Consider the following 47,961-nt stretch of genomic DNA (forward strand, 5'->3'; position numbering starts at 1 on the left):
AAATGTCAAAAACCTATTTAAGAATCTTGATGCTTGGATTAGAAGAAGACTTCGAATGGTCCAGCTAAGGAGCTGGAGAAAAGTCAGAAATCTTCACAGGGCATTAAGAAGAAAAGGGTGGAACGAATCAAGCTTGCGAGGAATAAGAATGTTCTCCTGGAGAAGCTCAAAGAGCCCCATGGTACATGCGGCTCTTGATAATAAATTCTTTAAAAGTCTTGGACTGGTCAGTCTTGAATCTAGAATTACTCCTATTGTCCCCAAAGGGGATTAGTGGGAGGAGCCGTATGCGAAGTTCCGCACGTACGGTTCTGTGAGAGGGGTGGTCAGAGATGGCGACCCCTACTCGATTTAATGAAATTATTCGACAAAATATGTCATATTTCGGGAAGTGACAGGCACCACTACACGCAGGCACCACTACATACTACGCTGTTCTTGGATTGCTTTTCGGGCGAGTTTGTCGGCGTTTTTGTTTTCTTTTTCGGGTATCCATTTGATGAAGAAGTATGGAAATTTTTCTGTTTTGTTACGTATTTCTTCAAGTAAGGGGAGAAAGGTTTTATTTTTTGTATGGTTATTGTCCACTACTTGTACGACTGTTTGTGAATCAGAACGGAAGGATAGGATTTCGTTTGGGAATTCTCTTTCGCAAACTTCAAGAGCTTTCAATACTGCATGAAATTCTGCTTCATGATTAGTCATCATCTTGAGTGGGAAACTATATTCATATTGTTTGCCGTTTGCTTTTATATAAATGCCAGCTCCGCTAATGCCTGGGTTACCACTGGCTGCCCCATCTGTATATACCTCAATCAAAATAAACTTCTCTCCTTCGTACTAGAAATGTTAGTTAATTAGTATTATCATAGCATGTTTTGCATGTGTATACAGTTTGCCTATACTAGTTGAAATTTTACTTCCTGTGAATCCACTAATTTTTTCTATTTCATAGTATAATTTAAAGAATAGATTGACTATATTAGCAATATTTTGTATATTGGTGAAAATATTTGTAAACAGCTCTATAAATTAAGAATGATTGAATAGTAAAATAGGAGGTTGCGGTTGATGAGAAAGGTATATACAAATGGAACGTTTTATACGTTTGATTCAATGAAGCCACAGGTTGAAGCGGTTGTAGTGGAAAACGGCAGATTTATTGATATAGGATCAAGAGATGCAATGATGGCATATTGGGGTGGGGGAAATACCCAGGTTGTTAATCTTGAAGGAAAGACCGTAACACCTGGCTTAGTTGACAGCCACCTCCATATGTCTGCCATAGCTATAAATTTACTACATGTTGATGTGACTGGACTAACATCTAAGGTAGAAATGCTTAGAAAAATTGAATCGCAAGCACATTCCTTACCGCCAGGAGAATGGCTACTTGGAAGAGGCTGGGATGAAAATCTTTTTACCGATGGGGGAATACCAACTATCCAAGAGCTTGATTACGTTTCGCCACATAATCCTTTATATATACCAAGAGTTTGTGGACATGCTGCACTGGTAAATAGTAAGGCTTTAGAGGTTAGTGGCTATCACCAGGATATAAGTATTCCACAAGGTGGGGCGATTGTAATAGATGAAATGACAAAACAGCCAACAGGATTAATATTAGAATCAGCATCAGAGATTTTTAAGCAGTACATTCCAGAATACTCCCTAGAGGATTTAAAAGGAGCACTAAGACAGACTATTCAGATGGCAATGAAAAAAGGATTAACGAGTGTTCATACGAATGATCCAAGCTTCTTAGGTGGTCTACATAATACGTATCAATTATTTGATGAATTATTGAATCAAGAGCAGCTAGGGCTCCGCTCCAATTTATTAATTGATCATGAGTATTTGGATGACTTAAAGGAAGCAGGGATGTATACCGGATTCGGTAATCATACGCTACAAATTGGTGCGGTTAAGCTTTTTGCAGATGGGGCTTTTGGGAGAAGAACGGCCTTATTATCTGAGCCTTATCATGATGCACCTAGTGAATATGGTGAAGCTATGTATTCGAATGAGGAGCTCCATGAAATTATTCGAAAAGCACGTGAGTTATCTATGCCTATTGCGGTCCATACGATTGGGGACAAAGCATTAGAGAATGTTTTAGATGAATTAGATAAATTTCCAACAGTCGCTTATCGTGACCGTTTGATTCATGTCCAGTCATTACGCAACGATCTCATCTCGAGATTAGCCGTTCCAAGTAGAATTGCTGATATTCAACCAAGATTTGTCGTTGGGGATTTCCCATGGGTAGAGGAGCGACTTGGTTCCAATAGACTTCCGCTTGCATATGCATGGAAAACATTAATGGATTCTCATGTGATTTGTGCTGGGGGTTCGGATTCACCGGTAGAACCGATTGATCCACTACTCGGAATTCATGCTGCAGTTACACGGAAAGGGCCTGGAGACACGCATGAAGGCTGGAATAAAAAAGAAAAACTGTCGATGTACCATGCATTTAAGCTATTTACAGAAATGGGAGCATACCCAACGAATGAAGAGACCATAAAAGGGACAATTTCACGTGGTAAACTAGCTGATATGACGGTCTATTCACAGAATCCATTTGAAATGAACAATCCTGATGAGCTTTTAAACACGGAGATAGAAATGACAATAATAGGAGGGAATATTACGTTCGAAAAAGGCACGACTACTTATAATTAAGGAGTGCGAGTTTTATGAAGCAATTGTAGGATTTAAGTTGGAATAGAGGGAAACTCCAGATGGGGATTTTCCTCTTTTTATTATGAAATTTCATATGAGGTGAAAATTTATTCAGAAGTGAAACATAATTATAAGTTTTTCGTAAATATATAGTTGTATATTTTGTAATTGTGATTTATTGTAAGTATAACTACTTGGTACTAAATTCCTAATGGAGGAAAAGGATGAAAATAATAGTAAAGCATGTCGTAAAAAATATCGTTGAAAAAAAGCTTCGGTCTGCGATTGTTCTTTTAACAATTCTACTTTCAACATTAGTGTTGTTTGTCGGGCTTAGTTTAAATTCTATTATCAATAATACATATTCGACAATGCTACAAGGGTCATATGGAGAAGCAAATCTTATAGTGAACAAAGTTACTGATGATGGGAATCCATTCTATGAGTCTAGTGAGCTTGTATTAGAAGGAGTAAACGCTGAACGGTTGGATATGATCGAGGCCAGTGGGAAAATTACACTTCAAGGCGATCAGAAAACGGTCTCCTTATATGGCATGGATACAGATGCTGCTAAGGAAATGAATGTAATTGATTTGTTGACTGGGGAAGTGAAATGGGAAAATGGCTCGGTGCTTATCAGTCAACGCACCGCTACAAATTACGATTTTGAGATTGGTGATAGACTGAATGTTTCGCAAGGCGACCATACTTATGAATTTATAATAAAGGGGATTAGTAAACCTGAGGGTCTTTTTAATTCGGAAATGGGAGATATACTTCTTATAACACAGCCTGAAAAAATAAATGAATTTTATGGTACTTCTAATATGGTTGCTAGTACTTTGTTAAAAGTTCCGTCTGGGGATATGGATTCCACGATTACTAGCTTAAGAGAAAATAATGATAGTTTTACCATACAAAGGACCAATGAAGCGGATATAATTCTACGGGATGAGCAAACCTTCCAAATGGTTATGATGTTGTCCATCATTATTATTGTGTTAATAAGTGCGTATGTCATCGCCTCTCTAACTAAATTAATTGTTACGGAGCGTATGCCCGTTATGGGTACTTTCCGCAGTGTTGGTGCAAATAAGGGTATGATGAATCGTGTTCTATTCTTGGAATTTTTTGTTTATGGAGTTCTAGGGTCTGTTCTTGGAATTATATTTGCGGTATTTCTACTACCTTTTGCGGCGGATGTTTTTAACGAATATAAGGAGTATGGTGTAGAAACGGTTGTGGAATACAATCTAGTTTACTTAGGTGTTTCCCTTCTGTTCGGTATGTTCTTCCCTGCTTTTATTAGCTTCTTCCGTATTGTAAAAGCAAATAATAAACCATTAAAGGAAGTACTTTTTGATACAGCGTTTACGAAAGAATTGCGTTCAAAATGGTCGGTTTTTCTTGGAGTTCTTTTACTAGCAATGGCTTTTGTACTTCACTATTTAAACAGATACGCTGATATTGTATTAGCTGTCCTATCCTTATTACTTTTATTTGTTTCAATCGTTTTGTTAATGCCTACATTATTATATGGAATATCTTACATACTTCGATTTTTCTTGAAAAGAAGTGCTGCAGGAGAGTTATCATTAGGAATTAAAAATATCGCAGGTAATAAGATAGTAGCTAACAATGTCAGTATGATTATGGTTGTCTTTTTGCTACTAATTATGGTTGGTATTGCAAGTGCTGGAATTGATCAATATGTGTCAAATTCACTAACTAAGGATTTCGATGTAGCAGTTTCACTTTCGGAAAATGATGAAACAATCATCGATGAAATTAGAAAGATAGACGGTGTTTCAGATTCCTATGTTCAATATATTAGCCTTGGCCAATCCACAAATAAAGGGATAGAAAGTACTTTTGCTGTTTATGGAGTGGATGATTTTAATAAAATAGATGATTTTTACGATGGAATTACCTACATCGAATTAGATGACAATAATTTAAGTAACTTAGAAAATGCAATCATTTTGGATGAATATTATATGGACAAATATGGTATTTCTATGGGGGATACAGTAGAGATTCAACCAGTGGATGTAAGTTATAAACCGCTTGAGAGCACGGAACCTATTACGATGGTTGTTTCTGGAGTTATGGATAGCAAGGGAATTAATTCTAGCCGTGATGTAGCGCTAATTCCAATGGCAGTTTACGAAGAAAGTTTTGCGGGCATTTTTCAAGAGCTTGGACTGAAGTTGGATGAAGGGTATCATGCAGAGGATGTGAAAGAAAGGATTGCAGATACTTTTGTTAATCATAAACTAGAGGTTATTACCTTCGAAGAAATGCTCGGTTCCCAAAAAGCGACCATTGATACATTAATTGATGGAATAACTGTTATTATTGGTCTCGGGATGATTGTTGGCATTCTTGGTATTTCAAATAACTTAATTGTCTCGTTTAACCAAAGAAAAAAAGAATATGCAATTCTATATTCAGTGTGTATGAGTAAAGGACAAATTATAAAAATGATTTTTCTGGAAATGTTGATTACTTTATTTGCTGTTATTGTGATTGGCTTTTTTGGTGGGTTAGCAATAAATATTCTCCTAACAAGCCTTCTTCATGCGATAGGAATGGTTACCGAATTTAACTTCACCTTTGGCTTATTTGGTATGTTATGTTTGGTAGTTGCGATTTTATTAAGCGTATCGACCTTATCACTAGTTCGTAAAGTCTTTAAACTAAATATCATGAAGGAATTGCGTTATGAATAAAGATATGGGGAGGGATTTGGAGATGGAGAATATTATACGGACAGAAAAGCTTTGTAAGAGTTTCAAAGTAGGAACGAATGATGTTCCTATTTTAGAGGATGTCGAAATTGCTATTAAAACGGGAGAATTTGTTTCCATTATGGGGCCATCAGGTTCAGGAAAAAGCACCTTACTTTATTTATTGGGTGGTATCGATGAACCTACTTCGGGACGAGTCTTTTTACAGGAAAAAGATATTAATAGAATGAAAGATAAGGAGAAAAGTGTCCTACGGAGAAAATCTATGGGGTTTGTGTTCCAGTTCTATAATCTAGTTCAGAATCTAACAGTAGAAGAAAATATAATGCTTCCAGTAACGATGGATAAGAAGAAACCTGCAGATTACAAAGTACAGCTAGATGAGATTTTGGAAATTGTCGGGCTTTCTGAACGGAGAAAGTATACACCGAGAGAATTGTCAGGTGGCCAGCAGCAGCGTGTTGCTATTGCGAGAGCATTAATCCTTAGTCCAGCATTAATTTTAGCGGATGAGCCGATTGGAAACTTAGATAGTAAGACTGGCACAGAAATTATGGAACTATTCTATCGCATTAATAAGGAAAAAGGGATAACAATTGTTCAGGTAACACATTCAGAAGAAGCAGCAGCGTATGGAAATCGTCTAATCCGAATGAAGGATGGGAAAGTGTTGGAACCAGTTATCATGTAACAATGAAAAGTGAGAGGGGAGGGGGAAGAATGTTGCCCTTCCCTTTATTATTTACATAATAGTTGCCCCTAACCTATTCTTCTAAAGTATTGAACAAGATTAGTTGGTTTAAGTTATGAATTATTGGGTATAGAAAAAACAAATGTACTGCATAAGCTAGTAGTAGAAAGGGGTACTAGGGATACCATGGGGACAACACAGACCAAGCTAAGAGCATTATTAGCGGATATTTTTAGTTATTTACATGCAAATCCAGAGGTAAGCTGGAAAGAATATAAAACAACCAAATATATAAAAGGATTGCTTGAGGATAAGGGATGTCGGATTCAAACGTTTGGAAAAACACCAGGATTAGTTGTTGAAATAGGAAGTGGTGAACCTGTAGTAGCAATACGTGCTGATATAGACGCGTTATGGCAGGAGGTAGATGGTGAATTTAAAGCCAATCATTCTTGCGGCCATGATGCTCATATGACAATTGTCCTAGGTGTTTTATTTACACTACTGGAGGATGGGATTCCGGACCACGGAACATTTCGCTTTATATTCCAGCCTGCAGAGGAAAAGGGGGATGGTGCACTGACCTTAGTGGGGAAGGGAGTTGCTGATGAATTGGATTATCTTTATGGCCTACATTTACGCCCGATACAAGAATTACGGCATGGCCAGTTTTCACCAGCTATCCGACATGGTGCCTCCTGGTCAGTGGATGGGGTAATCACTGGTGAAGACGCACATGGAGCAAGACCACATTTAAATGCGAATGCAATTCAGATTGGTAGCGAGTTTTTCCAGCATTTGAATAATATTTATCTAGATCCAATGATTCCACATTCTGTAAAAATGACGAGCTTCCATGCTGGCGGGGATAGTACTAATATTATTCCGGGAAATGCTACTTTCTCACTGGATATGCGTACTCAAACAAATGAAGCGATGGAAGAATTGATGGGAAAAGTGGAGCGTATTGCTAAAATGCTTTCTGATTATCATGAAGTGGAAATTGATCTTTCCATTCGGTCAAGTGTGGCCGCCGCTGTCATTAATATGGAGGCAAGTAAGATTATGGAAGAGGCTATAATTGATACAGTTGGCATAAAGCATCTAGTACCGATGATTACAACTACTGGTGGGGATGATTTTCATTTTTATACAATAAAAAAGCCTCACTTAAAAGCGACAATGCTTGCAGTAGGGTGTGATTTGGAGCCAGGATTACATCATCCTAACATGATGTTTAATCATGATGCAATAGAGCCTAGTGTGAAAATTATTGTAAAGGCATTAATGAAAACTGTTGAAAAACACCATTCGCAAGGGGTCTCAAATTAAAATGTTGATTAGTGGATTATACGGGGGGGGGATACGAATTAGAAGAAATAAAGAAAGTGGAACAAGCTAATTGAAGAAATATATCATCACATCAATCCACCAAACTAACACCATCTATCAGATTGGTGGTGTTGATTGGTGCCTTTTTCATGCATAAGTGTCTTACCTGAATATCATAAAATCGGACTTGGTGGTAAGATAAAGTTAAGGTTGCGTACTAGTCTGTTTTTGTACAGTATGAGGAAGAAGGGTTATTGATGGTAATACCATTTAAAAAAATTATATTACATCGACTAAATATGCGAATGATTTTTCCGTTTTCGACAAGTTTTGGAACGATGCAGGAGAAGGATTTCTTTATTATTGAAGCGGTAGATATGGATGGCAACCGTGGATTTGGAGAAAGTGTTGCCTTTCCAATCCCTTGGTATACGGAAGAAACGGTGAAATCCAATAAAGATATGATGGAAGATTTATTAATACCAATATTACGAGAAAATCCAATTGAACACCCGAATGACGTTTTTCCGCTTTTTGGCCGATTACGTGGTAATAATATGGCCAAAGCAGCGATTGAAGGTGCCGTATGGGATCTATATGCGAAGCGGGAGGGATTGACTCTTGCTAAGGCGCTTGGTGGTGAAAAGACGGAAATTGATGCTGGGATTAGCATTGGTATTCAACCAACGATAGGGGATTTATTAGAGGAAATTGAGGGGTTTTTAGAACAAGGGTACAAACGTATAAAGTTGAAAATTAAGCCTGGACATGATGTAGACATGCTTCGACAAGTTCGTGCAACTTTTCCAGATACCCCGATTATGGCTGATGCAAATTCTGCCTATACTCTACATGATATCGAGTTGTTAAAGCAACTCGATGATTTAGATTTAATGATGATTGAACAGCCTTTACAACATCATGACATTATTGACCATGCAAAGCTACAAAAAGAAATCAAAACACCAATTTGTTTGGATGAAAGTATTCATTCCTTATATGATGCCCAAAAGGCGATTGAACTTGGTAGCTGCAAAATTATTAATATTAAAGTTGGTCGTGTTGGTGGACTGTCCGAATCCGTTAAAATTCATGATTACTGTAAAGCAAATGGGATTCCAGTTTGGTGTGGTGGCATGTTAGAAGCTGGAGTAGGACGGGCTCATAATATTGCGATTACTACACTTTCAAACTTTGTTTTACCAGGTGATACTGCTGGTTCTTCACGTTATTGGGAAAGAGATATTATTAAACCAGAGGTTATTGTGGAAAATGGCGCAATTAACGTTCCAACAGCTCCAGGGATTGGTTATGAAATCGATGAAGAGGCATTGGAGGAATTTCGAATAGAAAAACAAGAATTTGATATGTAAATTAAAAGCCTTTTGTTATGTTTGCTCTTTAAAATTTTACAGTTGATGGAAAATGTGCGGTAACTTTACTAAGAGGTTAGTGTAGTGCTAAGACACCGCTCCGCCAGAATACTTCGCTTTCCACGGGCACGGCCTCAGCCTCCTCGCGGAAAGACCACCGCTGCGGGGTCTTCGGACACGGGCTGTTCCCGCAGGAGTCTTCGTATTCTGCCTACGCTAGTGTGGTTTTTCTATTCTTGGGTTGTGTGTTGCTTTTTTTTATATAAATTATGGGCGACAATCCCAATTTACTCTATATTAGCTCCGGAAATACACGGAGACTCCTATGGGAAGATAGGCATAGGTGAGACCCCACAGTGCGATGCTCAAACAAACATTATTAGTTACCGCACAGTCTATAATAAATTGTGCGATTAAATATTGAACGTTATGGAGAACATCCATGTAAAAAGCGCACCAGAATCCGATTGATTCTGGTGCCAAATATATTAAGGGAGGGTCTAACAAATAATTCAACCTATTCAACAGATTCTTCATCAAAATACTCCATTAATCCTTCTGTAATGGCTTTAGCTACAGATTTCTGGTATTCCTCCGATTGGATTTTTTCAAAATCACCGGGATTGGTCATGAATCCTAACTCTAATAAAACAGCAGGATGTTGATTATGCGCTAATACATAATAACCTTCATTTCTAATACCGCGATCATTCATATCCAGATTGTCAGCAAGGGACGAGTGGACCTTATTTGCAAGGTCTCCGCTTGTTCTAGAATTAGAATAATACGTATTGATGCCATTAACAGATGAATCACTAAAATAGTCATAATGGAGACTAATGAATGCATCTGTTTTGTTGGTATTACTTTGCTTTACCCGATTTTGTAAAGAATTAAACGTGTCACCTTCTCTTGTGAAATTAACTGTTGCTCCTTCATTCTCCAAATAGGTTGCAAGTTTTTCAGCTGTAGAAAGTGTAAGACTCTTTTCGTATACGTCATCATGTACTGCCCCAGCATCTTCACCACCATGTCCTGGATCAATTAGAATGCTATATCCATTTAATGTGCTTTTTGTTACAACTATTGTATCTTCTGAAATTTGTACTTCCTTTGGTTTATACATTCCAACAGATAATTCGACATTTTCATCCAAAGGATGTTCCGCTTGTTGGTTATTGAAAAAGACTTCCTCATGTTGGTTTGATTGATTGCTCTCATCTTGTTTGGTTTTATTCTCTTCTTCTACCTTTTCTTCTTCTATATCTACTTGTTCATTGTCATTTTGGTTCTCTTCAGAAGTATTCTCTTCCTTTTTGTCAACTTGCTCTTGAGACTCATGATTTAAATCTTGTGTACGATTCTCTTCTAACAGTAATAAATCCTCCGAGTAAACCCAAACTGGTTGTCCTTCATAAAAGGTTTTCACCCAACCGTTCATTTCGTCAAATGTGCGAAGATGATCTCCTTCTATTAAATTACCAATACTTTCAGCTTCTTCATTTGGAGCTGTTCGCATTATACTTTCTGTTTTTACTTCAAATAATTTTATATGATCATCTTCTTGGGAATTTGCATGTGCGTTATTAATAGGAAAGAACGATACGAACAATACGAATAACCCTATCCCCAAAATCATCTTTAAAACTTTACTCATATTCTCTCAATCCCTTTCTCTTAATTTATGAATCTATCAAAAGGATGGACAGAAAATAATAGATTTATACATTTATATATGAAAATATCATTTATTTTAATTGAATAGTCCTATCTTAGTAGAAAAAATGAACGTTACATTAGGGAAATCGGATGAATTGAAAGAGAGTAGTCCTCCTTTAGTAGGGTTTTATATGAGAAAAATTCTATTAACCTATCATTTGTTATTTGAAAGAGTACAAAGCGTTTCCGTAAATCTTTGTCGAATCAGATAAGGTTTGGAAAAAATTACACCATTTTATACCAGAATATAATATTTTTTTATGTTAGGAAACAAATTTTGAGGATGTTAAAAACCTCTTAATAGGTGTAAGGTTCTGATGATAATTAACTAATAGATTACTTTAATAATTAATATTTAGTACAATGGTTGATTGTTTTCATCATAAACATTTTTAATTCGACTTATTAGAACATTGTCCTTCGAAATAACGGATAAAATCTACATATTTTTTGCCCTTTCTCCAGTTTTTCTGAATCTATCATACTAGATAATAAATAGTAGATTGTAAGGATTCTTTATTCAGAATTTCCTGTTAATATGGGCACAACGAGTGATGCTTATGTGAAAAGTTGTAAAAAATATGATAGGAAGGTCGGGTGATAAATGAAAAAAATACTAGTGGGTTTAATAGTAGTTTCTTTATTTTTTGTTTTCCATATGGTGACTGTTCAGGGATCAAGTCTACCTTATAAGGAGAAGCTAGCTGGCATGATTAATAGTGTTGAAAACTTTTTCGTAGTCCAAAAAAATGACTTTCTAAATTCTTTTGATAACCAACAAGATGCTCGGAATAAAAAGATAGCAGAAGAACTTGCAAGAATTAATGAAATAGTTTCAAGTGCAACTACTAATGATGTCAACCAATATAATAGAAATTATCTATTGAATCTCGCTGAAAGAAGAGAAGATTCCCTACTTCATATGCCTTTTACAGAGTATACCAACAAAAAAAGTAATGAAATTGACTCCGAGATAAGCGAAGATATTACGGAATTTATTAGTGAATTAATAGAGCAGGATAAAAATCAAATTAATAATGGAAAAGGAGATTTGAGATGAAAAAGGGAAAAAGCTTGAAAACAAAAATTATTGCAGGGGTAGTAGCAGTAGGTGTGATATCAGGTTCTGGTATTGCATTTGCAAACACAGATGCAGGTGCGAATTTACGTGCATGGTATGAGGGGATGTTTGGCCAAACCGTTACCTCAATCGAAGGAGAGGTTTCTGCATACGGGGAAAGTAAACTTCCAGCATTAGAAGAGGAATATGAAGCATTAAAAGCGGAAGCAAACGTTAATATTGATTTATCTAGGGAACTAGCAACAGGCGAGTCTTTGGAAGAAATAATTAATGCAAAGTTAGGTCATTTGGAATCCCTTGATGAAGAAGAACGGGCAATATTGGAGAATATTGGTCTTGAGTTCTATAACGTTTTTCTAGAAGGATACTTTGAAATTGATCGACTAAAATCTGAAGGACTAGCGTATGCAACTAATGATTTAACAAACTATACTGGTGAGATTGGGCAAGAGGCAATAAATGGAATGACTACTGATATTAATACGGCAAGGGATGAGGCTGTACAAGAGCTTGAGGATGCCATTCGAGAAGCACAAGAAGCACTTGCTGCTGAATTAGCAAATCAAGAAGAAATTACAGTACGTAATTTAAAGAACCAAATTGATTGGAGAATTAATGATTTAAGAACAGAAGTAACAACATTACTAGACTCTTTAGTAGCTGAACAAGAAGCAATTATTGTTGCAAAAGCACAGGAACTAGAAGATGAGGCAAAAGCAGCTCTTGATGAAGTAGTGAATGGAATTAATCAATAAGGATGATTTAAAATGAAGCGGATGTCCTAGTGTTGGGGTCTGGCTCCATATATGGTTGCCAGATCCAAATAGGATATCCTGTTTATCGCAGGTTAACTGGCTGTAAGACCCTTAACGAGGAGAATTCGAGTGAAATTCAAGAATTATAAGTGGGGGATCAACAGCCAGTAAAAGCCCGATTCGTTCAACTAACAATCATTGGGGGAAGTACAAAAACCCCCATTGATTGAAGTTTCACTTTATGTTGGGGGGGTATATGCATGAAAAATCGAAAAAACCTGTACCTAAAAATACTAGGAATATTTTCCGTCCTTATTATCGTCTTTAGTAGTATTAAGGTTACATTTGCAGACCAAGATATAGCTTCTATGTTGTCGAATTGGTTAGATAATAAAAGTACTCAATCGATTAATGAAATGGAGAGTAGTATATCACTTAAACAGGAAGAACAAACAACGCGGCTTAAGAGTGAAATTCAACAAGCCATTCAAGCGGCTGACCAACAATTTCAAGATTTTATTGAAAATGAAAAGATAAAGAGGGTTCAACAAATAGAAGAATATGCCGATCAGTTGATAGAAAGTTATAGTGTTACAGTAGATTCAGGTAAGGATATGACTCAGAAGTTAGAGTGTATAGCTACCAATGCAGAAATAGAAATGGACATTGTAATGGGGAAGAAAGATAAAAGTGCATTAATGGATTGTGGAGTAGTAGGGAATGTGCCAAAGGAAATTAAGGTAGAAAACAGTGGAATAGAGGATACAGAATCTGATAATAGTGAAATAAATAGTGCTATAACTGATTCTAATAGTGATAATAATGTGGAACAAGGTTCTAAGGAAACGGTAGATTCTGCAGGTTAAACGATTAAAATCCGTTTTAGGTAGGTGATTTAATGGAAAGTAGTGTATCCCTTAAAGGACAAAATTTAGAAAATGATGAGCAAAAGAAAGCTAGTTGGGGTAGTTGGGCTTTTTTTCTCGTTAGTCTAGTAATTTTATTTGTTATTTTTCGTTTTATTATTGGAGTAATCACAATCTCAGGGGATTCAATGAATCCAACATTAGAAGATGGAGATATATTATTAACTAGTAATTTATTTTATACAGTAGACCGGAATGATATTATTATTTTTCGTGATGAAAATGGCTTTAACGTTATTAAAAGAGTCATAGGCCTACCAAATGATACCATTGCGATTCAGGATGGGATAGTGTCTGTAAATGGAGAAATGATTAATGAAACGTATACGACTGGCTTACCAAATGATATGGAGGAAGTAATTGTCCCAAGTGAGTCCTATTTTGTTATTGGGGACAATCGGACACCTGGAGAAAGTCTAGATAGTAGAAGTGATAGAGTAGGCTCTATTAATGAATCAAATGTGCTTGGCAAAGTTATGATCTCTATCTTCCCCTTTTCCTTAAAGGTTGAAAAATAAGTGCCAGAACTACGAAAGAATTCGACAATTCGTAGTGCCTGGCACTTTGGTATTTTTAGTACTTTTGAACGAATAATTCGAGGTATTTCGGCAATTTTAGTGATTTGATGGCAACGGAATAGTATTGATAATGCACATGCATTCGCATATAATTATAATAATCATCACAATTATTAGATAATTATAAAAAGAGTGATGATATAAAAATAAGAGAGGGGATTCATTTCATATGAAATTGGTAAAGAAATATTGGTCCGTCTTCTTCTTAGTGATTACATTAAGTTTGTTTTTAGCTGCTTGTGGCTCAAGCACAGGCTCTGGTTCATCAGGTGATAAGTTAGTGGTTGCAACTGATGCTACATATGCTCCTATGGAGTACATGGATGATAGTGGGAATATAGTTGGTATCGATATTGATATTGTTGATGCGATTGCCGAAGCTGCAGGCATCGAAGTGGAATATAAGAACTATGGCTGGGAGCCATTATTTGCTGCTGTGGAGAATGGAGAGGTTGATTTTGCTGTATCTTCTATCACCATTACAGATGATCGTAAAGAGTCATTTGATTTCACAGACCCTTATTTTGTGGCAAACCAAGTAATTCTTGTTCCTGCTAATAGTGATGTGGAAAGTTTTGAAGAGCTTAAAGGGAAAAAAGTAGCTGTACAGATTAATACAACTGGTCATGAGGTAGTAAAAGGACTACTAGGTAAAACAAGTTCGGATATTGTTGCACCAAAAACAATGCCTCTGGCAATTACTGAAATGTTAAATGGTAATGCTGACGCGGCAGTAGGTGACAATTCTGTTGTATTGGAATATGTGAAAAACAACCCAGATGTAGAACTGGAAATTATAGAAGATGATAGTTTTGAAAAAGAATATTATGGCTTAATGGTGAAAAAGGGAAACTCTGAAATTGTCGACAGATTAAACGAGGGGATACAAAAAATTAAAGAAGATGGTACTTTGAAAGAACTCACTGGTATGGATATCGAGTAATTAAAAAAGCGAGAGATTGATAACATACAGGGGGAGGTCATGATGGATTTTTTAGAATCAATTCGGTTTGACATGATTTGGAACTACAAAGAACTATTTATTCGTGGACTCTGGGTTACCCTTGGTTTAACGGCAGTTGGGTATATTGGTGGTGTGATTTTAGGGCTTTTTCTTGGAATAGGGAAACTTTCCAAAATTAAATGGATTTATTACCCGTGCAAATACTATGTTGATTTTTTTCGCGGAACGCCACTCTTAGTACAAATTCTGTTGATTCATCTAGCAGTTATTCCTAGTATATTTGGCCATTCATTAGGCTATTTCGTATCTGGAGCAACCGCACTTATGTTGAATTGTGCTGCCTATAATGCTGAAATCATTCGAGCAGGGATTCAATCGATTGAAAAAGGACAAATGGAAGCAGCTCGTTCCCTTGGTATGCCAAAACGAGAAGCAATGAAACAAATTATTTTGCCACAAGCATTTCGTCGAATGATTCCACCTCTAGGAAATGAATTAATTGCTCTGCTCAAGGACTCGTCGTTAGTTACCGTAATTGCTGCTAATGATCTTTTATATGCTAGCCAAGTTGTTGCAGGAGCCTATCAGCGTTTTTATGAGCCATATGTAACAGTAGCAATTCTATATTTACTTTTGACCTGGGTATGTACAAGGGTGATTGCATATGTGGAAAAACGATACAGTAATAGCTATATTCCACGTAGACGACGTACATTTTCATTTAGTCGTTCTTCGGTAGGTGGGTGATGTCATGATTAAAATTAATAGTTTATATAAATCGTTTGGAAATTTAGAGGTTCTAAAAGGAATAGATTGTGAGATAAATGAAAAGGAAGTAGTCTGTGTCATTGGCCCAAGTGGTTCTGGAAAAAGCACGTTTCTGCGCTGCATCAATTTATTAGAAGAGGTCACAGATGGATCAATTTATATTGATGGTGTAAAAATAAATGATACAAAAACAAATATCAATGAAATAAGAAAGGAAGTTGGAATGGTATTCCAACAGTTCAACTTATTTCCACATATGAATGTGTTAAATAACATTACTATTGCTCCAAAAAGAATTCGAAAGATGCACGAGGTTGAAGCAGTTGATTTAGCTTATCAACTATTGGAAAAGGTAGGACTTCAAGATAAAGCTGAGGCATACCCTGAGCAGCTATCAGGTGGCCAGATGCAACGTGTTGCTATCGCTAGAGCACTTGCAATGCGACCGAAGATTATGTTGTTTGATGAGCCGACATCTGCACTTGACCCTGAGATGGTAAAAGAAGTTCTAGATGTTATGAAGCAACTTGCTGTAGAAGGGATGACAATGGTTGTGGTAACTCATGAAATGGGCTTTGCTCGAGAGATGGGTGACAGGGTTTTGTTTATGGATGAGGGTGTTATTATGGAAGAAGGTACACCATCTGAAGTGTTTGGTCAGCCGAAGAATTCTCGGACTCAGGATTTCTTGAGTAAGGTGTTATGATGAAGTAGGAATTTGAGAGAAGTCCATCGAGAGAAAATGAAGGGCTTTTTCTTAAAGGCAAATTTGTTATATGATTGGGGAACCTGTCTAATAGACTGGTTCTAACCGGTAATACGCAAATGTAACAAAATCCTCCAGTATTCTACAGACTGGAGGATTTTGTTCAACAAATTACTTTTTATTCTTTTTCTTAGTCAATCTACCTAAAACAAACGCACCAGCAGCAACACCAAGAACTGTATTTGTTTTCTTATTGAATACTTGTTTAACAGCTAGATTAATGTTTTGTGGACGTTCAGCCAAACGGCGCATGTAGTAGCCATACCAGTCATCACCAAAAGGAACATAGGTACAGAAATTATACCCTTCTCTCGCTAGTTCCAATTGAAGGTCTTTTCGGAATCCAAAAAGCATTTGGAATTCAAATTTCTCCAAAGGAATATTGTTTTCTTTAACAAATTCTTTTACATGATTGATGACACGATGATCATGTGTTGCGATAGAAGTGAATTTACCGCTTAATAAATGATACTCAATTAGCTTTAAGAAGTTTTGATCGATATCTTTTTTATCTTGGAATGCTACGGACTCAGATTCTTTGTACGCACCTTTAACAATGCGTAGACGGTAATCCTTATATTTTTCAATATTCTTAACAGATTCATAGAAATACGCTTGAATAACAGTTCCAATATTATCAAATTCAACGGAAAGCTCGTCAATTAAATCAAAAGATGGTTTTAAGTGGCCGTAGTCTTCCATATCAAAATTAATAAAAATATCGTATTCTTTCGCTTTGGAAGCGATTTCTTTTAAGTTCTGCTTACAAAACTCATAATCAATATCAAGTCCAAGCTGTGTTGGCTTTAATGAAATATGAGCATCTACTTTGTTTGTGTGAATTGCTTCAATTACTTCAAGAATCTGTTCCTTCGCTTTAAGTGCTTCCTCTTCTTCAAAAACGAATTCACCTAAGTTATCAATTGTGGCAGAGATACCATTATTATTTAAATCTTTAACACTTTGAATCATATCTTGTATATTTGTACCAGCAACTACTGTTTGAGCACCTAGCTTTAAACCGTATTTTTTTGCAGCACTATTTAAAAACTGATTTTGTGACATACCAATGAAGAAATCTTTTAAATTCATTATGCATACCTCATTTGTTTTTTTCTTTTATTATAACGGAAAATGGGTGTTTTTGTCACTTGTTGTATATTGTCTGCAATATATTACTGATTTAATCACCATATCCTGAGTGGTCCTCAATCTTGTTCTACTAGTGGATACATGTTAATTTAATAGATAGGGTAAATTGATCCAAAGGAGTAATTTCAACCATGTCGAACAAAGTTTATGTATCAATAGTAGAGGCTGCGATTATTGCTGTTATTGGTGGTTACATATTTTATTTACTTAATACGCCTCTTCCATGGATTTTGGGTCCATTAACCTTTGTCATGCTTTGGCAAGGATTTACGAAAAGAAGGTTAGTAGTTCCAGATATAATTCGCGATATTGGTTTTAATATTCTAGGAATCTACTTCGGACTATATTTTACAAAGGAAACTCTTCAAACGGTAATACCGTACTTGCTGCCGTATATTCTGGTTACTTGTCTATTAATTTTAGCATGTGTCATCCTTGGCATGCTTGTAACGAGATGGATTCAGGTGGACAAAGTCACTAGTGTATTTTCCTTGATACCAGGCGGGTTATCGGAAATGGCAATTGCAAGTGAGGCTTTGAAAGCAAACGCATCCTTAGTTGTTATTTTTCAGACAATCCGTCTTGTTACCGTCCTATTTACGATACCACCATTTATGGTTTATTTTCTTGGTAACACTGGGAGTGATGGCTTTGAACAAGTAGTTGGTGAAGTTACTACGAATTCTTTAAGTTATTTGTGGTTTGCAATACCTATTGTTGCATCCTTTTTATTACGAGATAAAATTCCTGCTGGGATTATTATTGGCGCTCTTGGGGTGACAGCGATGCTTAACGTAAGCCCTATTGACCTAGCTTCTGTACCATCGGTCGTTATGAATGCAGGACAAGTAGCCGTTGGAGCAAGTCTTGGGAAAAATATCTTATTCCAAGACTTAAAGGTGGGAGGTAAATATACCTTTGTTTATTTAGGTCTTTCCATAACTGTAATCGGAATTTCTTTTGGTTTAGGGGCATTATTATCCGCATTTACTTCGCTTCATTTAGCTACCGCTATGCTAGGTATCGCACCTGGTGGTTTTTTTGAAATGGTATTAACTGCCTATAATGTTGGAGGAGATCCAGCTGTTGTAAGTGCACTGCAGCTTACGAGGATATTATTGATTGTACTGCTTGTACCAGTTTCATTAAAATGGTGGTTTACTAGAACAACTAGACTCAGGAGAAATGCAATGTAGTGTAATCAGGTAAATTAACAATCTAAAAAAGTCATCCAAAAGGGATGACTTTTTTGCACATTTATAATGCCTTTACAAGTCCACCATCAACCAATAAAGTTTGCCCAGTCACATAAGTATTAGCCGCAGAGCATAGGAACACAGCTTGTTTAGCAAACTCTTCAGGTTGGCCATACCGTCCAATTGGAATACTTCCTTCAGTGGAAGCTTTTACTTCCTCATAAGTCATGTCCAGTTTGTCAGCCCGGATTTGATCTAGTTGTGCAACGCGATCTGTTGCGATTCTACCTGGTCCAATTGTGTTGATTAAGATGTTATCGTTAGCAAGTTCTTGTGAGAGACTCTTAGCAAGACCAACAACACCTGCACGAAATGTATTGGATAAAATCAAGTCATCAATTGTTTGTTTCATAGATGAAGAGGTAAAGTTGGTGATGTGTCCTCGCTTTTGTCTTTGCATATATGGAAGTACTTCACGGATTGCTCGTACATAGCTAAGTAGATTTAATTCAAATGCATTTTGCCATGCTGCATCATCAAATTTTTCAAAACCACCAGCTGGAGGGCCACCTGCATTATTGACAAGAACATCGATGGTTCCATTTTTATCTGCCGCAAATTGAACTAGTTCTTTTATGTTTTTTGAGTTTGTTACATCACAGGTCTTATACGTTACATTATTGTTTGATGTACTTTCCTGAATTTCCTTAACCGCAGCTATTAAATCCACTTCATTACGGCTAGAAATAACAACATGGGCACCCTCCTTAGCAAACTGAAGTGCAGTTGCTTTACCAAGTCCTTTGCTTGCAGCCATGACGATTACTGATTTACCTTCTAATCCAAGCTCCATATGGATTACCTCCTCAAAATATCCTCTAAGAAAAATTATATCATACCAATTTAGTAGTAAAAAAATGGATATTAAAATGCCAGACTACCTTAATTCGGTGGCCTGGCAATCTCATTAGTTTTTCTTAAATGTACTTCCACTACTTTTTGCTCGGAGTTTATCTAATAAGTCTGCAGTAGTTTCTTTTACTTCCTTTTCGGCATCTAGGTCAATTGATATGACTTTGTATTCGCCATCTACTTCTTCCATTTTGAATACAGTGTTTACTTTACTACCCTTAGGAAGTTCTTCAATTGGAATAATAAGCTCTGCTTTTTTTTCTTCGATTAAAATTACAGCTTTATTACCTTCAAATCGGTCTAATACACCTTTCATGATTAACCCTCCGAACATATTAATTAGTACATGCAACACCTTGTGCAAGGATATCTTTAATTCTAGCTGGACCGATTCCTTTTATGCGATCAAGATCCTCAACGGAATTATATGGTCGTAAGTCGATTAGATCTTGTGCGCGTTCTGGACCGATGTGTTTTATTTGTTGTACTTCTTCATAGGAAGCAGTATTTATATTGACACAACTACCATTTGATTGATTATTAGAAGTGTCTTTATTTGAATCCGAGTTAGAACTAGGGTTTGAATTGTTACTAGAACTAGAATTCGAATTATTGGATTCTGTACTTTTCGGAGTTATTGTTCCATCTTTATTCGTTTTAATCGAATAATCTTTTCCATCTGTCGTTACAATTATTGTACCATGAACATCTGTACCATATAACTCAATCCCTGATTCCTGAATTAGAGAGACAATTTCACGATGGGGATGTCCGTAACTATTCCCTGCACCAGCACTGTATATCGCAACTTCCGGACTTACTGCCTTTACAAAAGCTGGATCACTTGATGTGCTTGACCCGTGGTGCCCAAGATGTAAAATATCCGCATCAACACTGAAACCTGAATTCATCATTCGTATCTCTGCATTACTATCCGCATCCCCGGTGAATAGGAATGTGACATTGCCATAGGTGAAAAGTACAGAAATTGATTCTTCATTGGAAGCACCGGTTATGGAGCTTGGATATAATACTTTTAAATTCATTGCGCCAATATCAAATTCTTCCCCGGTTCTTGGTTCGTGATAATTCGCTCCACTTGATAATACAGCCTCTAAACCACGCTGGAATGTATCAGATGTACTATCATTACCAGATAGCCATACTTCTGTAACAGAGAATGTATTTACTACATCAGCTAGCTGTCCAATATGGTCTGCATCTGGATGGCTGCCAATGACTAAGTCTAGCCTAGTTATTCCTTGTGATTGAAGATAATTCACTACTTCATTTCCACGCCAGTCACCAGCATCGAAAAGAATAGTATTTTCACCGTATTGAAGTAATGTCGCATCGGCCTGACCGACATCAATATAATGAACTTGAAGTTCTTCCAGATTATCTACTTGATTGGTAGTGTTGGTATCGTTTTCTTGTGAGGATTGATTGTCGGTTGTTTCACTTTGTTCGTCAGATGTATCTTCAGCTTCTTTCTCTTCTTGTGAATCCTCTGCTTCAGTTTGCGATTTTTCTACATCTACCGCATTTGTTGCATCCTCATTACTTTCCTCTATTACTCCTTGGCCACATGCAACTAAGAAAATAGCCATAAACATGGATAGCATGAGTTTTTTATACATGTATACTCCCCCATAATAAGTTAAATAAATTCCTTATTAATCGTAACAAAATAACCAAAGGAAATCTATTTGAATTTTTATTTTAGCTACATTGTTAGTGCGTAATATACAATTTTGTCATTAGGAAATTTCAATTTTAACCCGAATTTATACTGGTAAAATGACATTTTGCAAAGATGACATTGAACTTGTTTGTTGACATACTTAGTTAAAAAGGGGAAAAGAAATGGGTAGGTTTTTTAGAAGAAAGAGCGTATTAATCATTTGTATATTCTTTATAATAGTTTGCAGTGGTTTAGTTACTATTTTCGCTGAGAAAACCTCACTTGAAAATGATGGAACTCATCTAAATTCTATATCTGTTAAAGGGGTGGTTGATCGAATTGAGAATGTAGAGTATGCGATCATTTTAGTGGAAGAATTAGAGTTAGAATTTGTTGTGGAGATAAGTGACTTTGAAGCAGAATTAGCAAAAGATATTTGGGTTGACCTCGTATTAGTTAGTGAGAAAATAAAGGGGTTATCAATTGATTGGAAAAAGACCAAAGAGGAAAAGCAGAAGGTTAAGGAATTGATAAAGGAGTTAAGAGGGCAAATCGGCAAACCTAGTTCCCCTATAATCCAAATTGATCCTTAACCATATTTGCGACTTCTTGTGCACTTAAGCTTGTGTTATTAACTCTAATGTAATTTGGATATTTAATTTCACCTTGGTATGAATTCAATCGATGTTTTTTCATAGAGTTTTTTAAGTCATTTTCCGACCATTCAATATTTCTTTTAGTTGGTTTATGTTCTAGTCTAATAGGTGTTTTATTTCGTACTAATCTTTCATTCAACTCGGCCTCGAGCTCAACTAGGTAAATTTCGGCACCTTCATTATTAAAGAGATTGCAAAGTTTCTTTACGTAGTCCCAATCTTCCTTCATATCAAATGCCCAAACAAACGTAAAAATGAGGCCATTCAAATCACTTTTTGCCACAGCTTCAAAGATCTCCTGTCGAAACAGATTAACTAATCTATTTCCCTCTTTTGTTCCATAGTCAAAAAATGGACTCACCAAGTCAATGGTCATATGATTATGAAAGAGTTTTAATTCGGTGAGTTTGGATAATTCCTGTCCAACTGTCATTTTTCCAACAGCTTGTGGTCCAAAAATAAGAACAAATTTCATAACTATTCTCCTCGGTTATTTTTCAATAGTTTACCATAAAGAGGAAATAAAAAAGACCAAACCTTCATAGGGTTGGTCTTTAGATTAGATTAAGGTATTAATCTAATAGAATACGATAGTCTTTCCTTCGATAATATTTCTAATGAATTGCCTTTTTAAATTTCCCACCATGAGCCTCTTGGGCATCAACAATAGTAATGAAAGCTTTTGGATCTGTTTCATGAACGATAGACTTTAGTTTTGCAATTTCTAAACGAGTTAGAACAACAAAAATAACTTCCTTATCATGTTCTGCATATCCACCTTTTCCATATAATTTAGTAATCATACGGCCAAGTCTTTCTTGAATAGCTTCTCCTACTTCTTCATACTCATCTGTAACAATAAGGGCTGCTTTCGTATCACCGGTCAATCCTTGTCCAACAAAGTCGATTGCCTTAGCTGCAATGAAGTAGGTAATAATAGATAACATGGCCTGTTCCCAACCAAGCACAAATCCTGCCCAACCAAATATAAAGATATTAATGAACATAACGAATTCGCCAACTGAGAAGGGGAGCTTTCTTGAGAGAAGAATACCTAAGATTTCCGTTCCATCTAAGGCACCACCATTACGTATTACAATTCCTACCCCAATACCTAGTATTAGTCCACCAAAAACTGTTGCTAGTAAAGGTTCATCTGTTGCAGGTAGGATGGAATGAAGAGCAGGTTCAATAACTGCTAATGCGACAATACTGAAAAGTGATGCAAGTACAAAGCTTTTACCTATAAATTTGTATCCTGCTATTAAAAATGGAATATTAAAGATAAAAATTAAGATACCAAAGTTCATTCCTGTAAGATTATTAGTAAGCAAGGAAATACCGATGATTCCGCCATCTATAATCGTATTTGGTATTAAAAATAATTCAAGTGCAACTGCTGCAAGTGTTGCTCCAATAAGCATCATGATGTATCGCGTAATAATGCTTCGGATGGATTCCTTTTTATGTTGCTTTTTCATATAAAACACCTTCTTTTATAAAAATGAAAAAAATGGTACTTTTAAATTATACATGAAAGTGGTTAGTTTATGTTGTGTTAAACTAGCCGTTAACATACTTTTTTTGAGTTAAAATCTGAAAAAAACTAATGGGGGAATAAATTTGGATATTTCGATACCAATTGGAAACGGTATTTTTAACTTTCGGTCAGGGGTTGTATTGATAGATGAAGATCGTGTCTTACTACATAAAAAAGAAAAAGATGATTTTTGGGCATTACCAGGAGGTAGGGTCTCCATGTTTGAAAGTAGTGCAGAAACAGCAGTGCGTGAAATACATGAGGAAATTGGTGTAGAAGTAGTTGTTGAGAGGTTGCTTTGGCATACAGAAAAATTTTTTCCGTTGGAAGATAAAATGCTTCACGAGATTGCAGATTATTACTTAGTTAAATTGATAGATTTCCAAAGCATCTATCGTGGTAAAAGTGAATTTGTGGGCGAAGAAGGAGATGAAGTGCTAATTTATCAGTGGTTTCCTATTAAAAGGTTAAAGGAAATAGAGCTTTATCCAGAGTTTTTAAGGGAGGACTTACAAGAACTTCCTCTACATCCGGTGTTCTTAACGATAGATCAGAGGAACGATTTGGACTAATTCTTTGTAGTCGAAAGGAGTAATTTAAAATGGATGTTTGGTATGCAAGTTATGGTTCCAATCTAATGGAAGAGCGTTTTTTGGCATACATTCATGGTGGAACTGTGCCAGGATCAGACCGACCTGAAATTGGTTGCAGGAATAAAACTGTCCCCAAAAAGAATGAGAGAATTGATATTCCTTACCCACTATATTTTTCTAAAGAACGTACGAAATGGGGGAAAGGTGGAGTGGGATTCATCGGAACAGACATATCGGATGCAGAGCCTACAATTGGAAGAATGTACTTAATAACAGAAGAACAGTTCGTTGATGTTGTTTCCCAAGAAAATAATGGAATGGATGTAGGCATGGATCTTGCAGAAATTGAGAAGAACGGGTTTGTTGACATACATGACGGTTGGTATAACCGAATTGTATTTCTTGGAAAAAAGAACGGTGCCCCAATTTTTACCTTTACAAGTAATAAATTAATGAATTCTATTATGTTTACCAAACCCTCAGCAGCCTACTTGTCTGTTATTTCCAAGGGGTTAATGGAGCTTGGACTTAGTCAAGAAGAAGTAGTGGAGTATTTCATGGATAAGAAAGGAATTAAGGGGCATTTCCTGCAAAACTCGTTAAGAGATTATCTAATATAATAGTTTTTTTTGAAGGTATTAAATACATAAACTAGAATAGCCAGAGTGAAGAAATATAATTACTGCACAATTTGTATTAACTGTGCAGTAACAAGGACTACGTTTTCATAATTCGGGCTCATGTTTTCCAGAATCGGGCGTATGCACTGTTTAAGAGGGTTCATGTTTTCCAGAATCGGGCGCATGGCTTCTCGCACCTTGAGGCCACAACACAGGAAATCTGTAAATTTATACGGAAACCCACGTACTTCATTTAATAATTTAAGTTACTTCACACTTTCCATCTTTTCCGCACACTTTACAATCTCACATTTATTTTTGAATTCTTATCTCCTTTATAGTAAAAAACTCCCTCCATAATTCGTGTATCCGGAAAGGTTAAGTGATCCCAGTAATACGTTAATGCTTCATTATAATCAACTATCTTATTGAAGTTTTCCAGGGCAAGTATGGAGTTTACATTTAGATCATATCCTGCTTCGAGGTAAGCTATAAAGAGCTTTATTTTTTCTATGGTTAACCGTTCTTTTCTTTGGAAAACGGCCGGATACAATACGGACCGGTAACTTTGAAGTTTGGGGTTGTTAGCTATTTCATTCACAAGTTGTATACGATTATGTTTGATAGCAAGATCCTTATATTTATCTGGTATTGTCCAATCAAAAATAAGTTGAAATATCACTTGTTTTGTACAACCAGTGTTTTGACAAATTCTTTCTACATCATTTTTGGTTTCCCTCAGTAAAAGCATAATGTATTCTTTTTTCAGTTCGTAGTTTACTTTTTCCTCCATACAGGACCGAAACAATTGGTATGTCCACTCCAACTCGGAAATACATTCCTTTTCTGATATATATACTGGAATGTTTTTAATAGGATGATTAGATTTTAATTTGTTATAGGCTTCAATCCCTTTATGTAATAGAAGTTCTCCATGTTTATCCCTTATGACATGGATATAGGGGACATTGGCTGTAGTGTATTTGTGGTATGAATAGCGAGTGAGGGAATTGGTAGTTGTATGTCGCGATCTTATTTTTCGAAATGGGACCCACTCGATTCTAATAAAATTCAATTTGCTCAGTCCTCCCTCCTGTTTTTAAAAAGGTATGAAGTACGTGAATTGTCCTATACCATTGTTATACGATTGTAATGAATGTGGATCCAGGGACTTTTCAGAAAAAAAGGTGCCGGGCTATCTATGTTTGGATAGCTGGTACCTAGTATTATAGGAATGGTAGGGCGATTATTTCAGTCATTCTTAGATTTATTTGTTTCGCTTGTTGTGTCCAGTAACGGATAGCACCCCCATAGTAGCATTATAATCGGTCAAAGTTCCTAGCAAATCTGAGAAATACCGGGGATGCTTATTAGTTCTCTTTTAGGGAGTGTATACAGAATCAATTATAGTTCGTTTGAATGGCTTACCATTTATCGTGAGTCCTTTTACCTCAATTGTAATATTGTAGACTTCGTTGGGTTTATCAAAGGTAAGATTATTGGATAAATCTCCTTTTGAAAAAAGCGTTTTAGTGTTTGATGGGTTGTTAGATTGTGTGATTGTATAGGTAGCTTGAAGGGTTTTTTCTTGAATTAGCTTTGAATTAGAGGTTATGTTATAAGCAATTTTTGAAGCATCATTTGTCTTTGACTTTTTGAAATTAATTAGATCATTTTCTGTTTCGTAATTTGCTACCAGAAGATAGGCATCATCCTTTTTAGTAGTAAGTTCCAATTTCCAAATCCCAGCTTCGGGTTTTTCTATTGTAACATTGTTATTTAATGCTCCAAGGAAAATTCCTTCCTCTATTTTAAACGATGAATTGTTTGGCATAATGACTTTTCCAGTTGGTGAAAGTAACTTCAGTTCTGCTAAATCACTTGTTGTCAATAAATTGAGGGTGAGCTCATGGACATGTTCTTCAACGGTAATTGGGATTTGAGTATTCTTCTCGACTTGTAACGGTCCTCCTGTAACCCACTGATTCGTACTAGGCGTGTTTTTATCAACGTAATCACTGAAATTTTCCATCGATTTTGAGCCGTCATTCGTATTGTCTGATAAATAATTGTCGAAAACAGAAAAAGTGATGCCAGTTCGAATGGAAGTATGATTCCAATCTCCAATTGCCAGCAGCTCGCCTCCAGGTAATTGACTACTCTCTGCTGTTACGACACCATCATTCGAACCATATGAGGAAAGATACATTCCTCCAAACCAAGTGGATGAAAATACACTTCCCCAGCTAGTGCCCCCTAACGTATAGTAATCATTATAGTAGGCTCTCGGTTGACTATCTGTTTGCGAACGAAAATCGGCCATATATGCCATTTGCATGGAGTATGTTCCATCGCCCGTTGCTCCAATTAAATCTGCCAGCCAACCGGCAGTGGAACTATAAGCTAAATCGGCTAATTGTGACCCGTGATGTGGACTGGAAAGGGTAATAACATTTTGTACATATTGCCATGCTCCATAATGAGTTAAAGCTGTTTGGGTGTCTACTCCACCTTTACTATAGGCCACCACAGTAACTGGTTTTCCAAAATGATTGGAGATTTCCCTAATCTTATCAGCTAGCAATGCTCCATTATCCCACATATCTGCCGAGGCTCCACCAGCATCGTGTAATTGAACGAATGCCGTTTGATATCCAGCATCTACAGCTGTTTGATACATATCATTATCCTCCCAGAAAATTTGGGCAACATTGTTTAGTCCAGGAACAAAAAGTAATACAGGAGCATTTGGTAGTAAATTTGTGGGTGTCGTACCAATATACCATTCCCCAGGTGTTTCATTATTTCCGTTATTTGCTTTACCGGAAATGGATTGGAGTGGTTCCTCCTTTTTAAAGAGAGTAGGATTTGGAATGCTCGTTGTAACTGCATTATTTGCTGATGCTGGTGGTGGAACAGACAAACCAAGTAAAAGGATGATGGACATGAACAACATGAATAATCTTCTCATCATTTGTTTCCTCCCCATATGTATTCTTTTCAATACTATTCCTTTAAAGCCGTTTGATGAGGAAATAGGGTTGGGAAAGTTGGAAAATCCATCATTAGTAATACCTTCTGCCAACTATCGGTAAAATTAAGGAGAAATAGCATATTTTCAGTCTATCTTCAGATAATTTTCACTTTATCCGGTCAAGAGATTGAGACAAAACATAAAGACATCAGTTGAAGTGCAAACAATCCGGAGCAGGTTATGTGCACTAATTTTAATTGTTAGGATTTTAATTCGGAAATCCTTTTATCCCCAGTTACCAATTAATAGTGGGTAGCTTTTCCTTCTTAGTCAATGTTATAATGTTTGATGTATTTTAGGGAATGGCAAAGGGTAAAAGGAGTCGTATGGTTTGAAGAAGTATAACGTGTTAAAGGCATTAAATAATAATGTCGTTATTGCGGTTAATGAGGAACATGAAGAAGTTGTGTTGATAGGTAAGGGTATTGGATTTAACAAAAAGCGTAATGATGTCATAGAGGAAGATACCGTAGAAAAACTTTTCGTTCTTCGGGATAAAAAGGAACAAGAAAGCTATATCAAATTACTTCCTAATATGGATGAAACAACACTAGCGGCCATTATTACTGCAATGGAAATTATTAAGAAAAAGTCAAATGCATTGTTAAATGAAAAGGTACATGTTGCTCTGACCGATCATATTTTGTTTGCCATTTCACGCTTGCAGCGAGGATTGGAAATCAGAAATCCCTTTTTATCAGAAACAAAAGCATTATATCCATTAGAATATGAGATAGCTGCAGAAGTGGTCGATTATATGAATCAAACGTTAGCAATCCAATTACCAGAAGGGGAAGTTGGATTTATTGCCCTACATGTTCATAGCGCGATAACTGAAACAACGATATCTGAGATCAGCTCATATTCGAATTTACTCTCTACTTTAGTGGAAACAATTGAAGAACAGCTCCATATCGAAATAGACCGTGAAGAAATTGATTATATTCGTTTGATTCGCCATTTACGTTATACGATTGAGCGTGTATTAAAAGAGGAAGTAATGGAAGAACCAGCGAAAATTGCAATTCTGTTGAAAAAAGAATATCCAGTGTGTTATAATCTTGCTTGGAAATTGATAAAAATAATGCAGCAAACATTAAAAAAACCTGTATATGATGCAGAAGCAGTTTACTTAACAATGCATCTACAGCGATTAGTTGTTAAATTTGATTAATAATAATTACGTGTAACTGATTCGATCAGGCATGAGTATAGCTTAATGAAAACGGATAAATTGGGAAAACTATCCCAATATCCTTTTCATTACTTTACTCATGCCTTTTTTGGTTTTTTTATAAGCTTGTTGCAAATCATACATCTAGAGGAGGATTTATATGTTTAAAAAAGCTTTTGGTGTTTTACAAAAGATTGGTAAAGCTCTAATGCTTCCAGTTGCGTTACTACCAGCTGCCGGTTTATTACTTGGACTTGGAAATGCTGCACAGCAAGCAACGACCTTAGAATATTTACCTTTCTTAAGCGCTGATTGGATTCAGCTGACTGCTTCTGTAATGGAAGATGCAGGGAATATAATCTTTAGTAACCTAGCACTTATTTTTGCTGTTGGTGTTGCGATTGGTTTAGCAGCTGATGGAGCGGCTGGACTTGCTGCTCTAGTTGGTTACTTAGTACTAAATCAAGTAATGGGTTCTTTTATGGGTGTAACCGGAGAAATGGTAAGTTCTGACCCGAGCTTTGCGAATGTATTAGGAATACCAACATTACAAACCGGTGTATTCGGGGGGATTATTGTCGGTCTAATTGCCGCCTTTGCCTATAATCGATTCCACGATATCGAGATGCCATCATTCCTTGGGTTTTTCGCTGGTAAACGATTCGTTCCAATTGCAACGGCTGTATTTTCATTTGTTGCTGGTTTACTTCTAATGTTTATTTGGCCAACTGTTCAATCGGCGATGAATAGTGCATCTTATTGGTTGATTGAAGAGGGTACTTATTTAGCCGTATTTATGTTTGGATTCATTAAACGATTATTGATACCATTCGGATTACATCATATTTTCCATGCACCATTCTGGTATGAATTTGGTTCTTATACAACGATTGCTGGCGAAATGGTTCGTGGGGATATGACAATTTTCTTTGCACAATTACGTGATAATGTTGAGATTACAGCTGGTAACTTTATGGCTGGTGAATACCCAATTATGATGTTCGGACTTCCAGCTGCTGCCTTAGCAATGTATCATGCTGCTAGACCAGAACGTAAGAAGTTAGTTGCAGGATTATTAGTATCAGGTGCGCTAACCTCATTTTTAACAGGTATTACAGAGCCACTTGAGTTCTCATTTATGTTTGTCTCACCATTGTTATTCTTACTCCATGCGATTTTAGATGGATTATCATTCATGATTATGACATTCTTAAATGTTAATATTGGTTACACCTTCTCAGGTGGATTTATTGATTTTGCCTTATTCGGTATTTTACCTGGTAAAGAGCCATGGTGGCTTGCTATTCTAGTAGGTCTTGCATTTGGAGTTCTTTACTACTTCCTATTCCGATTCTTTATTAAGAAATTTAACTTAATGACTCCAGGTCGTGAGGAAGTTAAAGAAGAGGAAACAGAAGGAACAGGAAAAGCAGGAGACTTAGCGTTTAATGTTTTAGAAGCAATGGGTGGACAAGAAAATATTGCTCATCTAGATGCATGTATTACAAGACTTCGTGTTTCAGTAAATGACATTAAAAATGTTGATAAAGATGAGTTGAAACAATTAGGAGCAGCAGGGGTACTAGAGGTTGGAAATAATATTCAAGCAATCTTTGGTCCACGATCTGAAATTATCAAAGGTCAAATGCAAGATATTATAGCGGGCAAGAAACCACGTCCTGTAAATAATGTTGACCAAAATGCAGAAGTTAAACAACAAATTGAAGAAGTGAACCCTGAGGCTTTACAAAATGACATCATCGAGGAGTTTATTTACGCTCCGATAAAGGGTGAAGTTGTTCCGATTACTGAAGTACCTGACCAAGTTTTCTCAGAGAAAATGATGGGTGATGGTTTTGCTATTAAGCCAATTGATGGACTAGTTGTTTCACCGGTTAATGGTACTATCATAAATGCTTTCCCTACGAAACATGCTCTTGGTATCAAGTCTGAAGGTGGAAGAGAAATCTTAATCCATTTCGGACTGGATACGGTTAACTTAAAAGGTGAAGGTTTTGAACTGTTAGTTGGTGAAGGTGATGAGGTTAAAGTTGGACAAGCGCTATTGAAAGTTGATTTAGACTATATCGGTAAGCATGCAAAATCAACGATAACTCCAATTGTGTTTACGAACCTTCAAGATGGTGAAAAAGTATCGATTGAAAAATTAGGACAAGTAAGTCTGGAAGAAAAAGATATTGTAAAGATTGAAAAGTAATCACTAATAAGAAGCACATGGAATCTAAGCAAGATTCTATGTGCTTTTAGTATTATTGGAAAAAGTAATAGTGATTTCAAGTCCTACTAGGTAATAATGTTTTTTACAATTAAACTCTAGATTCTATCTAGTATTAAGGCAATAACAAAGTAATATTAAACTTTATTCGTATATTTTTGATGGATTAGGTAATGAATATATTGATATAAGTTAGATTGGGGTCGATACATATAAAATTTTATAAGAAATTATTAGCGATTTTACTTATTTGTCTTATTTGTTCAGGAACTAGTATGATATTGAGTGCAGAAAGTAGCATGGAGCGAACCCCTTTGAATCATGAGGAGCATGATTGGAAGCAATCCAGTGTAAATTACCAAATCATTGAAGTAGGGGAGCATAAGTTCAGCTATTGGAAAAATTTTATGAAAAGGTCACGTACATGCCAAATCTCTCATCGAGTAAAGACAATAGTTTATTATTGCGATATCCATGGACATACCAAATCAGTAACTTTTTTAGATAAAGTAATTCATAGTGAAAAACATCATGAATAAGTTAGGTTGTGATGCTACCTTGTAAATTGAAAAATCAAGGTAGCATTTATATTGACGAAAATTATCTATTATTCTATGTGATTTAAATCATAGTTAGTGATAAAAAACAGGTATATACTTTTAGTGTAACCTCCTACTTTTTCCCTAGATTACTAGTGCTAAAAGCAGTGTTATAAAAATACTTAGGGGAGAGATCATGATGAAGAAACACTGGTCTATTTTAGTTCTATTATTAGGACTGGTTCTATTTGTAAGCGCTTGTAGTGATAGTGATGAGACTTCAAGCAATAATAAAGCTAAGGAAGCAGACAGCCCTGCAAAAACCTCTTTTGTTGTAACTGGGGATGTGGTAGAAGAAAAGGCTGGTTGTGTGCTCAAAAGTCAATTTACGGCAGGGGATTTAATTGTTTGGCGAGTGGATGTTATTGATCCGGAGACAATGGAACAAGCATCAGACGATACAAAAGTTCAAGTGCATTTATCTACAGGTGATGTTTTAGATATGCGTTACGGTGCTCATCCAGCAGGTGTAGATGGTGCTCCAGAATTCTGGACAGTATCCTTACCTGTAACAGAAGAAACTCCAACAGGGGTGTTAGAATATTATGTAACGGCTGAAAAAGGTGATAAAAAAGGAGAATTCCGTCCATTTGACGTAGCACCTTCTTTATTAACAATTAACCCAGCAAATGGAGAAACAGCAGTTGAAGAAACTGATGTAGAAGCGGAAGAAACAGTAGATATTGCAAACGTTGACACAAATCAAGCTATTAATCTAGTAGCAAAAAACTTTTCATTTGAAGGAGATAACGGAGAAAAAACTTTCTATGTAAAAGCTGGGGAAGAAGTTACACTAAATCTAACAAATGATGAAGGTATGCACGGAATAATCATTCCTGACCTAGATGTGCAATTAGATGAAGAAGGTACTGTGACATTTACACCAACTGAAGCTGGTGAATATGATTTATTCTGTAGTATCTTCTGTGGTGAAGGCCATGGTGATATGACATCTAGCATAGTAGTTGTAGAATAATAGAAAGAAGGGAATATGGTGAGAAGTTCATTTAAGAAAACTCTTCTTTTGGTTTTCGTAGCAATTCTTTTTACGCTAATAACAGCGTGCAGCTCTGATTCAGAATCTAGCACGGCTGATAAGGATAAAGCAACTAACAATGAAGCAACAAATGCTGACCAAGAGAACAAAGTGTTAAATAATATTAATTTATCTGAGGAAAGTGGTGTTATTGGTAATACGATAACGTTTGAGGCAAATCAGCTTGAACCAAATCAAGACTACCAAATTAAGTGGAATGAATTCGATGGTTATTATGATATTCAAGGTATAAATTCATTTATTGGACCTAAATATTCAGAAGAAGAAATTATCCTTGTTGAAGGTACAAGTAATAAAGAAGGTATATGGGAAGGTTCGTTTGACATTCCAGATGGTTTTGGTGGAAACCATAATGTTTATGTAACACAAGGGGATGAAAAAATTGGACAAACTGGTTTCTTTGTAAAACCCCAATTTTCAATCGAGCCGGAATCGGGACCAATTGGTACAGAAATTACTATTAAAGTTAAAGGCTTAGGTTATGACACGTATAAATCCATGTGGCATGTAACATATGATAATAAATATACTGGTTCCGTTACTAGCGTGACAACAAATGGTACAACGGAAGCTAAATTTCGTGCCACAGGACATATTGGCGACCATTTCTTAAGTGTTCGTTCGGGATATCTAGGTTCACCGTATATTAACTTTGCTGACTCACCGTATGCAGAGTGGCCAGCACCAAACTTTAAGTTTACGATAACAGATGAAACACCACTAATTGAAGATTATGTAGAAGCAGCACCAGAGGCTGCAGATGGCGGTGTAGAAATGCCTCCTTTGGAAAATAAAGAGGGTGTGACCGTTGAACTAAAGAAGCAGGAAGGTAATGTTGGAGAAGCGAATAATTTATCTGTTTCTGGATTACCAGCAGAACAAAAGGTGAAATTGGTTTGGAATACCATGGTTGGAAGTCGTGTCACAAGTGCTGGTTTTGATGAACAGAGTGATGAACTTGCAACAGTCACTACAGATGCTGAAGGAAACCTAAGTTATGATTTTGAAATTCCAGATGACTTAGGTGGAATTCCACACCGAATTGACATTGTAGTAGATGGCGATGTATATGCACAGGTTTATCTACGTATACTTCCTTCCATTGTTAGCGTCGAGCCGAAGTCCGGGCCTGTTGGAACACCAATAAAAATCACCATTAAAGGTGGCGGCTGGACCGAGTTTGATAATGCCTATTATATGACATATGATAATGCTTATATGGGTTATATGTGTTCCTTTAATAGTCAAGGAACCCTAGAGTTTACAACATATGCAACTGGAGAGCCAGGACATCACTTTATGGATCTATATCCAGGAGTATATTGGCAACAAGAAAAGAATCCACTTGATATGACATTGATTCCACAACTAACTTATAGTGTGGATCACCCAGGTTCTGGGATGCCTGCTATCCGTATGTCATTCGAGATTACTGAATAAAATTAAAGGGTATTCGCATTTGTGAATACCCTTTAATTTATGCGAGATATTAACTTATTTTGTATTATCCCTTTTTGGATCTTGTTTTCTATTAATCGACTGTGCCTCTGTTTCCTCTGAAAATTCATATTGAAGGTCTCCAACTGGAGGAGTACGATATTCTCTTTGCCCTTCAGATACATCTTGTTCTTGCATATAAGCATGTAGGAATGGTTCAACTAATGACAAGAAAAAAGCTGCAAATAATGATGCTGCAACAATAGGCATCATTGTTTCGATTAAAAAGTAACTAAGAGTGGCTAAAGTTATAAATGCTAGGAAGAAATCAGAAATGCTAGCGACTACACTTCCAAATCGCCCTAAAATGAATAAATCACCAATAATATAGGTAATGGCAGTTGTTAGAATACTAACTAGGAACAAATTGAAAAAGGAAACATCATAGAAAATACCAAAAATAGAGAAGACGATAATGGTAGTAGCAATAAGCTTTATGCCAAGTACTTTTAGGTTCATTGCTAATGTCACCCTTTCAGAAGCATTGAATTTATGTTAGTATTTGTCAATTCTTCTGAAAATATGATATGAATAAATTAAATAATTACATTGGAGGATAGCTTGATGAAATATTTTGCCGTATTTTTGCCAATGAAAGATGAAGAGAAAAGTAAAAAATATCGTCCAGAACATTTAACTTTTTTACAAGAAAAGTTAGAGAGTGGCTATATTTTTGCTAAAGGTCCATTTGTTGATGGTGCAGGTGGATTAGTTATTTATCAGGCTGAAAGTTTGGAGCAAGTTGAGACAATGGTGAAAAATGACCCATATGTCGTAACAGGAGCTAGAAGTTACGATATTCATGAATGGGGTATGACTCAATAATAGAAAAGCCAAAGCGAGGTAAGTCGCTTTGGCTTTTCTATTATACCTATTTATCAGGGATTCCCCTGTCAATAACCTCTTGCAATAACACGCTGGTTTTCTATTATTTTGTATACTACCGCTTCCGTTAAACGTTTTGCAGTTTTCGGAATGACCGTTTTTAACACAGGATTAATTACTGGACCCATGAGTCCTTTTGCCGTTAAGTCAAGATTCCCGGTCATTTTCGTTTGAAGGTCAGTAATTCGTTTAGCTTCAAAAAATCCCTTACCAGAAACTTTTTCACTAATACCAGTTAAGGTAAATCTTACTATAGTGGGTTTCTTCCATTCGGTAATATCGATTTTCATACTGACTGTTTTTTGAAGCTTCCCAACATCCCCTCTAAATTTCCAGGTCGATTGTTTATCATTTAAAATTTGGTGATCGATATAACCAGGAACTAATGGAGCCCAATTGTTCATATCACTTACAAAATCCCAAATGGTCTCAATGGATACATCCACTTCTTTTGAAAATGAACCTCCAGGCATGCAATAACCTCCTTTTACTCATGTTAAAAAGTATATTAGTAATTCCATCTTTTATACGTTAAAGTTTCTTATCACGAAAGGGATACGTAGTAGTCAAGTCTTTATCCTATATCCACTTCGAATGGAACAGTAGTTAGATAAGGAAGTATCGAATTACAGATGTAGGATTTTGTCGAACAAAAGAAAATTATTTATTTTTCCCATAATTTATGCCTTTAAATTAGCTTTTTAAAGAAAATTTCATTGTAATTATTATATTTTAAGCCATTTTTCATGTCGAAATGAGTCTAAAACCATAAAAATACGAGTTGGATTTTATTATTGAATGTCATTATGATAAAGGTATTAGGTCGTAAGGAGGAGAACAATGTGGATAAAAATGAGTTAGTAGAGCTGAAAAGAAAGGTAGAACAACACGAAAAAACAATTGTTCAATTGATGGAAATTTTAGCTGCGACCAATCGTCTCTTATCAGAAATGAAATCTACAGCTAAATCCCCTACCATACATCTAACAACAAAAACCCTCAAGTATCCTCGTAAGGTGTCCTCTCCCCAATAAAAAATAAGGACTAGTCCATCCCCGGACTAGTCCTTATCCGCTTTCTAATAATATTGAAGAAAAATGTCGAAAGATGACGTTATTTCTTCTTGAGATTGTTCTATTAAATTGATAAAATTAATAGGTATGAATTCTAAAGTGATTTTATAGTAACTTAGTAGAATTGTAATTCAAACCTAATTAAGAGGAGATTATGCCATGTGCGGTTTTGTTGGCTTTTCAACAAATTCAATTGATATAGATAAGACAAGTGTAATAAAAGAAATGATGAATACAATTGGACATAGAGGTCCAGACAGTGATGGTTATTTTGTTGACAATCAAGTAACACTAGGATTTAGAAGACTTCAAATCATTGACTTAACCACTGATGCAAGTCAACCAATGTTTAACGAAGACGATAATATCTCTTTAATTTTCAATGGGGAAATTTATAACTATCAATCCTTGATGGATGATTTAAAGGAAAAAGGTCATATTTTCAAAAGCCAAAGTGATACAGAGGTTATTATTCACGGTTATGAAGAATATGGCGTGGAAATTCTACAAAAGCTACGTGGAATGTTTGCTTTTGCATTATGGGATAAAAAAGAGGAGTCTTTATTTATTGCAAGAGATTTCTTTGGTATTAAACCACTCTACTATACACAAAATACAACTGATAATTCGTTGCTTTTTGGTTCGGAAATTAAATCATTCCTAAAATTTCCAGGGTTTCAAAAAGAATTAAATAAAAAGGCTTTGAAGCCATATCTAACTTTCCAATATTCTGTTTTGGACGAAACATTCTTTAAAGGTGTTTATAAGTTACGACCAGGCCATTATATGATCTACAAAAATGGTCAAATGGATATTAAACAGTATTGGGATGTTAAATTTGATACAGAAGAAAATACGCTAGAGTTTTACGTGCAAAAAATTAAAGAAACGATGGAAGAGTCTGTAAAGTATCACCGAATTAGTGATGTTAAAGTTGGATCCTTCTTGTCAGGTGGAGTAGACTCAAGCTATATTACTGCACTCCTAAAACCAGATAAGACTTTCTCTGTTGGTTTTGAAGATTATGAAGGTATATTTAATGAAACGAATATCGCTGCTGACCTTTCTAGACAGTTAGGTATTGAGAACCACAAGAAAATAATAAGTGCGGATGAATTCTTTGATGTTATTCCAACGGTTCAATACCATATGGATGAGCCTCAGTCTAACCTTTCATCTGTACCACTTTACTTCCTTGCAGAGCTTGCAAGTAAACATGCAACGGTACTTCTGTCAGGTGAAGGTGCCGATGAAATCTTTGGTGGGTATGCATGGTATGAAACATCGAAAGAAATGCGTTTATACGAAAGAATCCCATTTTTCATGCGCAAAATCATTTCTACTGTTGCTAAAAACCTTCCAGAAAACCGAATGACGACTTTCTTAGTAAAAGGTGGTCAAAAGGTGGAAGAGAAATTTATTGGTCAGGCTAAAATCTTTGACTTAAAAGATGCTACTAAGGTCTTAAAAGATGATTATCAAGATGCTCCAACACCAGAGGAAATTGTAAGTGAATCTTACAAGAATGTTGCTGGAAAAGACAATGTATCTAAAATGCAATACGTAGATATGAAACATTGGCTACCAGGTGATATTCTTTTAAAAGCGGATAAAATGAGCTCTGCTCATTCCATCGAACTTCGTGTTCCATTCTTGGACAAAGAGGTTATGGAAATGGCAGGGAAAATTCCAGCACATTTAAAAGTGAATGATATGGATACAAAATATGTATTACGTAAAGCAGCAAATGAAGTTCTACCAGACGAGTGGGCGAATCGTCCAAAGGTTGGCTTCCCTGTACCTTTCCGTGACTGGATTAAAAAAGAAAAATACTACAACAAAGTACGTGAGGTATTTGAATCTGATATAGCACAAGAATTCTTTAATGTGGATGAGATTGTTAAATTCTTGGATGAACATTATCAAGGAAAAGCAAATCGTGCACGTTATATCTGGACTGTATATGTATTTTTAGTTTGGTATAAAGGTTACTTTATAGATATGGAAGACTAGGTAGAACTATTATAAGATTCCTAATGACAGGAATTATGATAGGGGTAGCTCACAGATGAAATTAATGATACGGAACTCCTTACTCTTCTTTTTTATAATCGTTAGCATTATTCTTGTCACAACACATCATGATCGAATTTATGCTTTTGTCAATGATATGTTTGATAAGAATTTAGGTGTGCTAACAATTCTTAGTGTGGATGCTGAATCTGGTTATTCGATTAATGGAGCAAAGTTTGAACTTATTGATATAGAAACAAATGAGGTAATAGCTAAGCATACTACTAATCGTAATGGGATGATTCGTGTTGAAAACATACCACTAAGTAAAACATATAAGATTGTCCAAACGGAAGTGAAAAAGCCCTATCAATTAATGACTGAGCCAAAAACGGTTGAGCTACTATCAAATCAACAGAAAGTTACGTTTGAGAATTCAGTTTTTCCGTCGATTACAACCTATAAGAAAACAGACGAAAATGAAGTATTTGTTACAGAAATGAATCTACCGGTAGAAACTGTAATGCAGGAGCCTGAGTTACCTAATGGATGTGAGGTAACGGCTCTTACTTCCGTACTAAACTATTATGGCTACGATGTTGAGAAAACCGTGCTTGCTGACAAGTACATGCCAAAGATACCATTTGAGGTAATAAATGGGAAGTTATATGGGGCTGACCCTAATAAAGCGTACGCTGGTGATCCAAGAAGTAAAAATCATGGATTCTTTAGTTATGTTCCCCCAATAATCGAGACAGCTAATAAATATTTTGGAAAGTCAAATGGTAGTCATACGCCTTATGATTTATCTGGGAGTACACCTGAAGAACTGTTAGACTATGTTCGTGAAGGGATTCCAGTAATTGTTTGGACAACAATTGATCAAAAGGAACCATTATTTAATTATTCGTGGTTAATTACTGGAACAAATGAGTCAATCGATATAATTAGAAACTCACATACAGTTGTTTTAACTGGTTATAGCGAGGAAGAAGTTTATGTGATGGATCCATTAAAGGGAAATATTGCATATCCTAAAGAACGATTTTTTCAGTTATATGAGAAGACGGGTAGTCATGCAATGGTCATCCGCTAATTTTGCCACAAACAATGGGTTTATTGTTTGTGGTTTTTTGTTGTTTATCAATATAAATTTAATAAACTACGATTCATTTCCTAGCTAGAATCAATCAAGAATTGCTAAGTAAAATAACTCAAGTTATGTAAAAAAAGGATAGTTAGCCCATCATAATGGACTAACTATCCTATAAGCATTATCAAAGTTTAACAGCCATATTGTTATGATATTATACCGTTCGAAGCATTATCTTCCTTTGCTGCATCCAGCATTAGGAATACTGCTGAAAGGATATGCATAATCATACCAACGAATGGAATCCAAGCAATACATGAAGTCACGATACCTAGAATACTTCCAGTTGAAGCACCACCGTCTTTTTTAGTAAGAACTAAAGTAATAATATGTAGGATAAGCATAATAAGTAAAGGAGTCCAAAGTAATCCCACGATAATCCCTGCGCCAAGTAGAGGGATACCTAGTAAAGCTTCTAAAGCACCGGTTACCCATTTCATAATTCTTGAAGTTGACATTTATTTCACCCCCAGCATTACATATATGTATGTTATGTAAATAAGATTATTGCATATAAATAGTAGCACAACATTTTACCTGTGCCGACATGAAATTGTCATGTTTTAGGGAAAAGTATTCCGATTTGCAAGTTTAAAATTGACATTTCGTAACGAATTGATTATATTTATAAAATTTATGAATAATTATATAGTAGTCCAACCTTTTAGGGAGGAGGGTTACAGCATGAAACGAAACAATCGTAGGCCAATGTTTATTTTGCTTCTTCTAATCGTTTTTGTGTTGTTAGTCTGCTATGTTATTTATACTTTTATACTTAATACTCCCTCCAATCAAGCTGAAAATGCGGTTGAGGAATTTTATACGTATGAACAAGAAGGTGCATTTTCCGACTCATGGGAAATGTTTCATCCTTATATGAAAGAACGATTTGAAAAAGGTTATTATTTACAGGATCGTGCACATGTATTTTTCAATCATTTTGGTGTTAATACCTTTTCATTTTCCATCGAAGATTCGGAATTAATACGAAACTGGCAAATTGAAGAGGATGCAGAGTTAATTGATGAAGTTTATCATGTGCCAGTAACACAGTATTATCAAGGGAAATATGGTAACTTTACCATTGCTCAAGATGTTTATGTTACAAATATTGACGGTGAATGGGCAATACTTTGGGATTATAAAAAATCAGAAACATCTTTGGAACCAGAATAAAATTAGGTAATCTACACCTTATAATTCATTCAGCTTTCTCGTATGATAATGACAATACTTGTCCACATGGTCGTAAATTCGAGAAGGAGGAAAAGTCATGAGTCAAAAAATTGCGGTTTTGATTCTTCATGGTGCAGGTACTCCTGAGGAAAACTTTGCAGATAAGTTAATTGAAAGGGTTAAGGCGGGTTTTGATAAGAAACTATCTAAGAAAAAGTCGGAAACAGAATTAGTTTTTGAACCTGTGTTTTGGTCTAGTATTTTTGCACCTGAACAAGATAAATTATGGAATCAGCTTAGGAATTATCGGAATTTGGATTTTGGTAGGCTAAGACGTTTCGTAATTGAATTTCTAGCAGATGCAGTTGCCTATCAACCAACTAGACTAGGCAATCAAAATTATGATAATGTACATTCCCTAGTGGCAAAATCGATTCAAGCTTTGCGTGAAAAGGCAGGGGAAAATGCCCCATTATGTGTCATAAGCCATAGTCTTGGTACCATTATTGCTAGTAATTACTTTTACGATCTACAATTTAAGCAAGAAAACATCGGAACAGAGACCAAGTCGTGTACTAACAATATTCCAATTGAACAATGCCAGACGCTTACCCTATTCTATACATTGGGAAGTCCAATGGCCATGTGGTCGCTTCGTTATATTGACTTTGGTTCTCCGATCTCTGTTCCCTCTCCAACTCTAAAACACTATTATCCTAAACTAAGAGGGGAGTGGCTAAACTTTTATGATAAAGATGATGTTTTAGCATTTCCTATTAAGGGGATAAATGAAGCTTATCATGACGCAGTTACTGAAGATGTTGAGGTAAATGCAGGAGGAATATTCACGAGTTGGAATCCTCTTTCACATTTAAAATACGATACAGATTCTCAAGTTATTAAGCCAATAGTAAACGGACTCGTTAGAACTTGGAAAACTATTAATTCAATGGACCAACGAAACAATGCTATTAATAGTAGTGTAAAAAAAGGATCATGAGCAATCATGATTCTTTTCATGTTTTTAGAAGTTCTTTATCCATACTCGTATAAATCAATGTATACTAGGAAAATTTTCCTTGAATTTACTAATTATAGCATAAAAGTATAAAAAATATTCCAAATCACTATATTTATATACCTACGTATACATTACAAATGTCCTAGTAAATGATAAACTTATTATTATTCATAAGGTAGATTGATACGGATAAAAATAGAACTAGTGCTCCCCAATCTATTAATAATGGAGGAATTTTCATGGGTCATGATTTAAAATATCAAAAGAATGGCCAGAAGATTAATAATAAACATCCCTTGTATCATTTTAAAAGACAGGTTTGGAATTCAAATGTAGATCAATATCCAGCTGTTATTTTTGAATGTAAAAGTGTTGATGATGTTATAGGAGCCATTCATTATGCTAATGAGAATGGATTAAAGATTACTGTACGTGGTGGTGGCTTTCATCCTGCGGGGAAGTCTGTTAAAGACAATGCGGTCCTTGTTGATTTGTCGCACATGAATGATGTCCATATCGATGAAATTAGCAGGATTGCAACAATTGGTGCAGGAGCAAAGATTTCAGAAGTAGATGAGGTTACACAGGAGTATGGATTAGCTGTTCCACTAGGAATGGTTTCCTGTATTGGAGTTTCAGGCCTTGCTCTAGGCGGTGGAATAGGCTATCTGCGAGGAAAATACGGTCTAACAAGCGATAGTGTTGTCGGGGTTCATCTCATCACTGGACAAGGAGAGCATATTTATGTAAATAAATTTCATCATCCGGAATTATTCTGGGCTATTCGGGGAGCAGGTCAGAATTTTGGAGTAGTAACGAAATTCGAAATGAAATTATATCCAGTTGCTCAACATATCCTCGCAATTGATGTAATCTATGACTATAAAGATTTACAACAAATTCTTGAAAAAGTAGAAAAATATCGTCAAACCGCTGTTGATGATATATCTTTTCATCTTGCCTTTTTCTATGGGGATAACGCAAAACCTTATATACGGCTTGTTGGTATGTATGATGGTGAATTAAATTTGAAAGTGGAAAAGGAAATCATTCAACCGTTGTTGGAGCTTGCAATACCAATAGCAGATAATACGGAAATAATGACATACATCGAAATGCAGAAAAAGTTTGATTCATGGGTTGGAGATAGTTTTGCAGTAGAAGGAATTTCATTGTTTTTTCATGAGCTTACTAATGAAATGATCCAATTATTAATTGAGGAATGTGAGAGTACAGAGTTTTCCCTTCATGTCACTATACTTGAATTTCATGGGAAAATGAATCGTATATCTGAATATGAGACTGCGTTTACTATTCGTGATGCTAATTATCTTCTAATTATTGATGCTGAAACTAGAAAAAATCAGGAAGCAGCTAATAAATGGGTGTATGACCTCTATGAAAAACTACTTCCATATTCCTACAAACAAGCCTCATACCTTAATAGCTCACAGGAGAATGAGGAGGTAATACGGAATTCATACAAATGTATTTTAGCTAGATTAGTTGCACTAAAAATGGCATACGATCCAGAAAACCTTTTTTGCTCGGAACGTAAATTATTGGATTAAAAAAGCTGGGATAAGTGTATGAATCAAAGAGAATAAACGTCCCAGCTCTAATCTAATCATGTTATTCTAAATAATCTCCATATACGTGTCATCAACTGCATACGATTTTTGACATTTGCCTTTTGATAAATACGGCTTAAAGCTTTCTTTACCGTTATCTCTGCAATATATAATTCATTGGCAATTTCGATGATTGGCTTGTCTTCTAATAATAACTTAATGATATCTTGTTCCCTTGATGTTAAAGAAAATTCCTCTGTTAAAATGTCCATTTTACTGAGAGTAGTTATACCTGCAATAAATTGCTTCAAATAAGGAATGAGTCTTGGACCACTAAGATCTAACAAGAATGTTGGTGTAGGTTGTTTCATAAGATAGTCATCATGTGATGCCCCATCTACGGTTTGAAACCCAAACTTATACAACAACTCCTGGAAAAGCTTTAAAGGTGTCGATACAACGAGTATTCCTCCAGAAAAAACAAACGGTAATAAGCTATACAATAAGAAACCACGAGCAGCATTGTCGGTTGGATCCTTATACTCTTGATAACGGATAAAATAACCAGCGCTTTTTTCGACCGGAACATTGTAATAGTTTCTTTCCACTTCCGATAAATTTGCAAAATATGCTCTAGAAACGGGCTCGTTTTCTAAAAATGGTAATGTTTGTTTATTAATCGGAACGTTTATTGAAATCCCAATTACTTCCCCGTCTTTTTTTAGTAAACTTGCACCATCATATCCCATCTTCTGAATGTAACTTGGACCAATTAGTTCCTGTTCTAATTGATTATGTTCTAATGATGCATCGAATTGAAAGGAAAGGTTTGTTGATCTATTATAAAAATTGGTCTTACTTACGGTCAGATTATTATTTAGATATGTAAAAAAATCTTCCACCTCATGAAAATTGTATTCATCGATAGGTTCTAAATACATTGTTGTATCCATTGAGCTATCATCTTGAAAGAATACAGATTGAATAACGTCATCACCAATATGATAAAAGAAAGAAGCAATATCTTCTTTGCTTGGCTGAGTTATAATTCGAGTGTAATAAAATTGAATAATTTTATTCGTTAAGAAAAGATAGCGGTCATGATTTCTTTGCTTTAATTCAATAGAGATGGCATCCCGAACTAGTTCATGAATAGTCCAACCGACCTTTGTCTTTTGAATAAAAGAAAGGGAAACAAGTTCATGGAATGTATTTGTTGGGATTTCATAGTTTAAAATTTGTGAAATGGTATATTGATCAAAGTGGCGTAATAATGCTGCAATTTCAATGAATTTTATTAAGCTCTCATCTTTAACTTCACTTAACCATCTGCGTGTCAAAGTGCTTAATGCTTCTGCATTATTTTTGAAAATATTGATAGTCTCAACATCTACAACATCACTAATCGTTGCTAACGATAATAATAATGGATGTCCATTTGTAAATTCCCATATTTTTTTTATGGTAGATTCATTTGTTATCCCATTGCTTTGCAAAAAGCGTTTAGTGTCATCAAAACTGAAGGAAGTTAACTCTATTTGCTTTGTAATCTTTCTCCAGGCTGGCGATTCTTGCCATTCTCCAGTTAACTCTTTCCTTCCAGCAAGTATAATAGAAACCCTAGGACTAAGCTTCCGAATAAAAACATTTCGGAACCATCTATCGAGATTATCCATTTGTTCATATGTATCAACAACAATAAAAATCTTTTTTTCAAAATCATTAATTTGTTCAATGCAATCTTGTATGGATTTAGGATTGGTATTATCAATATGTAAATGAGTAGCTAGCATGGAATGTAAGTAGTCCGTAAAATCATCTATCGTATGGTTAAAGTCCTGCGTATCTAAATGTATAAAAGGGATATTTTCCTTACCAGCTATTATTGCAAATTCATATAATAAATAGGTTTTGCCAATACCACCTTTTCCATATAAATTAATAACTTTGAACTCCGGGTATTCTTTTTGAATCAGGTTTTGAAACAACTTTATCTCATCATTTCTGCCAAAAAAGTAAGCTTCTTCTACCTCTTGTATAACCTGATTAATTCGCTTATTTTCTATTAACTTGTCCAACTACTTACCCCCTTCATTTATACTTTTTAGAAAATTCCTGTTATTTAAAATATAAAATAGTACTATTGACCTGTCAAGACAGAAGTGAAGATAGGGAAATTTTTCCTCGAATTGTGAGGTTATTGGGGAAATTTATATAAAACCTACTAATCATTGAATAGAAGTTGATTGAAGTTCGCAACCTACGAAAGAACAGACAAGTATCTGTTCAATACCCACAAGGAGTGAGCGTTTTGGCTAATAACAATAATAGGAATAAATTGTTAGTGCCAGGTGCAAAGAATGCAATGGATCAAATGAAAGAGGAAATTGCAAATGAGCTTGGTGTACAGCCAGGAGCTGACACTACAGCGCGTGAAAACGGATCTGTGGGTGGCGAAATGGTCAAAAGAATGATTCAAATCGCCGAACAGAGTATGCAGAATGGTCAAAAATAGCATACTCGAAAGGGGCTCCTGAAATCAGGAGCTCCTTTTATTGGTTTCTCTAAACTTGAGTATAGATTAGGAGAACGTCAGAAATCTCAAAGGTATAATTTCTGAAAATGAGGCGTTAACTTCATAACTCTTTTTTCTTAACTTAGTAAATAGGTATTATAAATAAGCTGCCACTGTAAATATTTCCTATAATGATATCAAAACGTGTATCATAATCTAAAGAGTATTGAATATTCTGAGGAGGATGCATGAATGAATCCATTAATAGGTATTGTAACCTCAACCGAGATAGAACAGGAGACTTACTTTACATCTACTGATAATGTAAATGCAATTATTAGAGCAGGTGGAATCCCGATTTTATTGCCCTATTATCAACATGAGAAGACAATCGAAGAGATTGCTAGTAAAATAGATGGACTTTATGCAACAGGAGGATATGATATTGATCCTACTTTGTTCGGTGAGGAACCACATCCAAAGCTAGGTACAATTATTCCAGAAAGGGACCATTTTGAGATTGCCTTAATGAAGAAAGTGCTGGTGCTGGATAAACCAATTTTAGGTGTTTGCCGTGGAAGTCAAACATTAAATATCGCACTTGGTGGTGATATGTATCAAGATATCTATTCGCAAAAAAACTCCAGAGAATTATTGCAGCATCAGCAAAAGGCACCTAATAAACATGGGTCCCATTTTGTAGATGTAAAAGAAGGTTCTCTTTTGAATCGAATAACTGGGGAGACAAGACTAAGAGTAAATAGTCGTCATCATCAAGCAAACCGGAAAGTAGAAAAACCTTTGCAAATATCCGCTCGGGCAAGTGATGGAATTGTTGAAGCAATTGAAAGTACAAAACATCGATTTGTTCTGGCACTTCAGTGGCATCCAGAGAATATGTTAGTGGCAAATGATTTGGCTTCGGAGGCTATTTTTAAAGGATTTATAGCTGCTTGTAGTGGAAATGAATAGGTGAAGTAAAAGGATTTTGAGTTAAAACAGGATATGCATAGGGATAACAGTAAAATATGTCCCAAATTTCATTACAGACAAATAAATTCTAAAAAGGGAGGATCTTCAAATTGAAAATAATCGATACACATTGTGACGCACTTTTAAAACTACAATTATCTAGAAGGATACCTTTTTCCAAAAAACAACTACAATTCAAAGACTCCCCAGAGCTAAATACAAATCTCCAATTTTTAAGGAAAGGAGATATAAACGTACAGTTTTTCGCAATTTTTATTATGCCAGATGTTCCAATAGATGAAAAATGGCAGCATGCACTGGAGCAAATTGATATATTTTACCATAAAATACTTGGGAAGAATCCAGAGATGAAGCATGTGAAAGATTGGCAAGATATTAAGAATTTGAAGGTTGGAGAAATAGGTGCAGTATTGACGCTAGAAGGTGCGGATGCATTTGGAAATGACCTTGCAAAACTACGAATGCTGTACCAGCTTGGCGTACTTTCTATAGGATTAACATGGAATAACGCAAATCTATGTGCAGATGGAGTAGAAGAACCAAGGGGCGCTGGTCTAACTGCCTTTGGTAAAGAAGTAGTGCAGTTAAATAATGAAAATGGTGTATTAACGGATGTATCTCATCTTTCAATACGAGCGTTTTGGGATGTGATGGAAATAGCAAAATACCCAATAGCAAGCCATTCGAATGTTTTCACTTTGTGCAACCATCCACGTAATTTGAACGATGAGCAAATAAAAGCAATGTTCGCACAGGATGCTATGATTCATGTTGTTTTCTGGCCACCTTTTATTAATCATAAACAAAGTGATGCTACCATCCATGACTTGATTCGTCATATTGATTATTTATGTGAGCTTGGAGGAATCAAAAATATAGGCTTAGGATCAGACTTTGATGGAATATCTTCTTTTGTAACAAACTTAGAGAATGCATCAAAATATCAAAACCTAATTAATGAATTACTTAAGCATTATTCGGAAGATGAGGTTAAAGGATTTGCTCATCAGAACTTTATCAATCACTATGTGGAAGGAGGAATTGTATAAAGGCCTACTCTTTGTATAGCTTTTTTAAGTTAGATTTTAATTGGTGATATTGTATTGAAACTTTCTATATACGGTATTGATAGAAAGTGCGCGGTAACTTTATTAATAATTTAAGTTGTGAACCTAACTGGCTTCGGTTCAAAATGATGTGAATGATGCTCTTATACATCATTT

General features: G+C 35.7%; 45 protein-coding genes. 31 read left to right on the forward strand and 14 right to left on the reverse strand.

The window, feature by feature from the left end; translation table 11 throughout:
- The coding region (locus K332_RS24325; RefSeq protein ID WP_036689552.1) for a group II intron maturase-specific domain-containing protein at nucleotides 1–274 on the forward strand (274 nt) is incomplete at its 5' end.
- A gap of 146 nt (nucleotides 275–420) precedes the next feature.
- Here the strand turns inward: K332_RS24325 and K332_RS0120855 are convergent.
- On the reverse strand, nucleotides 421–819 hold the full coding sequence (locus tag K332_RS0120855) for a reverse transcriptase-like protein (RefSeq protein WP_026909220.1): 399 nt from the start codon (nucleotides 817–819) through the stop codon (nucleotides 421–423).
- A gap of 252 nt (nucleotides 820–1,071) precedes the next feature.
- Between K332_RS0120855 and K332_RS0120860 the strand changes: the two genes are divergently transcribed.
- From K332_RS0120860 to menC, 5 genes are all read left to right on the forward strand, one after another.
- Nucleotides 1,072–2,685 (forward strand): amidohydrolase, encoded by a 1,614-nt coding sequence (locus K332_RS0120860; RefSeq protein WP_026909221.1) that lies wholly within the window; start codon nucleotides 1,072–1,074, stop codon nucleotides 2,683–2,685.
- 224 nt (nucleotides 2,686–2,909) lie between these two features.
- Nucleotides 2,910–5,417, forward strand: coding sequence for an FtsX-like permease family protein (locus K332_RS0120865; RefSeq protein ID WP_026909222.1), 2,508 nt, complete (start codon nucleotides 2,910–2,912; stop codon nucleotides 5,415–5,417).
- A gap of 22 nt (nucleotides 5,418–5,439) precedes the next feature.
- The gene (locus K332_RS0120870) at nucleotides 5,440–6,126 is read left to right on the forward strand and encodes an ABC transporter ATP-binding protein (RefSeq protein ID WP_026909223.1); all 687 of its coding nucleotides are present in this window, start codon (nucleotides 5,440–5,442) and stop codon (nucleotides 6,124–6,126) included.
- A gap of 186 nt (nucleotides 6,127–6,312) precedes the next feature.
- Nucleotides 6,313–7,458, forward strand: a complete 1,146-nt coding sequence (locus K332_RS0120875) for a M20 peptidase aminoacylase family protein (protein ID WP_026909224.1) — start codon at nucleotides 6,313–6,315, stop codon at nucleotides 7,456–7,458.
- Nucleotides 7,459–7,715: 257 nt separating this feature from the next.
- The gene (menC, locus tag K332_RS0120880; RefSeq protein WP_026909225.1) at nucleotides 7,716–8,831 is read left to right on the forward strand and encodes an o-succinylbenzoate synthase; all 1,116 of its coding nucleotides are present in this window, start codon (nucleotides 7,716–7,718) and stop codon (nucleotides 8,829–8,831) included.
- Nucleotides 8,832–9,348: 517 nt separating this feature from the next.
- Here menC and K332_RS23435 read toward each other — a convergent pair.
- A complete protein-coding gene (locus tag K332_RS23435; RefSeq protein ID WP_051359571.1) occupies nucleotides 9,349–10,488 on the reverse strand; it encodes an N-acetylmuramoyl-L-alanine amidase in 1,140 nt (379 codons plus the stop codon).
- 666 nt (nucleotides 10,489–11,154) lie between these two features.
- Here K332_RS23435 and K332_RS0120890 point away from each other — a divergent pair.
- The 7 genes from K332_RS0120890 to K332_RS0120920 all read left to right on the forward strand — a co-directional run bounded on the left by K332_RS0120890 (nucleotide 11,155) and on the right by K332_RS0120920 (nucleotide 16,328).
- The gene (locus K332_RS0120890) at nucleotides 11,155–11,610 is read left to right on the forward strand and encodes a hypothetical protein (RefSeq protein ID WP_026909226.1); all 456 of its coding nucleotides are present in this window, start codon (nucleotides 11,155–11,157) and stop codon (nucleotides 11,608–11,610) included.
- Entirely contained in the window at nucleotides 11,607–12,386 is a 780-nt protein-coding gene (locus tag K332_RS0120895; RefSeq protein WP_026909227.1) for a hypothetical protein, read from the forward strand. The genes K332_RS0120890 and K332_RS0120895 overlap by 4 nt, the downstream gene beginning before the upstream one ends.
- Before the next feature lie 260 nt (nucleotides 12,387–12,646).
- Nucleotides 12,647–13,252, forward strand: coding sequence for a hypothetical protein (locus tag K332_RS0120900; protein WP_026909228.1), 606 nt, complete (start codon nucleotides 12,647–12,649; stop codon nucleotides 13,250–13,252).
- A gap of 32 nt (nucleotides 13,253–13,284) precedes the next feature.
- Nucleotides 13,285–13,830: a signal peptidase I gene (gene lepB, locus K332_RS0120905; RefSeq protein WP_026909229.1), complete on the forward strand. Its 546-nt coding sequence runs from the start codon at nucleotides 13,285–13,287 to the stop codon at nucleotides 13,828–13,830.
- A gap of 229 nt (nucleotides 13,831–14,059) precedes the next feature.
- Nucleotides 14,060–14,833 carry a basic amino acid ABC transporter substrate-binding protein gene (locus K332_RS0120910; protein WP_026909230.1) on the forward strand — a complete coding sequence of 258 codons (774 nt, stop codon included), beginning with the start codon at nucleotides 14,060–14,062 and terminating at the stop codon, nucleotides 14,831–14,833.
- Nucleotides 14,834–14,875: 42 nt separating this feature from the next.
- Nucleotides 14,876–15,601, forward strand: coding sequence for an amino acid ABC transporter permease (locus tag K332_RS23075; protein WP_036689555.1), 726 nt, complete (start codon nucleotides 14,876–14,878; stop codon nucleotides 15,599–15,601).
- Between the two features lie 4 nt (nucleotides 15,602–15,605).
- A complete protein-coding gene (locus K332_RS0120920) occupies nucleotides 15,606–16,328 on the forward strand; it encodes an amino acid ABC transporter ATP-binding protein (protein ID WP_026909231.1) in 723 nt (240 codons plus the stop codon).
- A 171-nt stretch (nucleotides 16,329–16,499) separates the two neighbouring features.
- Here the strand turns inward: K332_RS0120920 and K332_RS0120925 are convergent, their stop codons facing one another.
- The gene (locus K332_RS0120925) at nucleotides 16,500–17,480 is read right to left on the reverse strand and encodes a proline dehydrogenase family protein (protein WP_026909232.1); all 981 of its coding nucleotides are present in this window, start codon (nucleotides 17,478–17,480) and stop codon (nucleotides 16,500–16,502) included.
- A 191-nt stretch (nucleotides 17,481–17,671) separates the two neighbouring features.
- On the opposite strand from K332_RS0120925, the gene K332_RS0120930 reads away from it, so the two are divergent.
- Nucleotides 17,672–18,736, forward strand: a complete 1,065-nt coding sequence (locus tag K332_RS0120930; RefSeq protein ID WP_026909233.1) for an AbrB family transcriptional regulator — start codon at nucleotides 17,672–17,674, stop codon at nucleotides 18,734–18,736.
- Between the two features lie 61 nt (nucleotides 18,737–18,797).
- On the opposite strand, the gene K332_RS0120935 is transcribed toward K332_RS0120930, so the two are convergent.
- From K332_RS0120935 to K332_RS0120945, 3 genes are all read right to left on the reverse strand, one after another.
- Nucleotides 18,798–19,589, reverse strand: coding sequence for an SDR family oxidoreductase (locus tag K332_RS0120935; RefSeq protein ID WP_026909234.1), 792 nt, complete (start codon nucleotides 19,587–19,589; stop codon nucleotides 18,798–18,800).
- A 114-nt stretch (nucleotides 19,590–19,703) separates the two neighbouring features.
- On the reverse strand, nucleotides 19,704–19,964 hold the full coding sequence (locus K332_RS23080; protein WP_036689558.1) for a DUF3006 domain-containing protein: 261 nt from the start codon (nucleotides 19,962–19,964) through the stop codon (nucleotides 19,704–19,706).
- Between the two features lie 19 nt (nucleotides 19,965–19,983).
- Nucleotides 19,984–21,288, reverse strand: coding sequence for an MBL fold metallo-hydrolase (locus K332_RS0120945; RefSeq protein WP_026909235.1), 1,305 nt, complete (start codon nucleotides 21,286–21,288; stop codon nucleotides 19,984–19,986).
- 226 nt (nucleotides 21,289–21,514) lie between these two features.
- Here K332_RS0120945 and K332_RS0120950 point away from each other — a divergent pair, with 226 nt between their 5' ends.
- Nucleotides 21,515–21,925 carry a DUF3006 family protein gene (locus tag K332_RS0120950; protein ID WP_026909236.1) on the forward strand — a complete coding sequence of 137 codons (411 nt, stop codon included), beginning with the start codon at nucleotides 21,515–21,517 and terminating at the stop codon, nucleotides 21,923–21,925.
- On the opposite strand, the gene K332_RS0120955 is transcribed toward K332_RS0120950, so the two are convergent.
- Entirely contained in the window at nucleotides 21,903–22,463 is a 561-nt protein-coding gene (locus tag K332_RS0120955; protein ID WP_026909237.1) for an AAA family ATPase, read from the reverse strand. The genes K332_RS0120950 and K332_RS0120955 overlap by 23 nt on opposite strands.
- A gap of 139 nt (nucleotides 22,464–22,602) precedes the next feature.
- Nucleotides 22,603–23,469 carry a YitT family protein gene (locus tag K332_RS0120960; RefSeq protein WP_026909238.1) on the reverse strand — a complete coding sequence of 289 codons (867 nt, stop codon included), beginning with the start codon at nucleotides 23,467–23,469 and terminating at the stop codon, nucleotides 22,603–22,605.
- A 142-nt stretch (nucleotides 23,470–23,611) separates the two neighbouring features.
- Between K332_RS0120960 and K332_RS0120965 the strand changes: the two genes are divergently transcribed.
- Together K332_RS0120965 and K332_RS0120970 are read left to right on the forward strand one after the other, a co-directional pair.
- Entirely contained in the window at nucleotides 23,612–24,100 is a 489-nt protein-coding gene (locus tag K332_RS0120965; protein WP_026909239.1) for an NUDIX hydrolase, read from the forward strand.
- Between the two features lie 29 nt (nucleotides 24,101–24,129).
- Nucleotides 24,130–24,741, forward strand: coding sequence for a hypothetical protein (locus tag K332_RS0120970; protein ID WP_026909240.1), 612 nt, complete (start codon nucleotides 24,130–24,132; stop codon nucleotides 24,739–24,741).
- A gap of 298 nt (nucleotides 24,742–25,039) precedes the next feature.
- Here the strand turns inward: K332_RS0120970 and K332_RS0120975 are convergent, their stop codons facing one another.
- Both K332_RS0120975 and K332_RS0120980 read right to left on the reverse strand, forming a co-directional pair.
- Nucleotides 25,040–25,816, reverse strand: coding sequence for a hypothetical protein (locus K332_RS0120975; RefSeq protein ID WP_026909241.1), 777 nt, complete (start codon nucleotides 25,814–25,816; stop codon nucleotides 25,040–25,042).
- Nucleotides 25,817–26,122: 306 nt separating this feature from the next.
- Nucleotides 26,123–27,715: an esterase/lipase family protein gene (locus tag K332_RS0120980; RefSeq protein WP_026909242.1), complete on the reverse strand. Its 1,593-nt coding sequence runs from the start codon at nucleotides 27,713–27,715 to the stop codon at nucleotides 26,123–26,125.
- Nucleotides 27,716–28,106: 391 nt separating this feature from the next.
- On the opposite strand from K332_RS0120980, the gene glcT reads away from it, so the two are divergent.
- The 4 genes from glcT (at nucleotide 28,107) to K332_RS0121005 (ending at nucleotide 34,281) form a co-directional block, all read left to right on the forward strand.
- Nucleotides 28,107–28,949 carry a glucose PTS transporter transcription antiterminator GlcT gene (gene glcT / locus K332_RS0120985; RefSeq protein ID WP_026909243.1) on the forward strand — a complete coding sequence of 281 codons (843 nt, stop codon included), beginning with the start codon at nucleotides 28,107–28,109 and terminating at the stop codon, nucleotides 28,947–28,949.
- A gap of 160 nt (nucleotides 28,950–29,109) precedes the next feature.
- Nucleotides 29,110–31,167: a glucose-specific PTS transporter subunit IIBC gene (ptsG, locus tag K332_RS0120990; protein ID WP_026909244.1), complete on the forward strand. Its 2,058-nt coding sequence runs from the start codon at nucleotides 29,110–29,112 to the stop codon at nucleotides 31,165–31,167.
- Between the two features lie 753 nt (nucleotides 31,168–31,920).
- On the forward strand, nucleotides 31,921–32,760 hold the full coding sequence (locus K332_RS23440) for a cupredoxin domain-containing protein (RefSeq protein ID WP_051359573.1): 840 nt from the start codon (nucleotides 31,921–31,923) through the stop codon (nucleotides 32,758–32,760).
- An 18-nt stretch (nucleotides 32,761–32,778) separates the two neighbouring features.
- Nucleotides 32,779–34,281 carry a hypothetical protein gene (locus K332_RS0121005; protein WP_026909246.1) on the forward strand — a complete coding sequence of 501 codons (1,503 nt, stop codon included), beginning with the start codon at nucleotides 32,779–32,781 and terminating at the stop codon, nucleotides 34,279–34,281.
- A gap of 54 nt (nucleotides 34,282–34,335) precedes the next feature.
- Here K332_RS0121005 and K332_RS0121010 read toward each other — a convergent pair whose 3' ends face one another.
- The gene (locus tag K332_RS0121010; RefSeq protein ID WP_026909247.1) at nucleotides 34,336–34,797 is read right to left on the reverse strand and encodes a YndM family protein; all 462 of its coding nucleotides are present in this window, start codon (nucleotides 34,795–34,797) and stop codon (nucleotides 34,336–34,338) included.
- 105 nt (nucleotides 34,798–34,902) lie between these two features.
- On the opposite strand from K332_RS0121010, the gene K332_RS0121015 reads away from it, so the two are divergent.
- Nucleotides 34,903–35,163 carry a YciI family protein gene (locus K332_RS0121015; RefSeq protein ID WP_026909248.1) on the forward strand — a complete coding sequence of 87 codons (261 nt, stop codon included), beginning with the start codon at nucleotides 34,903–34,905 and terminating at the stop codon, nucleotides 35,161–35,163.
- Nucleotides 35,164–35,231: 68 nt separating this feature from the next.
- On the opposite strand, the gene K332_RS0121020 is transcribed toward K332_RS0121015, so the two are convergent.
- Nucleotides 35,232–35,696, reverse strand: coding sequence for an SRPBCC family protein (locus K332_RS0121020; protein ID WP_026909249.1), 465 nt, complete (start codon nucleotides 35,694–35,696; stop codon nucleotides 35,232–35,234).
- 369 nt (nucleotides 35,697–36,065) lie between these two features.
- Here K332_RS0121020 and K332_RS0121025 point away from each other — a divergent pair, with 369 nt between their 5' ends.
- From K332_RS0121025 to K332_RS23445, 3 genes are all read left to right on the forward strand, one after another.
- Nucleotides 36,066–36,257 (forward strand): hypothetical protein, encoded by a 192-nt coding sequence (locus K332_RS0121025; RefSeq protein WP_026909250.1) that lies wholly within the window; start codon nucleotides 36,066–36,068, stop codon nucleotides 36,255–36,257.
- A gap of 198 nt (nucleotides 36,258–36,455) precedes the next feature.
- Entirely contained in the window at nucleotides 36,456–38,309 is a 1,854-nt protein-coding gene (gene asnB / locus K332_RS0121030) for an asparagine synthase (glutamine-hydrolyzing) (RefSeq protein ID WP_026909251.1), read from the forward strand.
- Between the two features lie 55 nt (nucleotides 38,310–38,364).
- A complete protein-coding gene (locus tag K332_RS23445) occupies nucleotides 38,365–39,405 on the forward strand; it encodes a C39 family peptidase (protein WP_051359574.1) in 1,041 nt (346 codons plus the stop codon).
- 203 nt (nucleotides 39,406–39,608) lie between these two features.
- Here K332_RS23445 and K332_RS0121040 read toward each other — a convergent pair whose 3' ends face one another.
- Nucleotides 39,609–39,920: a hypothetical protein gene (locus K332_RS0121040; RefSeq protein ID WP_026909252.1), complete on the reverse strand. Its 312-nt coding sequence runs from the start codon at nucleotides 39,918–39,920 to the stop codon at nucleotides 39,609–39,611.
- 226 nt (nucleotides 39,921–40,146) lie between these two features.
- On the opposite strand from K332_RS0121040, the gene K332_RS0121045 reads away from it, so the two are divergent.
- From K332_RS0121045 to K332_RS0121055, 3 genes are all read left to right on the forward strand, one after another.
- Nucleotides 40,147–40,638: a hypothetical protein gene (locus tag K332_RS0121045; RefSeq protein ID WP_026909253.1), complete on the forward strand. Its 492-nt coding sequence runs from the start codon at nucleotides 40,147–40,149 to the stop codon at nucleotides 40,636–40,638.
- Between the two features lie 97 nt (nucleotides 40,639–40,735).
- Entirely contained in the window at nucleotides 40,736–41,638 is a 903-nt protein-coding gene (locus K332_RS23095) for a hypothetical protein (protein ID WP_051359575.1), read from the forward strand.
- 260 nt (nucleotides 41,639–41,898) lie between these two features.
- A complete protein-coding gene (locus tag K332_RS0121055; protein ID WP_026909254.1) occupies nucleotides 41,899–43,230 on the forward strand; it encodes an FAD-binding oxidoreductase in 1,332 nt (443 codons plus the stop codon).
- Between the two features lie 56 nt (nucleotides 43,231–43,286).
- On the opposite strand, the gene K332_RS0121060 is transcribed toward K332_RS0121055, so the two are convergent.
- Nucleotides 43,287–45,308 carry a LuxR C-terminal-related transcriptional regulator gene (locus K332_RS0121060; protein ID WP_026909255.1) on the reverse strand — a complete coding sequence of 674 codons (2,022 nt, stop codon included), beginning with the start codon at nucleotides 45,306–45,308 and terminating at the stop codon, nucleotides 43,287–43,289.
- A 233-nt stretch (nucleotides 45,309–45,541) separates the two neighbouring features.
- On the opposite strand from K332_RS0121060, the gene K332_RS0121065 reads away from it, so the two are divergent.
- From K332_RS0121065 to K332_RS0121075, 3 genes are all read left to right on the forward strand, one after another.
- A complete protein-coding gene (locus tag K332_RS0121065) occupies nucleotides 45,542–45,745 on the forward strand; it encodes an alpha/beta-type small acid-soluble spore protein (RefSeq protein ID WP_026909256.1) in 204 nt (67 codons plus the stop codon).
- A gap of 252 nt (nucleotides 45,746–45,997) precedes the next feature.
- A complete protein-coding gene (locus tag K332_RS0121070) occupies nucleotides 45,998–46,717 on the forward strand; it encodes a gamma-glutamyl-gamma-aminobutyrate hydrolase family protein (protein WP_026909257.1) in 720 nt (239 codons plus the stop codon).
- A 110-nt stretch (nucleotides 46,718–46,827) separates the two neighbouring features.
- Complete coding sequence (locus K332_RS0121075; protein ID WP_026909258.1) at nucleotides 46,828–47,787, forward strand: dipeptidase; 960 nt, start codon at nucleotides 46,828–46,830, stop codon at nucleotides 47,785–47,787.
- Nucleotides 47,788–47,961: the final 174 nt, after the last annotated feature.

This window comes from Paucisalibacillus globulus DSM 18846 (assembly GCF_000482485.1).
GTDB lineage: Bacteria > Bacillota > Bacilli > Bacillales > Amphibacillaceae > Ornithinibacillus > Ornithinibacillus globulus.

Excerpts from the sequence above, each read along its gene's own strand:
- K332_RS0121045 (WP_026909253.1), top strand. The coding sequence starts at position 40,147 with ATGAAACGAAACAATCGTAGGCCAATGTTTATTTTGCTTCTTCTAATC.
- K332_RS23445 (WP_051359574.1), top strand. The coding sequence starts at position 38,365 with ATGAAATTAATGATACGGAACTCCTTACTCTTCTTTTTTATAATCGTT.
- K332_RS0120970 (WP_026909240.1), top strand. The coding sequence starts at position 24,130 with ATGGATGTTTGGTATGCAAGTTATGGTTCCAATCTAATGGAAGAGCGT.
- K332_RS23080 (WP_036689558.1), bottom strand. The coding sequence starts at position 19,964 with ATGAAAGGTGTATTAGACCGATTTGAAGGTAATAAAGCTGTAATTTTA.
- K332_RS0120950 (WP_026909236.1), top strand. The coding sequence starts at position 21,515 with ATGGGTAGGTTTTTTAGAAGAAAGAGCGTATTAATCATTTGTATATTC.
- K332_RS0121055 (WP_026909254.1), top strand. The coding sequence starts at position 41,899 with ATGGGTCATGATTTAAAATATCAAAAGAATGGCCAGAAGATTAATAAT.
- K332_RS23095 (WP_051359575.1), top strand. The coding sequence starts at position 40,736 with ATGAGTCAAAAAATTGCGGTTTTGATTCTTCATGGTGCAGGTACTCCT.
- K332_RS0120900 (WP_026909228.1), top strand. The coding sequence starts at position 12,647 with ATGAAAAATCGAAAAAACCTGTACCTAAAAATACTAGGAATATTTTCC.
- K332_RS0120925 (WP_026909232.1), bottom strand. The coding sequence starts at position 17,480 with ATGAATTTAAAAGATTTCTTCATTGGTATGTCACAAAATCAGTTTTTA.
- K332_RS0120875 (WP_026909224.1), top strand. The coding sequence starts at position 6,313 with ATGGGGACAACACAGACCAAGCTAAGAGCATTATTAGCGGATATTTTT.
- K332_RS0121010 (WP_026909247.1), bottom strand. The coding sequence starts at position 34,797 with ATGAACCTAAAAGTACTTGGCATAAAGCTTATTGCTACTACCATTATC.
- K332_RS0120910 (WP_026909230.1), top strand. The coding sequence starts at position 14,060 with ATGAAATTGGTAAAGAAATATTGGTCCGTCTTCTTCTTAGTGATTACA.
- K332_RS23435 (WP_051359571.1), bottom strand. The coding sequence starts at position 10,488 with ATGAGTAAAGTTTTAAAGATGATTTTGGGGATAGGGTTATTCGTATTG.
- K332_RS0120955 (WP_026909237.1), bottom strand. The coding sequence starts at position 22,463 with ATGAAATTTGTTCTTATTTTTGGACCACAAGCTGTTGGAAAAATGACA.
- K332_RS0121070 (WP_026909257.1), top strand. The coding sequence starts at position 45,998 with ATGAATCCATTAATAGGTATTGTAACCTCAACCGAGATAGAACAGGAG.
- K332_RS0120870 (WP_026909223.1), top strand. The coding sequence starts at position 5,440 with ATGGAGAATATTATACGGACAGAAAAGCTTTGTAAGAGTTTCAAAGTA.
- K332_RS0121020 (WP_026909249.1), bottom strand. The coding sequence starts at position 35,696 with ATGCCTGGAGGTTCATTTTCAAAAGAAGTGGATGTATCCATTGAGACC.
- K332_RS0120890 (WP_026909226.1), top strand. The coding sequence starts at position 11,155 with ATGAAAAAAATACTAGTGGGTTTAATAGTAGTTTCTTTATTTTTTGTT.
- asnB (WP_026909251.1), top strand. The coding sequence starts at position 36,456 with ATGTGCGGTTTTGTTGGCTTTTCAACAAATTCAATTGATATAGATAAG.
- K332_RS0120960 (WP_026909238.1), bottom strand. The coding sequence starts at position 23,469 with ATGAAAAAGCAACATAAAAAGGAATCCATCCGAAGCATTATTACGCGA.
- K332_RS0120920 (WP_026909231.1), top strand. The coding sequence starts at position 15,606 with ATGATTAAAATTAATAGTTTATATAAATCGTTTGGAAATTTAGAGGTT.
- K332_RS0120860 (WP_026909221.1), top strand. The coding sequence starts at position 1,072 with ATGAGAAAGGTATATACAAATGGAACGTTTTATACGTTTGATTCAATG.
- K332_RS0120935 (WP_026909234.1), bottom strand. The coding sequence starts at position 19,589 with ATGGAGCTTGGATTAGAAGGTAAATCAGTAATCGTCATGGCTGCAAGC.
- K332_RS0120895 (WP_026909227.1), top strand. The coding sequence starts at position 11,607 with ATGAAAAAGGGAAAAAGCTTGAAAACAAAAATTATTGCAGGGGTAGTA.
- K332_RS0121015 (WP_026909248.1), top strand. The coding sequence starts at position 34,903 with ATGAAATATTTTGCCGTATTTTTGCCAATGAAAGATGAAGAGAAAAGT.
- K332_RS0121040 (WP_026909252.1), bottom strand. The coding sequence starts at position 39,920 with ATGTCAACTTCAAGAATTATGAAATGGGTAACCGGTGCTTTAGAAGCT.
- ptsG (WP_026909244.1), top strand. The coding sequence starts at position 29,110 with ATGTTTAAAAAAGCTTTTGGTGTTTTACAAAAGATTGGTAAAGCTCTA.
- K332_RS0120865 (WP_026909222.1), top strand. The coding sequence starts at position 2,910 with ATGAAAATAATAGTAAAGCATGTCGTAAAAAATATCGTTGAAAAAAAG.
- K332_RS23440 (WP_051359573.1), top strand. The coding sequence starts at position 31,921 with ATGATGAAGAAACACTGGTCTATTTTAGTTCTATTATTAGGACTGGTT.
- lepB (WP_026909229.1), top strand. The coding sequence starts at position 13,285 with ATGGAAAGTAGTGTATCCCTTAAAGGACAAAATTTAGAAAATGATGAG.
- menC (WP_026909225.1), top strand. The coding sequence starts at position 7,716 with ATGGTAATACCATTTAAAAAAATTATATTACATCGACTAAATATGCGA.
- K332_RS0120980 (WP_026909242.1), bottom strand. The coding sequence starts at position 27,715 with ATGATGAGAAGATTATTCATGTTGTTCATGTCCATCATCCTTTTACTT.
- K332_RS23075 (WP_036689555.1), top strand. The coding sequence starts at position 14,876 with ATGGATTTTTTAGAATCAATTCGGTTTGACATGATTTGGAACTACAAA.
- K332_RS0120945 (WP_026909235.1), bottom strand. The coding sequence starts at position 21,288 with ATGTATAAAAAACTCATGCTATCCATGTTTATGGCTATTTTCTTAGTT.
- K332_RS0120930 (WP_026909233.1), top strand. The coding sequence starts at position 17,672 with ATGTCGAACAAAGTTTATGTATCAATAGTAGAGGCTGCGATTATTGCT.